The organism is Demequina sp. NBRC 110056, from assembly GCF_002090155.1.
In the GTDB taxonomy this organism is placed as follows: Bacteria; Actinomycetota; Actinomycetes; order Actinomycetales; family Demequinaceae; genus Demequina.
On the sequence record NZ_BBRM01000002.1, the window covers coordinates 280,874 to 337,125 of the forward strand.

At 71.5% G+C, this 56,252-nt stretch carries 52 protein-coding genes and 7 tRNA genes (2 of these 59 running past the window's edge); 36 read left to right on the forward strand and 23 right to left on the reverse strand.

The window, feature by feature from the left end:
- On the forward strand, positions 1-880 hold the 3' portion of the coding sequence (locus tag B7K25_RS01330; protein ID WP_159450081.1) for a DUF4192 family protein. The gene continues 161 nt to the left of window position 1, outside the view; 880 of the gene's 1,041 nt are visible here — the last part of the coding sequence; its start codon lies off the left edge, out of view; the stop codon is at positions 878-880.
- A 115-nt stretch (positions 881-995) separates the two neighbouring features.
- Positions 996-2,378, forward strand: a complete 1,383-nt coding sequence (locus B7K25_RS01335) for an RNA polymerase sigma factor (RefSeq protein WP_371328280.1) — start codon at positions 996-998, stop codon at positions 2,376-2,378.
- Positions 2,379-2,438: 60 nt separating this feature from the next.
- Here B7K25_RS01335 and B7K25_RS01340 read toward each other — a convergent pair whose 3' ends face one another.
- Positions 2,439-3,917, reverse strand: coding sequence for a sodium:alanine symporter family protein (locus tag B7K25_RS01340; RefSeq protein ID WP_084103511.1), 1,479 nt, complete (start codon positions 3,915-3,917; stop codon positions 2,439-2,441).
- A gap of 161 nt (positions 3,918-4,078) precedes the next feature.
- On the opposite strand from B7K25_RS01340, the gene B7K25_RS01345 reads away from it, so the two are divergent.
- Together B7K25_RS01345 and B7K25_RS01350 are read left to right on the forward strand one after the other, a co-directional pair.
- Positions 4,079-4,423 carry a hypothetical protein gene (locus B7K25_RS01345; protein ID WP_084103513.1) on the forward strand — a complete coding sequence of 115 codons (345 nt, stop codon included), beginning with the start codon at positions 4,079-4,081 and terminating at the stop codon, positions 4,421-4,423.
- Between the two features lies 1 nt (position 4,424).
- Positions 4,425-4,919, forward strand: coding sequence for a GNAT family N-acetyltransferase (locus B7K25_RS01350; RefSeq protein WP_084103515.1), 495 nt, complete (start codon positions 4,425-4,427; stop codon positions 4,917-4,919).
- Between the two features lie 4 nt (positions 4,920-4,923).
- Here B7K25_RS01350 and B7K25_RS01355 read toward each other — a convergent pair whose 3' ends face one another.
- Positions 4,924-5,739 (reverse strand): tryptophan-rich sensory protein, encoded by an 816-nt coding sequence (locus B7K25_RS01355; protein ID WP_084103517.1) that lies wholly within the window; start codon positions 5,737-5,739, stop codon positions 4,924-4,926.
- Positions 5,740-5,801: 62 nt separating this feature from the next.
- Between B7K25_RS01355 and B7K25_RS01360 the strand changes: the two genes are divergently transcribed.
- From B7K25_RS01360 to B7K25_RS01390, 7 genes are all read left to right on the forward strand, one after another.
- Positions 5,802-7,955 carry a DNA topoisomerase IV subunit B gene (locus B7K25_RS01360; RefSeq protein ID WP_084103519.1) on the forward strand — a complete coding sequence of 718 codons (2,154 nt, stop codon included), beginning with the start codon at positions 5,802-5,804 and terminating at the stop codon, positions 7,953-7,955.
- Positions 7,952-8,392, forward strand: a complete 441-nt coding sequence (locus B7K25_RS01365; RefSeq protein WP_084103521.1) for a hypothetical protein — start codon at positions 7,952-7,954, stop codon at positions 8,390-8,392. The genes B7K25_RS01360 and B7K25_RS01365 overlap by 4 nt, the downstream gene beginning before the upstream one ends.
- A gap of 136 nt (positions 8,393-8,528) precedes the next feature.
- A complete protein-coding gene (locus B7K25_RS01370) occupies positions 8,529-9,290 on the forward strand; it encodes a hypothetical protein (protein ID WP_084103523.1) in 762 nt (253 codons plus the stop codon).
- Between the two features lie 98 nt (positions 9,291-9,388).
- Entirely contained in the window at positions 9,389-10,060 is a 672-nt protein-coding gene (locus tag B7K25_RS01375) for a class F sortase (RefSeq protein WP_084103525.1), read from the forward strand.
- Between the two features lie 96 nt (positions 10,061-10,156).
- Positions 10,157-10,549: a hypothetical protein gene (locus tag B7K25_RS01380; RefSeq protein WP_144018797.1), complete on the forward strand. Its 393-nt coding sequence runs from the start codon at positions 10,157-10,159 to the stop codon at positions 10,547-10,549.
- A gap of 57 nt (positions 10,550-10,606) precedes the next feature.
- Positions 10,607-11,980, forward strand: coding sequence for a threonine/serine exporter ThrE family protein (locus B7K25_RS01385; RefSeq protein WP_084103529.1), 1,374 nt, complete (start codon positions 10,607-10,609; stop codon positions 11,978-11,980).
- Between the two features lie 48 nt (positions 11,981-12,028).
- On the forward strand, positions 12,029-14,716 hold the full coding sequence (locus B7K25_RS01390; protein ID WP_234988025.1) for a phosphoenolpyruvate carboxylase: 2,688 nt from the start codon (positions 12,029-12,031) through the stop codon (positions 14,714-14,716).
- 573 nt (positions 14,717-15,289) lie between these two features.
- On the opposite strand, the gene B7K25_RS01395 is transcribed toward B7K25_RS01390, so the two are convergent.
- Positions 15,290-17,734 (reverse strand): DNA topoisomerase (ATP-hydrolyzing) subunit A, encoded by a 2,445-nt coding sequence (locus B7K25_RS01395; RefSeq protein ID WP_084103532.1) that lies wholly within the window; start codon positions 17,732-17,734, stop codon positions 15,290-15,292.
- A 154-nt stretch (positions 17,735-17,888) separates the two neighbouring features.
- On the opposite strand from B7K25_RS01395, the gene B7K25_RS01400 reads away from it, so the two are divergent.
- Genes B7K25_RS01400 through B7K25_RS01410 form a run of 3 tightly spaced genes read left to right on the forward strand, consistent with a single transcriptional unit; the run spans position 17,889 to position 20,250 of the window.
- Complete coding sequence (locus B7K25_RS01400) at positions 17,889-18,452, forward strand: DUF5998 family protein (protein ID WP_084103534.1); 564 nt, start codon at positions 17,889-17,891, stop codon at positions 18,450-18,452.
- Positions 18,449-19,615, forward strand: coding sequence for an alkaline phosphatase family protein (locus B7K25_RS01405; RefSeq protein ID WP_084103536.1), 1,167 nt, complete (start codon positions 18,449-18,451; stop codon positions 19,613-19,615). The genes B7K25_RS01400 and B7K25_RS01405 overlap by 4 nt, the downstream gene beginning before the upstream one ends.
- Positions 19,612-20,250, forward strand: coding sequence for an alpha/beta hydrolase (locus tag B7K25_RS01410; RefSeq protein ID WP_084103538.1), 639 nt, complete (start codon positions 19,612-19,614; stop codon positions 20,248-20,250). Before B7K25_RS01405 ends, B7K25_RS01410 begins: the two co-directional genes overlap by 4 nt.
- Here B7K25_RS01410 and sepH read toward each other — a convergent pair.
- Positions 20,247-21,290, reverse strand: a complete 1,044-nt coding sequence (gene sepH, locus B7K25_RS01415; protein WP_084103540.1) for a septation protein SepH — start codon at positions 21,288-21,290, stop codon at positions 20,247-20,249. The two genes, B7K25_RS01410 and sepH, sit on opposite strands and share 4 nt — an antisense overlap.
- 108 nt (positions 21,291-21,398) lie before the next feature.
- Between sepH and B7K25_RS01420 the strand changes: the two genes are divergently transcribed.
- The 5 genes from B7K25_RS01420 (at position 21,399) to B7K25_RS01440 (ending at position 24,311) form a co-directional block, all read left to right on the forward strand.
- Positions 21,399-22,223, forward strand: coding sequence for an inositol monophosphatase family protein (locus B7K25_RS01420; protein WP_084103542.1), 825 nt, complete (start codon positions 21,399-21,401; stop codon positions 22,221-22,223).
- Between the two features lie 108 nt (positions 22,224-22,331).
- On the forward strand, positions 22,332-22,631 hold the full coding sequence (locus tag B7K25_RS01425) for a DUF4193 domain-containing protein (protein WP_084103544.1): 300 nt from the start codon (positions 22,332-22,334) through the stop codon (positions 22,629-22,631).
- Positions 22,632-22,652: 21 nt separating this feature from the next.
- Positions 22,653-23,111, forward strand: coding sequence for a dUTP diphosphatase (gene dut, locus B7K25_RS01430; RefSeq protein WP_084104487.1), 459 nt, complete (start codon positions 22,653-22,655; stop codon positions 23,109-23,111).
- A complete protein-coding gene (locus tag B7K25_RS01435; protein ID WP_084103546.1) occupies positions 23,108-23,383 on the forward strand; it encodes an OB-fold nucleic acid binding domain-containing protein in 276 nt (91 codons plus the stop codon). Before dut ends, B7K25_RS01435 begins: the two co-directional genes overlap by 4 nt.
- A gap of 88 nt (positions 23,384-23,471) precedes the next feature.
- Positions 23,472-24,311 carry a DUF3159 domain-containing protein gene (locus B7K25_RS01440; protein WP_144018799.1) on the forward strand — a complete coding sequence of 280 codons (840 nt, stop codon included), beginning with the start codon at positions 23,472-23,474 and terminating at the stop codon, positions 24,309-24,311.
- Here the strand turns inward: B7K25_RS01440 and B7K25_RS01445 are convergent.
- Together B7K25_RS01445 and B7K25_RS01450 are read right to left on the reverse strand one after the other, a co-directional pair.
- On the reverse strand, positions 24,229-24,915 hold the full coding sequence (locus B7K25_RS01445; RefSeq protein WP_084103550.1) for a TrkA family potassium uptake protein: 687 nt from the start codon (positions 24,913-24,915) through the stop codon (positions 24,229-24,231). The two genes, B7K25_RS01440 and B7K25_RS01445, sit on opposite strands and share 83 nt — an antisense overlap.
- A complete protein-coding gene (locus B7K25_RS01450) occupies positions 24,912-25,577 on the reverse strand; it encodes a TrkA family potassium uptake protein (RefSeq protein ID WP_234988026.1) in 666 nt (221 codons plus the stop codon). The genes B7K25_RS01445 and B7K25_RS01450 overlap by 4 nt, the downstream gene beginning before the upstream one ends.
- A gap of 41 nt (positions 25,578-25,618) precedes the next feature.
- On the opposite strand from B7K25_RS01450, the gene B7K25_RS01455 reads away from it, so the two are divergent.
- The 4 genes from B7K25_RS01455 to dxs all read left to right on the forward strand — a co-directional run bounded on the left by B7K25_RS01455 (position 25,619) and on the right by dxs (position 33,595).
- Complete coding sequence (locus tag B7K25_RS01455; protein WP_144018800.1) at positions 25,619-27,520, forward strand: APC family permease; 1,902 nt, start codon at positions 25,619-25,621, stop codon at positions 27,518-27,520.
- Positions 27,517-28,716, forward strand: coding sequence for a class I SAM-dependent RNA methyltransferase (locus B7K25_RS01460; RefSeq protein ID WP_084103554.1), 1,200 nt, complete (start codon positions 27,517-27,519; stop codon positions 28,714-28,716). The genes B7K25_RS01455 and B7K25_RS01460 overlap by 4 nt, the downstream gene beginning before the upstream one ends.
- Positions 28,717-28,828: 112 nt before the next feature.
- Positions 28,829-31,642 carry an aconitate hydratase gene (locus B7K25_RS01465; RefSeq protein ID WP_084103556.1) on the forward strand — a complete coding sequence of 938 codons (2,814 nt, stop codon included), beginning with the start codon at positions 28,829-28,831 and terminating at the stop codon, positions 31,640-31,642.
- A gap of 75 nt (positions 31,643-31,717) precedes the next feature.
- Positions 31,718-33,595, forward strand: a complete 1,878-nt coding sequence (gene dxs / locus B7K25_RS01470) for a 1-deoxy-D-xylulose-5-phosphate synthase (RefSeq protein WP_084103558.1) — start codon at positions 31,718-31,720, stop codon at positions 33,593-33,595.
- Between the two features lie 122 nt (positions 33,596-33,717).
- Here the strand turns inward: dxs and B7K25_RS01475 are convergent, their stop codons facing one another.
- Both B7K25_RS01475 and B7K25_RS01480 read right to left on the reverse strand, forming a co-directional pair.
- Complete coding sequence (locus B7K25_RS01475; RefSeq protein ID WP_084104489.1) at positions 33,718-35,016, reverse strand: HRDC domain-containing protein; 1,299 nt, start codon at positions 35,014-35,016, stop codon at positions 33,718-33,720.
- A 5-nt stretch (positions 35,017-35,021) separates the two neighbouring features.
- Positions 35,022-35,582, reverse strand: coding sequence for a DUF3000 domain-containing protein (locus B7K25_RS01480; RefSeq protein WP_084103560.1), 561 nt, complete (start codon positions 35,580-35,582; stop codon positions 35,022-35,024).
- 106 nt (positions 35,583-35,688) lie between these two features.
- Between B7K25_RS01480 and gndA the strand changes: the two genes are divergently transcribed.
- The 3 genes from gndA to zapE are packed head-to-tail and all read left to right on the forward strand — an operon-like array spanning position 35,689 to position 39,403.
- Positions 35,689-37,125, forward strand: coding sequence for an NADP-dependent phosphogluconate dehydrogenase (gndA, locus tag B7K25_RS01485; RefSeq protein WP_084103562.1), 1,437 nt, complete (start codon positions 35,689-35,691; stop codon positions 37,123-37,125).
- A gap of 35 nt (positions 37,126-37,160) precedes the next feature.
- Positions 37,161-38,375 (forward strand): carboxylate--amine ligase, encoded by a 1,215-nt coding sequence (locus tag B7K25_RS01490; RefSeq protein WP_084104490.1) that lies wholly within the window; start codon positions 37,161-37,163, stop codon positions 38,373-38,375.
- A 29-nt stretch (positions 38,376-38,404) separates the two neighbouring features.
- Entirely contained in the window at positions 38,405-39,403 is a 999-nt protein-coding gene (zapE, locus tag B7K25_RS01495) for a cell division protein ZapE (RefSeq protein WP_234988027.1), read from the forward strand.
- On the opposite strand, the gene B7K25_RS01500 is transcribed toward zapE, so the two are convergent.
- Complete coding sequence (locus B7K25_RS01500) at positions 39,369-40,283, reverse strand: PPK2 family polyphosphate kinase (RefSeq protein WP_084103564.1); 915 nt, start codon at positions 40,281-40,283, stop codon at positions 39,369-39,371. The genes zapE and B7K25_RS01500 overlap by 35 nt on opposite strands.
- 213 nt (positions 40,284-40,496) lie before the next feature.
- Between B7K25_RS01500 and B7K25_RS01505 the strand changes: the two genes are divergently transcribed.
- On the forward strand, positions 40,497-40,679 hold the full coding sequence (locus B7K25_RS01505; RefSeq protein WP_084103566.1) for a hypothetical protein: 183 nt from the start codon (positions 40,497-40,499) through the stop codon (positions 40,677-40,679).
- Between the two features lie 183 nt (positions 40,680-40,862).
- Here the strand turns inward: B7K25_RS01505 and treZ are convergent, their stop codons facing one another.
- The 3 genes from treZ to B7K25_RS01520 all read right to left on the reverse strand — a co-directional run bounded on the left by treZ (position 40,863) and on the right by B7K25_RS01520 (position 45,622).
- On the reverse strand, positions 40,863-42,599 hold the full coding sequence (gene treZ, locus B7K25_RS01510; protein WP_084103568.1) for a malto-oligosyltrehalose trehalohydrolase: 1,737 nt from the start codon (positions 42,597-42,599) through the stop codon (positions 40,863-40,865).
- The gene (treY, locus tag B7K25_RS01515; protein ID WP_084103570.1) at positions 42,599-45,112 is read right to left on the reverse strand and encodes a malto-oligosyltrehalose synthase; all 2,514 of its coding nucleotides are present in this window, start codon (positions 45,110-45,112) and stop codon (positions 42,599-42,601) included. The genes treZ and treY overlap by 1 nt, the downstream gene beginning before the upstream one ends.
- A 75-nt stretch (positions 45,113-45,187) precedes the next feature.
- The gene (locus B7K25_RS01520; protein ID WP_084103572.1) at positions 45,188-45,622 is read right to left on the reverse strand and encodes an organic hydroperoxide resistance protein; all 435 of its coding nucleotides are present in this window, start codon (positions 45,620-45,622) and stop codon (positions 45,188-45,190) included.
- Between the two features lie 80 nt (positions 45,623-45,702).
- Between B7K25_RS01520 and B7K25_RS01525 the strand changes: the two genes are divergently transcribed.
- Positions 45,703-46,299, forward strand: coding sequence for a TetR/AcrR family transcriptional regulator (locus tag B7K25_RS01525; protein ID WP_371328271.1), 597 nt, complete (start codon positions 45,703-45,705; stop codon positions 46,297-46,299).
- A 71-nt stretch (positions 46,300-46,370) separates the two neighbouring features.
- Positions 46,371-46,964: a DUF1684 domain-containing protein gene (locus B7K25_RS01530; RefSeq protein WP_084103575.1), complete on the forward strand. Its 594-nt coding sequence runs from the start codon at positions 46,371-46,373 to the stop codon at positions 46,962-46,964.
- Here the strand turns inward: B7K25_RS01530 and B7K25_RS01535 are convergent.
- From B7K25_RS01535 to B7K25_RS01570, 8 genes are all read right to left on the reverse strand, one after another.
- Positions 46,961-47,236, reverse strand: a complete 276-nt coding sequence (locus tag B7K25_RS01535) for a PLD nuclease N-terminal domain-containing protein (RefSeq protein WP_084103577.1) — start codon at positions 47,234-47,236, stop codon at positions 46,961-46,963. The genes B7K25_RS01530 and B7K25_RS01535 overlap by 4 nt on opposite strands.
- A gap of 55 nt (positions 47,237-47,291) precedes the next feature.
- Positions 47,292-47,366: transfer RNA gene (locus B7K25_RS01540), tRNA-Val, on the reverse strand.
- 1 nt (position 47,367) lies between these two features.
- A tRNA-Cys gene (locus B7K25_RS01545) sits at positions 47,368-47,438 on the reverse strand.
- Between the two features lie 33 nt (positions 47,439-47,471).
- Positions 47,472-47,544 (reverse strand) — tRNA-Gly (locus tag B7K25_RS01550).
- A 99-nt stretch (positions 47,545-47,643) separates the two neighbouring features.
- Positions 47,644-48,225 carry a dihydrofolate reductase family protein gene (locus tag B7K25_RS01555; protein ID WP_084103579.1) on the reverse strand — a complete coding sequence of 194 codons (582 nt, stop codon included), beginning with the start codon at positions 48,223-48,225 and terminating at the stop codon, positions 47,644-47,646.
- Between the two features lie 127 nt (positions 48,226-48,352).
- Positions 48,353-48,427, reverse strand: a tRNA-Val gene (locus B7K25_RS01560).
- A 1-nt stretch (position 48,428) separates the two neighbouring features.
- A tRNA-Cys gene (locus B7K25_RS01565) sits at positions 48,429-48,499 on the reverse strand.
- A gap of 34 nt (positions 48,500-48,533) precedes the next feature.
- A tRNA-Gly gene (locus B7K25_RS01570) sits at positions 48,534-48,606 on the reverse strand.
- A gap of 114 nt (positions 48,607-48,720) precedes the next feature.
- Between B7K25_RS01570 and B7K25_RS01575 the strand changes: the two genes are divergently transcribed.
- The 5 genes from B7K25_RS01575 to B7K25_RS01590 all read left to right on the forward strand — a co-directional run bounded on the left by B7K25_RS01575 (position 48,721) and on the right by B7K25_RS01590 (position 52,614).
- Positions 48,721-49,815 carry a chorismate-binding protein gene (locus tag B7K25_RS01575; protein ID WP_084103581.1) on the forward strand — a complete coding sequence of 365 codons (1,095 nt, stop codon included), beginning with the start codon at positions 48,721-48,723 and terminating at the stop codon, positions 49,813-49,815.
- Entirely contained in the window at positions 49,812-50,684 is an 873-nt protein-coding gene (locus B7K25_RS01580) for an aminotransferase class IV (protein ID WP_084103583.1), read from the forward strand. The genes B7K25_RS01575 and B7K25_RS01580 overlap by 4 nt, the downstream gene beginning before the upstream one ends.
- A gap of 107 nt (positions 50,685-50,791) precedes the next feature.
- Positions 50,792-51,274 carry a hypothetical protein gene (locus B7K25_RS13895; protein ID WP_234988029.1) on the forward strand — a complete coding sequence of 161 codons (483 nt, stop codon included), beginning with the start codon at positions 50,792-50,794 and terminating at the stop codon, positions 51,272-51,274.
- A 179-nt stretch (positions 51,275-51,453) separates the two neighbouring features.
- The gene (locus B7K25_RS13495; RefSeq protein WP_144018802.1) at positions 51,454-51,966 is read left to right on the forward strand and encodes a hypothetical protein; all 513 of its coding nucleotides are present in this window, start codon (positions 51,454-51,456) and stop codon (positions 51,964-51,966) included.
- Positions 51,967-52,140: 174 nt separating this feature from the next.
- A complete protein-coding gene (locus B7K25_RS01590) occupies positions 52,141-52,614 on the forward strand; it encodes a hypothetical protein (RefSeq protein WP_084103587.1) in 474 nt (157 codons plus the stop codon).
- 55 nt (positions 52,615-52,669) lie between these two features.
- On the opposite strand, the gene B7K25_RS01595 is transcribed toward B7K25_RS01590, so the two are convergent.
- Together B7K25_RS01595 and B7K25_RS01600 are read right to left on the reverse strand one after the other, a co-directional pair.
- Positions 52,670-53,359 (reverse strand): response regulator transcription factor, encoded by a 690-nt coding sequence (locus B7K25_RS01595; protein ID WP_084103589.1) that lies wholly within the window; start codon positions 53,357-53,359, stop codon positions 52,670-52,672.
- Positions 53,356-54,882, reverse strand: coding sequence for a HAMP domain-containing sensor histidine kinase (locus B7K25_RS01600; RefSeq protein WP_159450082.1), 1,527 nt, complete (start codon positions 54,880-54,882; stop codon positions 53,356-53,358). Before B7K25_RS01600 ends, B7K25_RS01595 begins: the two co-directional genes overlap by 4 nt.
- 109 nt (positions 54,883-54,991) lie before the next feature.
- Between B7K25_RS01600 and B7K25_RS01605 the strand changes: the two genes are divergently transcribed.
- Positions 54,992-55,063, forward strand: a tRNA-Val gene (locus B7K25_RS01605).
- Positions 55,064-55,189: 126 nt separating this feature from the next.
- Positions 55,190-55,933: a TylF/MycF/NovP-related O-methyltransferase gene (locus B7K25_RS01610; protein ID WP_084103593.1), complete on the forward strand. Its 744-nt coding sequence runs from the start codon at positions 55,190-55,192 to the stop codon at positions 55,931-55,933.
- Between the two features lie 20 nt (positions 55,934-55,953).
- Here the strand turns inward: B7K25_RS01610 and B7K25_RS01615 are convergent, their stop codons facing one another.
- A protein-coding gene (locus tag B7K25_RS01615; protein WP_084103595.1) for a ZIP family metal transporter crosses the window boundary here: on the reverse strand, positions 55,954-56,252 show its final stretch. 403 nt of this gene lie beyond the right edge of the window; 299 of the gene's 702 nt are visible here — the last part of the coding sequence; its start codon lies beyond the right edge, outside the window — the gene reads right to left on this strand; it ends in the stop codon at positions 55,954-55,956.

Here is a 56,252-nt window from a genome sequence, read left to right on the forward strand (position 1 = left end):
CCTCGACGGCGGCGCCGCCGCGGCGATCGCCGACCAGTCCCGTCGAGCGGACGTGGCGCGCGCGATCCTCGTGAGCTTCACCACCAAGGGCGTCACCTGGGGCTGCGAGGCGGCGGAGGTGCTCGGCGAGGCCCTCCTGCGGGTCGCCATCGACTCCGACGCGTGGGCGTGCGACGGTCGTCGGTTCTGGGCTCCGGGCTGCGCCGACGACTCGTGCTGCCCGCCCGGGGGCACGATGCTCCCCGAGCCGGTTCCGGTGCCTGATCGGCTGGGACTCGGCGACAGCTGCGCGCGCCTCGAGCGGTTGTACGGATCTCCGTGTCGCAAGGCGCCCGCAGATCTTCGCCGGCGCGCGAGCGGCGCGGGGGACAGATGGTGGGCTCGCCGACGCGACGGCGCCGAGGAGTGGCGCGTGCAGTCGCTGCAGCGGCTGCTGCGCGGCGCGATGGACGGTGCGAGCGTGCTCGACCTCGGACGCGCCGCGGTGAGCCTTCGCGACGTCAAGGTGCGGGACGCGGTGATCGTTGCCTGGCTGCGCGGCGGGCCGCACGCCATCTCCGACACGCTCGCGGGGCTGCCGACCGACGACGTCGCACGCGTCCTCGACGGCGCCCTGCACGACGTCACGCATGCGGCGCCAGCGCTGGACGACATCGAGACCGCCGTCCGATGGTGCCGTGCCGTGTCAAGCCTCGCGCGCCGACGCGACTGCCCGGCCACCCACGCGCTGGAGGCCGTGGTGATGTGGTGGGCAGGCGACGTCGATCGGGCCGCAGCGGCGAGCACGACGGCACTCGAGTGCGACCCGCAGTACTCCTTGGCCCGGCTGATGACGGACATGTGCGATCGTGGACTGCTTCCCGCGTGGACGCGCGCGTGATGGCGACGCGAGACACGGCAAGGGAGGAACACCGCCGCGGGGTTCTTCGTTATACTTGAATGGATTTGCGCGAGGCGGAAGGAGCCTCCCACGCTCCCGACGTCAGCTGAGAGGTATCGCATGCCCCCCAGTTCACCTGAGCGCCGTCTCGGCGCGACGCGAACCGCGCACTAATCCGCCATCCGCGAGGGTGGGGTGCGCGCCAGCGCATGCCGCCGCGCCACGAGTCCAGCAGCCGTCGCGTCGACGGACGACCTGTAAGGAGAAGGCCACGACTACCGCAGCCGCGTCCAGCTCTTCCCGCAAGAGCCCCGCAAAGAAGACCGCCGCGAAGAAGGTGAGCGCCGCCACCACCGAGGAGGTCGAGGTCGAGGAGACCGCCGCCCCCACGCGCCGCGCCGCCGCCCGCAAGGCCCCGGCCAAGAAGCCGGCCGCTGCCAAGGCGACTTCGAAGGACGCCGACGAGGCCGAGGCCGAGCCGGAGGAGCCCACCGAGGAGTCGTCGGACGACGAGGAGGACGACAAGTCCGGCTTCGTGATCGGCGCCGCCGACGATGACGCCCCCGTCCAGCAGGTGATGACCGCTGGCGCCACGGCTGACCCGGTCAAGGACTACCTCAAGCAGATCGGCAAGGTCGCCCTCCTCAACGCCGAGCAGGAGGTCGACCTCGCCAAGCGCATCGAGGCCGGCCTGTTCGCCGAGGAGAAGCTGTCGAGCGGCGAGAAGGTCAAGCCGGAGCTGCGTCGCGAGCTCGAGTGGATCGCCAACGACGGACGCCACGCCAAGAACCACCTGCTCGAGGCGAACCTGCGCCTCGTCGTCTCGCTGGCCAAGCGCTACACCGGCCGCGGCATGCTGTTCCTGGACCTCATCCAGGAGGGCAATCTCGGACTCATCCGCGCCGTGGAGAAGTTCGACTACACCAAGGGCTACAAGTTCTCGACGTACGCGACCTGGTGGATCCGCCAGGCGATCACCCGCGCCATGGCCGACCAGGCCCGCACCATCCGCATCCCCGTGCACATGGTCGAGGTCATCAACAAGCTCGCGCGCGTGCAGCGCCAGATGCTCCAGGACCTGGGCCGCGAGCCCACTCCCGAGGAGCTCGCCGCGGAGCTCGACATGACCCCGGAGAAGGTCGTCGAGGTCCAGAAGTACGGCCGCGAGCCCATCTCGCTGCACACGCCGCTCGGTGAGGACGGGGACTCGGAGTTCGGTGACCTCATCGAGGACTCCGAGGCCGTGGTCCCCGCCGACGCCGTGGGCTTCACCCTCTTGCAGGAGGAGCTGACCAAGGTCATGGACACCCTGTCCGAGCGCGAGGCCGGTGTGGTCGGCATGCGGTTCGGCCTGACGGACGGCCAGCCCAAGACCCTCGACGAGATCGGTCGCGTCTTCGGCGTCACCCGCGAGCGCATCCGCCAGATCGAGTCGAAGACCATGTCGAAGCTCCGTCACCCGTCGCGCTCGCAGGTGCTGCGCGACTACCTCGACTGACCTGCTGACCTCTCACGACGGCCGCTTACGCGCTCCATGCGCTGGGCGGCCGTCGTGCTGTCAGGGCTGGGTCTCTGCCGCAGGCGCCGGCGACGCCGGAGGAGGCGAGCCCGTGACCGTTGCCTCGTCCTCCCACGTCAGGACACCCGTCGCCGAGGGCAGCCGCTCGCGGGTGAACACCGGATCGCGGCCTTCGCGGCGCTGTTCGGAGTAGTCGCGCAGCAGCGCGAACACGTGGCGCGACAGCAGGCCGATCGCCACAAGGTTGAGGATGGCCAGCACCCCGAGCAGCGCGTCGGCGAGCGTCCACACGAGCGATGCGGAGGCCACGGCGCCACCCAGCACGAAGGCGAGCGCGATCACCTGGTAGACCCGCAGCGCCGCCGGCCTGGTGGTGATGTACTCCACGTTGGCCGCGCCGTAGAAGTACAGCCCGAGGATGGTGCTGAAGGCCAGCAGGAACACGATCAGAGCGAAGACGGGACCCGACCACGCCCCAAGGGTCCCCACGACGGCCTCCTGGGTGAGGGCGATGCCCGCCGACGCGTCGGACAGGTCCGGGTGGGTCGTCAGCACGATGAACGCCGTCACGGAGCAGACGACCAGGGTGTCGAAGTAGACGCCGAGCGACTGCACGAGGCCCTGCTTCACCGGGTGCGTGGTGGCAGCGCTCGCCGCGGCGTTCGGCGCCGTGCCGAACCCGGCCTCGTTCGAGAACATCCCCCGCTGGACGCCCACGAGGATCGCGGTGCCGACGGCGCCTCCGGCCACCTCCCGCCACCCGAACGCATCCGCGACGATCTCCTCGAGCACGGCCGGGATCTCGGCGGCGTTGATCCCCATGATGATGAGCCCGAGGACCAGGTACAGCACCGCCATCGCGGGGACGATGGCCTGCGTGAAGGTGGCGATGCGGCGGATGCCGCCCAGGACCACGGCCGCGACTAGCCCGGTGACGACGAGCGCGACCGTCCACACGAGCCACGGCTCGCTCGTGCCCACCTGTCCCGTGACGGTCTCCGTGATGGTGAAGGACTGCAGGCTCGTGACGGCGAACGGCGCCGCGACGATCAGCACGATCGCGACCACGATCCCCATCGGCCGCGACCGCAGCCCGTGCTCGATGTAGTACGCCGGACCGCCCCGGAAGCCCTCGGCATCGCGAACCTTGTACAGCTGGCCGAGCGTCGACTCGACGAAGCTGGTGGCCGCGCCAAGGATGGCCATCGCCCACATCCACAGCACCGCCCCGGGGCCGCCGAGCGCGATCGCGGTGGCGACGCCGGCGATGTTGCCGATGCCCACGCGCGACGCCGCCGACACCGTGAACGCTTGGAACGCGGACAGCGACTGCGGCCGGCCGTCCGCGTCCGTGGGCGTCCGATCGGTGAGCGAGGAGATCATGCGGGGGAGCATGCGGACCTGGACCACGCCGGTCCGGACGGTGAAGTACACGCCGAGCCCGCCGACGAGCGGGAGCACGAGCCAGGTCCACATCGTGGTGCTCGTGGAGGCGATCCATTCCTCGAAGCCGTCCATGGGTCCACACGCTACTGACCTCGTCCCGCCGAGGGATAGGCGAAGGTCCCACGGCGCCCGTCGCCGTGGCGAGCCAGCGCACGGTGGTGACGAGCGCATCGGCGCTCCAGCGGGTGCCGGTAGCATCGGTGCGGTATCCGTCACCTGAGGAGAGTCATTCCGTGGACGCCCTGCGCTACGCCCTGCTGATCGGGCACTTCATCGGCCTCGCGGCCATCCTTGGCCCGTTCCTCGAGCAGCTCCGCTCGGACACCAAGCGCATTTCGATGACGATGGTGTGGGGTGCCCGCGCTCAGATCCTGACCGGCCTCGCGCTCGCGGGACTGGCGTTCGCGAGCGACGACTACGAGCCCGACCACGTCAAGATCGCCGTGAAGTTCGTCGTGGCGCTCGCGATCGCGGGCCTCGCCGAGGTGGGCCGCAAGAAGGAGGCTCCGCAGACGTTCTGGCTGCTCATCGGCCTGCTGACGATCGTCAACATCGTCGTCGCGGTCGTGTGGCGCTGACGTGACCGACGTCCGGCTCGCGACGTCGGCCGACGCCGCGGAGATCGTGCACCTCGGTGCGCTGATGTACAAGGCTGTCGGTGCGAAGCCCACGCCCACGTGGGCGGTCGACGCGACCCAGACGGTGCGGGACCGCCTGGGCAAGGACCTCATCGGCATGGTGATCGACGCGCCCGAGGGAGGGCTCGCCTGCTGCGGCCTCGTCAACATCGCGCCGCGACTGCCGAAGCCCGGCGCCCAGGCGCACCACATGGGCTACATCCAGTGGGTGTCGACAGCCCCCCAACATCAGCGCAAGGGCTACGCCCGCACGGTGATGGACGCGCTCCTCAAGGAGACGGACGACCGTGGCATCGAGGTGGTCGAGCTCCACGCGACCCCCATGGGCCGCCACCTCTACGAGGAGCTCGGCTTCTGGGTCAAGGGCGACAACATCGCCATGATGACGGTGCGCGGCCGCGACGACGTGCCGTGGCCCGAGGGCGAAGGCCTCTAGCCCGTCAGTCGCGCTCGGGGCGCGACAGGTCCCGCATCAGGAAGGGCGCGGCGAAGGCCACGCACGCCGCGAGCCCGGCGGCCCACATCACGACGAGGTCGTGAGGAGTCCCCTCGGCCCGCCCGTAGGCGATCCACCCGAGGCCCCATGCCATCGCGACGCCGGCCGGGATCGCGAGCCACGAGGTGCTCCTCGCGGCGCGAGCGAACGCGGCGGCGATGACGGCGACGACCACGAGCACGGCCACCGCAGCCCAGGTGCCGTCCTCGGCGGACGCGCCGAGCGCATCGGCGCCCCAGGCGGCCACGTTCGCCGCGGTCGCGACGGAGGCCCACCCGAGGTAGAGGCCGGTCGTCACGTCGGTGACCAGCGCATCGGCGATGCGCTCAGGGCGACGCGCGACGAGGACCACGGCCACTCGGGCAAGGGTCGCGACGAGGACCGCGATCACGATCACCGAGAGCCACAGCAGGCCCGCCTGCACCGTCCCGATCCATAGCGCGTTGAGGACCATCGACACGAGGATCGGCCATGCGACCGCGCGCATGCGGGGATCGGCGGCACGAGAGGGCAGCGCCTGGACCACCGCGAAGGCGGCGAGGCCGAGGTAGATCACTGACCAGATGCCGAATGCGCCGGATGCTGGGGCGAGAAGCGTCGCGTCTGCGGCGAGCGCGCCACCCGCGGCCTCCTCGATGGGCGTGCCGCCGAAGGCTCCGGAACCCCAGGCGGCGCCGAGGATGGCGAGCGCCGCGCCGATCAGGACGGTGACCTGGCGGACGCGGTCGGTCGTGGTGACGGGTGTGGACGTGGTGGTCATCGATGGCCTCCTTCGTCGGGTGCAACGCCGCCTCAGCCAGGCATGTTCCGCCGGGCCGGGCGATGCGCGGCGCGGGAGGCGCGGAGGTGTCGGCCGGGCCGCCTATCCTTGTCGCCGTGGCTGCATCCGACTACTCCGCACGACACCTGTCCGTCCTCGAGGGCCTCGAGGCGGTGCGCAAGCGCCCGGGCATGTACATCGGCACCACGGACTCGCGTGGACTCATGCACTGCCTGTGGGAGATCATCGACAACTCGGTCGACGAGGCCCTGGGCGGCCACGGCGACGCGATCGAGATCATCCTGCATCCGGACGACTCCGTCGAGGTGCGCGACAGCGGCCGCGGCATCCCCGTCGACGTCGAGCCCAAGACGGGACTCACGGGCGTCGAGGTGGTCATGACGAAGCTGCACGCCGGAGGCAAGTTCGGCGGAGGCTCGTATGCCGCCTCGGGCGGGCTCCACGGCGTCGGCGCCTCGGTCGTCAACGCGCTGAGCGAGCGCCTCGACGTCTTCGTGGACCGCGGCGGCCAGACGCATCACATGGCCTTCCGTCGGGGCGAGCCGGGACGCTGGGGCGACCCCGCCTCAGGTCCGGGGCTTGACTCCGAGTTCACGCCGTTCGTCACCGGCTCCTCGCTCGACGTCGTCGGCAAGGTGGCCAAGGCCCGCACCGGCACGAGGATCCGGTACTGGGCCGACCGCCAGATCTTCAACAAGTCCGCCCGCTTCACGTTCGAGGACCTCATCACCCGAGCGCGCCAGACCGCGTTCCTGGTGCCCGGCCTGACGCTGACCGTGCGCGACGAGCGCAACCCGCTCGAGCCGTCCGAGGAGTCGTTCCGCTACGACGGCGGCCCGCGCGACTTCGTCGACTTCATCGGCATCGACGCCGCGGTCACGGACACATGGGAGCTCAAGGGCACCGGGACCTACCGCGAGACGGTGCCCGTGCTCAAGAACGACGGCACCCTCGTGTCCGAGGAGGTCGAGCGCGAGTGCGTCGTCGACGTCGCGCTGCGCTGGGGCAACGGCTACGACACCCACGTGCGGTCGTTCGTGAACATCATCGCCACGCCCAAGGGCGGCACGCATCAGGCGGGCTTCGAGGCCGGCCTGACCAAGGTGATGCGCAAGGTCATCGAGACCAATGCTCGCCGCCTCAAGCTCACCGGCAAGGACGGCGCGGAGCGCATCGAGAAGGACGACATCATGGCGGGGCTCACCGCCGTGGTGACGGTCCGGATCCCCGAGCCGCAGTTCGAGGGCCAGACCAAGGAGGTGCTCGGGACGACGCCCGTGCGCTCGATCGTCTCCAAGGTCGTCGAGACGGAGCTCGCGGCAATCCTGAACTCGCCTAAGCGGGACGCCAAGACCCAGGCCACGACCGTGATGGAGAAGATCGTCGCGGAGATGCGGGCGCGCGTCGCCGCGCGCAAGCAGAAGGAGATCTCGCGCCGCAAGAACGCGCTCGAGACCTCGTCGCTGCCCGCCAAGCTCGCCGACTGCCGCTCGAACGACGTCGAGCAGTCCGAGCTGTTCATCGTCGAGGGCGACTCCGCGCTGGGCACGGCGAAGCTCGCGCGGCGCTCGGACTTCCAGGCGCTGCTGCCCATCCGCGGCAAGATCCTCAACGTGCAGAAGGCGTCCGTGACGGACATGCTGCACAACGCCGAGTGCGCCTCGATCATCCAGGTGATCGGCGCCGGCTCGGGCCGCACGTTCGACCTGGAGCAGGCGCGCTACGGCAAGATCATCCTCATGACGGACGCCGACGTGGACGGCGCCCACATCCGCACCCTGCTGCTCACGCTGTTCTTCCGGTACATGCGACCCCTCGTCGACGCTGGCCGTGTGTACGCCGCGGTGCCACCGCTGCATCGCGTCGAGGTGAAGGGCTCCCCGCGGCGCGAGAAGGAATACATCTACACGTACTCCGAGAAGGAGCTGTCGGAGACCCTGAGGGACCTGCGACGCTCCGGGCGCAAGTACAACGAGGACATCCAGCGCTACAAGGGCTTGGGCGAGATGGACGCGGATCAGCTCGCGGAGACCACCATGGACCCGGAGCACCGCACCCTGCGCCGCATCACCGCGGAGCATGCCGAGGCTGCGGAGCGCGTGTTCGAGCTGCTCATGGGCAACGAGGTGGCGCCGCGGCGCGACTTCATCGTCGCCGGCGCGGAGAAGCTCGACGTCAGCAGGATCGACGCATGAGCCCGGCCGCAGAGCAAGGCCTGTCGTGCGGCGTCCACCCGCACGGCTTCCATGACCGCGCCCGCGCGGCGCGCCGCGACGACCGCGTCGTGGTCGACGGCACCCTCGTGGGCCTGGCGCGGCGCTGCCCGGTGCTCGAGGCGGAGCTCGAGGCGTCGGGGCGCGTCGAGGAGCTGCGCCGCCACCTGTGGGTGCTGGAGCGATCCGGGCGGCCGATGACCATCGTCGCGGTGCTCGTGGGCGCTGCCCTCGGCGTCCTGCTCGCCCTCGTGGGCGGCTCCCTGTCCTCGGGCGACCTGGCGACGGGATCGGCGATGGTCGGGCTGGTCGGCGGCGTGGTGCTCGCGTTCGGCCTCGACCGCTGGTCCGCCGCGGTGCACAAGGAGCGGCTGCGTCGCGCGTACGAGTGGCGCGAGTACGTGGGCTTCCAGGCCTGACGTAGCGCACCAATCCACCGCCGAGCCCCGAGCGAACCGGCGGTGGAGAGACCTTGCAGATGCGTCGACAGGGACGTTCACGCGGGCTTTCCGGAAAGGACCGACAGAGTGCCGGTCCCCAACGGAAGGAAGCACCATGAGGATTCTTCGATCCACTCTGGCGGCCGCGGGAGCGGCGACGATCATCGGGCTGGGAGCCACCGGCGCCGCAGCGGCGGATGGCTACAACGCCACGCTCGACGAGATCAACGACTCGGGAGCCGAGTCGACCGCGATGGTCACCGTGGACGGCACGACCGTGCGCGTCGAGATCTCGGGCACCGGGTTCGCGCCTGGCGCTCCCCACGCGCAGCACCTCCACGGCGCTGCGGATGCCGACTTCACCTGCCCGACGCCTGCTGACGTCGAGGAGCTCGACGAGGACGGCGACGGCCTTCTCAACACCATGGAGGCAGCCGTCATGTACGGCGGCGTCATGGTGTCGCTGACCACCGAGGGCGACACCTCGGGCGACTCGGCGCTCGCCGTCGACCGCTTCCCGGTGGCTGACGACGAGGGCAACCTCGAGTACAGCCGCACCTTCGAGGTGTCGCAGGAGGTCGCCGACTCCCTGAGCAACCTCCACCTGGTCCAGCACGGCATCGACATCGACGGCTCCGGCACGTACGACGGCGACGCAGTCTCGTCGCTCGACGACTCGCTGCCGCTCGAGGCGACCATCCCGGCCACCTGCGGCGCGTTCGGCGCCTCGCAGTCCGTTGCTCCGATCGGTGGCGTCGACACCGGCGACGCGTCGACCGACACCTCCGCCGCGATCGCCCTCGGGTCGGCCGCCGCGGTGACCGCCGCCGCGGGCATCGGCTTCGCCGTCGCCAGCCGCCGCCGGGTCGAGAGCTAGACCCGCGCCGGGCCCCATGGTGGGTGCGCGCCATCGTCCTGCGGTGGCGCGCACCCACCGCGCCCGAACTCCCTCTCACTTCCACGACAGGAGGCACCATGACCCGCCGACAGCAGGGCCTCGTGGCCGTGGCGCTCGTCGTGCTCGCAGCGGTGCTCGCCGTGCTTGCCATCGAAGCCACCCGCGTCAGCACCCCACAGCCGCTGGCGGCGCCCTCGGCGTCCGCGTCGTCCGCGCCCGGCGACGAGCAGCCCAGCATCGCCGCAGGCGGCGACGCGAGTCCCTCAGCCCCGACGGGGGCCGTGGCCGTCGAGCCAGGGCCGCAGGCGCTTCCTGAGCGCCTGAGCGTGCCGGCGATCGGCGTCGAGACCGAGCTCGAGCAGCTCGACCTACTGCCCGACGGCGCTCTCGGAACGCCGGTCGACACGGATCTCGCCGGATGGTTCGAGGGCGGCCCCCGCCCCGGCGCCGTTGGCCCCGCCGTGATCGCCGGGCACGTGAGCTGGAACGGCGACCCGTCCGTGTTCTTCCGGCTCACGGAGATCGAGCCAGGTGACCGCATCGACGTCCATCAGGCGGACGGCGCCACCGTGACGTTCGAGGTCACGCGCATCGAGCAGCACCCAAAGGACGACTTCCCGACGGTGGCGGTCTACGCGAACACGTCCGGGCCCGAGCTGCGGCTCATCACGTGCGGTGGCGAGTTCGACTCGTCGACCGGCCACTTCGACGACAACGTCGTGGTCTTCGCGCAGATCATCGAGGCGTGACGTTGAAGCGTGACGTCGGCGCGGAATGCCGCACCCGACGCCGCGCGTTGCCACGGTGACCACCCCGTCCACGCATCGACGCGAGAGGCAGGCACCATGAGCATCCCGAATCCGGCTGGCATGTGGGGCAGGCCCACGTACGTGGATCGGCGCGCCGGGCTGCCCGACATGGGCGCCAGCGGGATGGGTCCTCGGCCGCTCGAGTCGACCGACGTCGACCGCATCATGGCGTGCGACGACGCCCTCGCGCTCGCCGAGCTGGCCGCGTACGCACGCTCGTACTTCGCCGTCGGCGGCTCCGTCATCCTGGGTGTCACCGCAACGGTCGCCCTCGCGACGCTCGGCAGGCGCGGTGCAGCGGTGGCGGCGATGGTAGGCACCGGGCTGTCCGCCACGGTCGTGATGGAGGCGCGGCGGCGAGCGCGGCAGTGGGAGGCCATCGCTCAGGCGCGGCTCACCGTGCTCGCAGCCACCCACACCAGCGTGTGAGGCACGCGCCGCCCGGGGTCCCGGGTATCGGTGGACCGCCTGCGCCATGATGGGCTGGTGAGCGAAACCGATGAGCCCGACGCGGAACGCGAGGATCGAGCACCGAGCGACGGCGCTGGCCGAGCTCAGGAGGGCCAGCAGGACCGCCCCCACGTGAGGTCCGCACACGAGCTCGAGGAGAGCCTCGAGCCGGTCGCGCTGATCGAGCAGTCGCGCGCGATCATCCGCACGGGACGGCTCATGCTCGCCGCAGGTACCGCGAGCTACCGCGTGAAGCAGGCGATGCGCGACGTGGCGCGCGCGCTCGGTGTCGACCAGCACGCGAACCACGTCTCGATGACGGACATCGCGGCGACCTCGCACCGCGGCAGGATCTTCCGCACCGAGGTGGCCGAGAACCGGTCGTTCGCCGTGAACTCCGACCGGCTGGCGCAGCTGGACCGGATGCGCCGGACCCTTCCGGACGCGACGACACCGACCGAGGTGCACCGTGCGCTGGACGCTATAGAGGCGAGGGGAGCGCTCTACCCGGGCGTCGCCAACGCCGCGTTCGCCGGCGTGGCGTGTGCGGCGTTCGCGGTGCTCAACCACGCCCTCGCCTGGGAGGTGGCGCTGGTGTTCGTGGCCGCTGCCCTCGGTCAGCTTTCGCGCCGCACGCTCGCGCATCGTCACTTCAACGCCTTCGGGACGACCCTGGTGGCCGCGGCCGTGTCCACGGGCGTCTACGTGCTGGGCATCGCGGCCATCGGCCTCGGGGTCGACCAGCTCGAGACGCACGCCGCCGGCTACATCTCGTCGGTGCTGTTCCTGCTGCCGGGGTTCGCGCTCATCACGGGAGCGCTCGACATGGCGCAGATGGACCTCCAGGCGGGCATCCAGCGCATCGCCTTCGGCACGATGATCACGATGGCTGCCGGCGTGAGCGTGTGGGCGGTGTCGCTCATCGAACCGCTGTCGACGGTGGTGCGCCCGGATGCCGACGTCTCGACGGCGATCCAGGTGCTGACGTGGGCGATCGCCAGCGCCGTGGGCGTGCTCGGGTTCGCGCTCATGTTCAACAGCCCCTGGGCCATCGCGCTCACGGCAGCCGGGATCGGCGCGATCGCCAACTCGGGGCGGCTGCTCGCGGTCGATCGTGACGTGCCCATCCAGGCGGCCACCGCCGTCGCGTGCCTGGTCGTGGGCGTGCTTGCGGCCGTGGCTGCCAGGGGAGGACGGTTCCCCGTGATCACGCTGTCCGTGCCTGCGGTCCTCGTGATGATCCCCGGGGTCTCCGCGCACGAGGCGCTCGTGAGCCTCAACGCCGGCGACTACGAGGCGGCCACGGCGGGGATCCTCGAGGTCACCCTCGTCGTGCTGTCGATCATGGTCGGCCTCGTGGCGGCGAAGCTCGTGACCGACCGGCACTGGGCGTTCGCGCCACCTCGCTGAGGACGCGTTTTTGGGAGTGTCGGGGGCAGTGCCATTACTCTCGTGTGCGTGACTGAGAACCCGACGCCCGAAGCCCCCGCGGAGCGCGACCTCGCTCGCCATGCCGTTCCCGACCCCCTGCGCGATGATGTCCGCCTTCTCGGCGGACTCCTCGGGCAGGTGATCGTCGAGTCCTCCGGCCAGGAGCTGCTCGACGACGTCGAGCGACTGCGCGAGCTCGCCATCCGAGCCCACGAAGCACGCGACGCCGAGGGCTCAGCGGCCCTCGACGAGGCCATGGAGCTCGTGAAGAACTTCTCTCTCGAGCGAGCCGAGCAGGTCGCGCGTGCCTTCACGTGCTACTTCCACCTCGCGAACCTGGCGGAGGAGCACCACCGCGTGCGCGTCCTGCGCCAGCGCCAGGCGCAGTCCCTCACGGAGGACGACTCGCTGTCGGAGGCGGTGCAGCAGCTCGCCGCCGAGCTAGGCGAGGAAGAGGCCCTGCGCCGCGTCCAGGCGCTCGAGTTCCGGCCAGTGCTGACCGCGCACCCCACCGAGGCGCGCCGTCCGGCCGTCTCGGGCGCCGTGCGGCGCATCTCCGACCTGCTCACCGAGCGCGACCACTCGCAGCTCGGCGGCACCACCGAGGCGGAGTCCGACCGCGCCCTGCTCGCGCAGATCGACGCGCTCTGGCGCACCAGCCTCATCCGCGCCTCGAAGCCCGAGGTGCTCGACGAGGTCAAGGCCGCGCTCGAGGTGTTCGAGGCGACCATGTTCGAGACCTTCCCGCGGGTCTACCACCGCCTCGACGACTTCCTCGCGGGAGCCGACGCCGGCCGGCGCGAGCCCCTCGCGCGACCGTTCGTGAGCCTCAGCTCGTGGATCGGCGGCGACCGCGACGGCAACCCCAACGTCACCGCGGAGGTCACGCGCGCTGCGGCGGGCCTGGCCTCGGAGCACGCGGTGCGCGCGCTCGAGGGCTCCGCCCGCGACGTGGCCGACAAGCTGAGCCTCCACGACGGCTCGACGCCGCCGTCGGACGAGCTGCTGGCGCTGCGTCAGCGCCAGGCGCAGCGTGACGCCGCCGTGAGCTCGGCGGCGGAGGCGGAGTCGCCGGGGGAGACGCACCGCGCCGCCCTGCTGGTGGTCGCGGCGCGCCTGGCGGCGACGCAGGAGCGCAACGCGGACCTGCAGTACGCGACCCCTGACGAGCTCGAGGCCGACCTCGTGGTCGTCCAGAGTTCGCTCGTGGCGGCAGGCGCGCCTCGCGTCGCCTACGGCTCGCTCCAGCGGCTCATCTGGCAGGTGCAGACCTTCGGCTTCCACCTGGCCGAGCTCGAGGTCCGCCAGCACTCGCAGGTGCACGCCGAGGCGCTGGCCGACATCGCCGAGAACGGCATCCACGGAGAGCTGCAGCCTCGCACCCGCGAGGTCCTCGACACCTTCCGCGCGGTCGGCGCGGTCCAGCAGCGCTACGGGCTGCGCGCAGCCCGCCGGTACATCGTGTCCTTCACGCAGGCGCCGGAGCACCTGGCGGCCGTCTACGAGCTCGCCGAGCACGCGTTCGCCGAGGGCACCGAGCCCCCGGTGATCGATGCCATCCCGCTGTTCGAGACGTTCGACGACCTCGAGAACTCGGTCGACATCCTCGAGGAGGCGCTGACGTTCCCCGCGGTGCAGAAGCGGCTCGCGGAGACGGACCGCCGCATCGAGGTCATGCTCGGCTACTCCGACTCGTCGAAGGACGTCGGCCCCGTGGCCGCGACGCTCGCGCTGCACTCGGCGCAGGAGCGCATCGCGGAGTGGGCGGCGCGTCACGACCTCGTCCTCACGCTGTTCCACGGACGTGGAGGCGCCCTCGGCCGTGGCGGCGGCCCTGCGAACCGCGCGGTGCTCGCCCAGCCCCCGGGCTCGGTCGACGGCCGCTTCAAGCTCACCGAGCAGGGTGAGGTCATCCTCGCCCGCTACGGCGACCCCGTCATCGCGGAGCGCCACATCGAGGAGGTGGCGGCGGCGACGCTGCTGCAGGCCTCGCCGAGCGTCGAGAGCCGCAACGCCGAGGCGACGCGGGCGTTCGCTGACCTCGCCTCGCGCCTGGACGCGACGAGCCGCGCGCGCTTCCACGAGCTCGTCAAGGCCGAGGGCTTCCCGCAGTGGTTCGCGCAGGTGACGCCGCTCGAGGAGGTGGGCCTGCTCAACATCGGCTCCCGCCCCGCCAAGCGTGGCCTGTCGGTGAACTCGCTGGACGACCTGCGCGCCATCCCGTGGGTGTTCGCCTGGAGCCAGGCGCGCATCAACCTCGCGGGCTGGTACGGGCTCGGCACCGCGCTGTCGGAGGCTGGAGATCTCGAGGAGCTGCAGCGCGCGTACCGTGAGTGGCCGCTGTTCGCCACGCTGCTGGACAACATCGAGATGTCGCTCGCCAAGTCCGACGAGCACATCGCCGAGCGCTACCTGCAGCTGGGCGACCGCGACGACCTCGCTCAGATGGTGCTCGACGAGATGCGCCTCACCCGCGAGTGGGTCCTCAAGGTCACCGGCTCCGCGTGGCCGCTCGAGCAGCGTCGCGTCCTCGGTCGCGCGGTCCAGCTGCGCTCGCCATACGTCGACGCGCTGTCGCTGATCCAGGTCCGCATCCTCGCAGCGCTGCGCCACGGCGTCGACGAGGGCGCCGAGGCGCTGACCGTCGACCAGCTGCGCCACGTGCTGCTGCTGACCGTGTCGGGAGTCTCCGCCGGACTGCAGAACACCGGCTGATTCGGCCCGACGCCGTGGCCCGTCGCTGGCTCCTCGAGGGGAGCCGCCGGCGGGCCGTCGTCGTCTGGGCGTGAGGGTTGTCTATGTGGCCGACGTCCGCATTCCGGTCGTACGCCTGCTGGCGGACCGGAGGCGTGGGGACAGGCTGCTCGACCTTCGGAGAGCCGATGCGCGCGCTGGGGGAGCGCTCGCATCGCCCGGCTCCCCGTCGAAGCTCCGATGCGCGCTGGGGCACTCTCGTACCTCTCGACCTCGCCTGCTCATCGCCGTTGTGCTCGCTGGGGAGCGCTCGCACCGCTCGGCTCCACCGACGAAGGGCCGATGCGCGCGCCGGGGGACCGCTCGCATCGCACCGCACGGTCACGTAAGGACACCACGACGAGCGCCACCCCCGCCATTCCCCGCGACTCCCGACAGTTCCGAACGTGGGCGCGGGCGACACGCCGCGCATGACGGCCGCGTGTGCGCGACACGCAGGTGCCCGGCATCCCGGATGTTCGGGAGCGTCGGCTGGGGAGGGGCGGCGGTGAGGGAGACGGTGGGTCCCGGCGCTGCCGGCTGCGCCCGCTCGGGCTAGCCGACGCCGCCGACGGGTGCCTTGAGCGGAGCTCCCGAGCCGTCGCGCCTTCCGTGCTCCTCGGGCAGGTCCACTGGCTGACCGGCGCCCGACACCGCACGTGCGGGTGCGACGCCGACCCAGGCCAGCAGCAGCGAGTCCTCGCCCTTGAGGAAGCGGTGCGCGCGCACGCCGCCGGTGGCGCGCCCCTTCGACGGGTACTCGGCGAACGGCGTCACCTTGGCCGCGCCGGGAACCGTGCCAGCCAGAGCGCTCGACGAGCCTGCGATGGTGACGACGACCGCATCGGCCGCCTGGTCGACGACGCCGAAGAACACCGCCCTCACGCCCTCCGGCAGCTTGATCCCGGCGATGCCGCCGCCGGTGCGGCCCTGCGGGCGGGCGGAGGACTGCGTCGCCTCGAAGTGCAGCAGCGCCGCCTGGTCGGAGACGAAGACGAGCTCGGTGCCGTCGGGGGCGGGCGCGGCGCCGATCACGCGGTCACCGTCCCTGAGCGCGATGACCTCCCACGCGTCCTTGCTGGGCGCAGGCTCGGGCTTCACGCGCTTGACGACGCCGAGCGAGGTGCCGATCGCCAGGGGAGCGTCGCCGTCGATCGGCACGAGCGCGACGACCTCCTCGTCCTTCTCGAGGAGCACGAGCTCGCCGATGGGGCTGCCGCCGCCGAGGGACGGCGGCTCGCTCGTGGGAGCGAGCGCGGGCACCTCGAGCAGCGACAGACGCAGGATTCGTCCAGTGCTCGTGAGGACGCCGACGTCTGACCTGGCCGACGAGGCCACGACCGAGCGCAGCACGTCGTGGGCGCTGCGGCGGCCGTCGCGCGCGGGCTCGGTGTCGTCGGCGGTGCGCGCGACGAGCCCGGTCACCGACAGCAGCGCGTAGCAGGGGGTGTCCTCGACCTCGAGCGACGGCGCGGCGGCGCGGCCCGATGTGGCTCCGGGGACGGTGGCCGCCGACGCGACGGCGCCGGCCTCCGCGAGCAGGATGGTGCGGCGGGCCGTCCCGTGCTCGGCCGCGACGGCATCCATCTCCTGGCCGACCACGCCGCGCAGGACGGTGTCGGAGCCGAGGATCTCCTCGAGCTCCGCGATCTCCGCGAGCAGCTGCGCCTTCTCGTTCTCCAGCTCGAGGCGCGAGAACTTGGTGAGGCGACGCAGTCGCAGCTCCAGGATGTAGTCCGCCTGGATCTCGGACAGGTCGAAGGCCGTCTGCAGGCGCTCGCGCGCCTCTCCGGCGTCCTCGGACGAGCGGATGATCTGGATGACGTCGTCGATGTCGAGGATGGCGACGAGCAGGCCGTCGACCAGGTGCAGCCGGTCCTTGCGGGCGGTCAGTCGGAACTGGCTGCGCCGGCGCACGACGTCGATGCGGTGGTCGATCCAGACCTGCAGCATCTCCTTGAGCCCGAGCGTGCGGGGCTCGCCCTTCACGAGCGCCACGTTGTTCATCGAGAACGACTCCTCGAGCGGAGTCACGCGGTAGAGCCGCTCGAGCACCGCCTCGGGGTTGTAGCCGTTCTTGATCTCGATGACGAGGCGCAGGCCGTGCTTGCGGTCGGTGAGGTCCGTGACCGCGGTGATGCCCTCGAGCTTCTTCGCGGACACCCCGTCCTTGATCTTCTCGATCACGCGCTCCGGACCGACGAGGTACGGCAGCTCGGTGACGACGATGCCCTGACGTCGGGGCGTCACCTTCTCGATGCGGGTCGTGGCGCGGGTCACGAACTTTCCGCGGCCGGAGGCGTAGGCCTCCTTGACGCCATCGAGGCCGACGATCTTGCCGCCGCCGGGAAGGTCGGGACCCGGCACGAAGCGCATGAGCTCGTCGAGGTCGGCCTTGGGGTTGGCGAGCAGGTGCCGTGCCGCGGACACGACCTCGACGAGGTTGTGCGGCGCCATGTTGGTCGCCATGCCGACCGCGATGCCCGAGGCTCCGTTGACCAGGAGGTTGGGGATGGCCGCCGGCAGGACCTCCGGCTGCGTGAGCTTGTTGTCGTAGTTGGGGACGAGGTCGACCACGTCCTCTCCGAGGTCCGCGAGCATCGCGGTGGCGCCGGAGGCCAGACGCGCCTCGGTGTAGCGCGAGGCCGCGGGGCCGTCGTCGAGCGACCCGAAGTTGCCGTGGCCGTCGACCAGGGGCAGCCGCAGCGAGAAGGCCTGCGCCATGCGGACGAGCGCGTCGTAGATGGCGGAGTCGCCGTGCGGGTGGAGCTTTCCCATCACTTCGCCGACGACGCGGGACGACTTCACGTGGGCGCGGTCCGGGCGCAGCCCCATGTCGCCCATCGAGTAGACGATGCGGCGCTGCACCGGCTTGAGCCCGTCGCGGGCATCCGGAAGCGCACGCGAATAGATGACCGAGTAGGCGTACTCGAGGAACGACGCCTCCATCTCTGCGCTGACGTCGATGTCGACGATCTGCCCGTCGGGCGCGGCGGCCATGTCTCTCCTCGCTGTCGGTGTCTCCGCGCCGCCGCCCTCGGGGCGACGCGGTGGTGTCGGGACTGCGCGCCATTGTCTCCCGTGTCGCGCCGCGGGAACGGAGCCCACGCGGCGGAGGTGGAGACGGCGCCCGCGAAGTGGAAGAATAGCCGCCATGTCTCACACGCTCGACCAGGCCGTCGCGGTCGCCGGCTACTACCCGGCGCTCGCGAGCTCCGTGCTGCGCACCGCGATCGCTGACGAGGCCGTCCACGCGCACTTCGTGCATGCCGAGACGACCTTCGACGACCGCGAGGTGCGCCGCCACATGACCGTCCTGGTCGTCACCGACTCGCGCCTCATCCGCGTGCACATGGACGACGGGTCGGGCCACGTCGAGGGCGCGCACGAGGCGTCCGCGACCGTCGAGACCGCGCTGCTCAGCTCGATCTCGAACATGGCGATGACGCACGTGGTGCACGAGCCGGAGAAGTTCGGCGATGGGGACACCCCGAGCGAGTTGGTGCTCGCCGTGGGGTGGGGCGTCCACTCGCGCATCGAGCTCGAACCGGCCACCTGCGGCGACGAGAGCTGCGAAGCGGACCACGGGTACAGCGGCGGCATCACCGGCGATGACACGTTGGTGCGCGTGAGCGCGATCGCCGACGGTGTCGAGACGGTGCGTGCTCTGGGCGACTTCGCGGCCGCGTTGCAGCGCTCCATCGGGCCGCGTGGGTGACCGCGAGACCTGATCTCGACGCGCTCGGGCTTCGCCTGCCCGACTACGGCGGGCGGGAGCTCGGCGCCGTGCTGCCCGCCTCGCTTGCTGCCGTCGGCGCGGGCCACGTGGTGCGCGGCCGTCGCGCCGAGGAGGATCGGGCGCGCCTAGGCATCCCGCGCGCTCGGCACGTCGTCGTGGTGGTCCTCGACGGACTCGGCCATCACAACCTCGAGGCCCGCCGCGGACACGCGCCGTTCCTCCGGGGCGCCGAGCAAGGGGTGATCACGGCCGGCTACCCGACGACCACCGCCGCGTCCCTCGGCCTGTTCGGCACTGGACAGCCGGCCGGGCAGACCGGCATGACGGGCTACACCGCCCTCAACCCGCGCACGGGCGCACTCGCGAACCTCGTGTCGTGGGAAGGCGCGGAGCCCGCGGAGACCTGGCAGCCCCGACCGTCGCTGCTCGAGGCAGCAGCGGAGGCAGGCTTCCAGGTGACGACCCTCGGCAAGCGCCGCTTCGCGGGGTCCGGCCTCACCCAGGCGGTGCTGCGGGGAGGCCAGTTCGTCGGCGCCGAGATGCTCGCGGACCGCATCGACGTCGCGGTGGCTGCAGCGGCGCGGCCTGGCGTGTCCTACTGCTACTGGGGTGAGATCGATGCGGCGGGCCACAAGCACGGCTGGGGGTCCGAGGAATGGGTCGCGGCGTTGGAGGACGCTGACCGCGAGCTGAGCCGCCTCGCGCGCTCGCTTCCCACGGGCGCGCTCATGGTCGTCACCGCCGACCACGGGATGGTGGACGTGCCCGGCGCCCCGCGCTGGGACATCGGGACCGACGACGGTCTCGCCCAGCACGTGGCGATCGTCGCGGGCGAGCCACGAGCCGTGCATGTGCACCTCGTCCCCGGCGCGGAGCCGGAGATCGTCGCGGCACGGTGGCGGGACCGGCTCGAGGGCCATGCGGCCGTGTGGACCCGCGACGAGGCGCGCGACGCTCGGCTCTTCGGCGAGATCGACCCCGCGCTGGCGCCGCGCATCGGGGACGTGGTCGTGGCCATGGCGGGCCGCGCGACCGTGGTCGACTCGCGGACGCAGGCCGAGCAGTCGATGCGGCTCGTCGGCATGCATGGATCGCTCACGCCGTTCGAGCTCGAGGTGCCGTTGCTGCTGGCGGGCGCATGACCTGGGACGCCCCTCGCGACGGAGCGCTCCCGTCCGCGGACGCAGGTGGCCACCGGGGCGCCGTGCCGTTCGGCCCGCGCTCGCGCGGGAGTCGCGTGGTGATCCTGCCCGGCCTGGGCGGCTCCGGCCCCGACCACTGGCAGTCGATCTGGGAGCGCGCGCACCCCGACGCCGTGCGCTTCGAGCCCGCGAGCGTGGACGAGCCCGACCTCGACGACTGGATCGCGGCCGTCGACCGCGCGGTCGAGACCGTGTCCGCGAGGCCCGTGCTCGTCGCTCACAGCCTCGGGACCATCGCGGCGACGGCGTGGATGGCCCTGCGGCCCGGCCGTGCCCTCGCGGCTCTGCTCGTCGCACCGCCGGATCCATCCCGGCCCGACGCCCCGGAGGTCATCCGCGGGTTCACTCGAGGACCGCGTGTCCACGCGTCGGTGCCGGTGACGGTGATCGCCAGCCGTGATGACCCGTACGCCGCCTACGGGCATGCCGCGTCGGTCGCGGCTGATCTCGGCGCAGAGCTCGTGGATGCGGGGGAGCGCGGGCACCTCAATGCCGACTCGGGGCTTGGCGCGTGGCCGGGCGGGCTCGACCTTCTCGAGCGCCTGCTCGGACGCGCGGCCGGCGCCGCGGACTAGTCGTTCTTCGCGCCGAAGACGATCTCGTCCCAGCTCGGCACCGAGGCACGGCCGCGCCGCGCCGGCTTGGGCTCGCTCGCCTCGGGCTCGGCGGGAGAGCCCTCGTCACCGTCCTGGGACTCGGCGGCGCGACGGGCCGAACCTGCAGGATGAGGCATCGACTGGCCGCTGGTGGGCTGGCTGCCGCGCGACGCCGTGAAGCCCACCTCCGCCTCGCGTGCGCGGTTCGCCGGACCGAAGCCCTCGAACGCATCGTCCTCGTCGTCCTCGAGGTCCAGGTCGTCGATGTCCTCTCGCGTGCCGCGCCTCTCGTGCAGGTCCTCGAGCAGGAGCTCGGTCGCGGACGGCTCGGCGGGCGGCTCAGGCGCGGGCTCGAGCCCCGCTGGCATCAAGGGACGGGCCTGGTCGAGCGGCGCATCGTCCACGAGCTTGACGGCGCTGAGATGGCGCTTGGGGATCGGCACGTCGAGGAGCTCGGTCTCGGTCAGCCAGCGTGACTCGTCGTCCTGCGCGGTCACCGCGCGGGCGGAGTGGTCGAACACCCACAGCGCACGCACGCTGCGGCCGTCGACGCGGTAGTCAGCGGCCACGTGCCACGGCTCGTCGGGCTCGCGCCACGCGTCCCAGACCACGGACTCGGGGTCGACGCCGCGGCTCGCGAGGCGGTCCGTCACGAGGTCCGCGAGCACGGGGGCGCCCGCGTCGCGCCCGATGCGGGTGCCGCGAGCGAGGTCGGCGATGTACGCGCGCTCGGCGAGCACGGGTGCCTCGTAGCGCTCGAGCGCCTCGAAGGGCTCGCCCGTCAGCTCCGCGAGCTCGTGGGCGTTGAGGCCGGAACGGATCCGCTGCTGGATCTCGCGAGGGGAGAGGGAGGCGCGCTCCGGTTCGCCCTGGTCGTCCTGCGCGGCGCGCGGACGCGTGAGAGCGACGGTGCGGCGAAGGTCGTCGGTGAGCTCCAGCTCGAACTCGTCGCCGTCCTCCGTGGCCAGGATGAGGTGCTCGCCGTCGTCGGCGGCGCGCACCAGGGAGACTCGAGTCATGGCCCCAGAGTGCCACGCGCGTGCCCCGTTCGCGCGCCACGGGCCCGGCGTGCCGGGCATGGAGCTCGCGGCCGGTCGGTCGGGGCGGCGGTGCGGGAGGATGGGGCCATGACCCACCCCGACGACCTGCTCGCCATCGCCCGCATGCTCGCCGCCGAGACCGGCCGTCTCATCATCGACGGCAGGGCGGACGCAGAGGTGAGTGCCACGAAGTCGAGCGACATCGACATCGTCACCCAGATGGACGTGGCGGCGGAGGAGCATCTGCGGGCCCGGCTCGCCGAGCTCCGACCGCACGACGCGGTGCTGGGAGAGGAGGGCGAGACGCGGGAGGGGACCTCGGGGGTGACATGGGTGCTCGACCCCATCGACGGCACGGTGAACTATCTCTACGGCCTGCCTCACTTCGCTGTCTCCGTCGCGGCGGTGACCGGGTCGCCGACGCCCACGGAATGGACGGTGCGGGCGGGAGCCGTCTGCGACGGCAGCGGCGTGCTCTGGTCCGCCGCCCGCGGTCGAGGGGCGTGGCGCGACGGCGCCGAGCTCCGCAGGGCGGAAGGACCGCCGCTGTCCCAGACCCTGCTCGCCACGGGCTTCCAGTACGTCGCCGAGCGGCGGGAGATCCAGGGCCGCATCGTGGCGGAGATGCTCGGGTCGGTGCGCGACATCAGGCGCCTGGGCGCGGCGGCCGTGGACCTGTGCCTCGTGGCGGCGGGTTCGCTCGACGCGTACTACGAGCACGGCCTGCGTCCGTGGGACTTCGCCGCGGCGTCGCTGATCGCCCGCGAGGCGGGCGTTCGGGTCGCGGGCCTCGACGGCGGTCCGGCCGACGAACGCCTGGTCATCGCCGCCATGCCGGACCGCTGGGACGAGGTGCGCGACGCGCTCATCGCGGCGGGCGCCGACCGCACGTGGGACGCGCCGCGCGCCTAGAGTCGCGCTCGCGCGTTTTTTGGGGCACAATGCCTGCGCTCGGGGGAACAAAACCCCAGCGATGCGCATTCAGTACTCACAGACGTACGGTGAAGGGACCAGTGCCACATGGCAACCGACTACGACGCACCCCGCAAGACTGACGACGAGATCTCGGCCGACTCCATCGAGGAGCTGAAGGCTCGCCGGAACGACAAGGCTTCGGGCGTGGTCGACGAGGACGAGACCGAGGCGGCCGAGGGATTCGAGCTGCCCGGCGCCGACCTGTCCGGCGAGGAGCTCTCGGTGCGTGTCCTCCCTGCCCAGCAGGACGAGTTCACGTGCATGTCGTGCTTCCTGGTGCACCACCGCAGCCAGCTCGCCTCGTTCGAGAAGGATCAGCCGATCTGCTCGGAGTGCGCGGCCTAGCAGGCGCTCACCGTGACCGACATGGACGTGCTCGTCAGCACGACTGACCCCGACGTTCCGCTGCCTAGCTACTCCCACCCGGGCGACGCGGGAGCGGATGTCACGACGCGAGTCGACGTCGAGCTCGCTCCCGGCGAGCGAGCGACGGTGCCGACGGGCCTGCGGATCGCCATGCCGCCCGGCTACGTGGCCCTGGTGCACCCGCGCTCAGGGCTCGCCGCCCGCCATGGCGTCACCATCGTGAACGCCCCCGGCACCGTCGACGCCGGCTATCGCGGAGAGATCGCGGTCACGCTGCTGAACACCGATGCCCGCGAGACCGTGCGACTGTCGCGCGGGGACCGCATCGCGCAGCTCGTGTTCCAGCGCGTCGAGCGCGCCGAGTTCATCCAGGTGGAGGAGCTGCCCGGCTCCCACCGCGGCGAGGGCGGCTTCGGCTCGACCGGCACCGCAGATCGCCCCAGTGAGGGGCAATCGTGACCGCCGCGCCCGTGACGACGGTCGGGGCCGTCACCGTTCGCGAGGTCGCCGCCGTCGAGGGCCGCATCGTGTCTGTGACCATCGAGCCGCGCGACGCGGCGCCGCAGCTGACCGCGCGCATCGACGACGGCACCGGTCGCATCGACGCGATCTTCATGGGCCGCCGCGAGATCGCCGGCATCGAGCCCGGTGCCCGCGTGACAATCGAAGGCCGCGTGTGCTCCGACGAGGCGGGGCTGCGCGTCTACAACCCTCGCTTCGAGCTGCGCTGAGGGTGCCGGCATGACAGAGGGCCCGGATACCCCAGAGTCTCGAGGCCCCCTCCGCCCTGAGGCAGCCGCCGCCGCTCCGCGGGAGCAGGTGCCACAGGTTCAGCGTTCCGCGCCGCAGGGCGACGCCTCACCGGACGACGCGCCGCGGGGCGAAGCGTCACCGGACGACGCGCCGCGGGGCGAAGCGTCACCGGACGACGCGCGGCAGGGTGACGCCTCACCGGACGACGCCTCACCGGACGACGCCTCGCCGGGCGAGGGAGCAGCGACCGGCGCCCGCACCGGCATGCGGTCGCTGGCCCAGTCCGAGCAGTTCTCCGTCGCGGATGCCGTCGGCGGATGGCGCGGCTTCGCGGAGACGGCCGCCCCGGGCGTGGTGTTCGTCGTCGCCTTCGTGCTGTGGGGCGGCTTCCGCGTCCCCGTGATCGCGTCGGTCGCGACGGTCCTGGTGCTCGTGGTCGTGCGGCTGATCCAGCGCTCGAGCGTCCAGCAGGCGCTCTCCGGGGTGCTCGGCGTCGGCATCGGCGCGATCTGGGCGTGGCGGGCAGGTGACCCCGGCGAGTACTTCGTGCCGGGGCTGTGGCTCAACGCCGCATATCTCGCGGGCTTCCTGGTCTCGATGGTGGTCCGGTGGCCGCTCGTGGGCGTGGTGGTGGGGCTGCTCAAGGGCAGCGGCATGTCGTGGCGAACCGACCGCCGTGCGATGCGAGCGATGCAGCTCGGCACCGCCGTGTTCGCCGCCATGTACGCGCTGCGCCTGGTGGTGCAGGTGCCGCTCTACCTCGCGGACCAGGTCGCGGTGCTGGGCACCGTGAAGCTGGTGATGGGCGTGCCGCTGTTCGCGCTCACTCTGTGGACGGTGTGGCTGCTGGTGCGGAACGCAGTGCCTGGTTCAGCTCCTCAGGATCAGCCTCAGCCGACACGATGAACAACAGCTCGTCGTGAGCCTCGAGCGTGTCCGCGGGGCTCGGCGCGATGGTTCGATCGCCGCGCACGATGCACGACAGCACGATCTCCGCCGGCCACTCGATCTCGCGTAGGGTCGCGCCCACGACGGGCGCGTCCGCGGGGAGCGTCACCTCGACGATCGACGCGCCCGACTGATGGAAGGTGAACACCTTCACGAGGTCGCCGACCGCGACGGCCTCCTCGACCATCGCGGTCATGATGCGCGGAGTCGACACGGCGACATCGACACCCCATTGGGCGTCGTACATCCACTCGTTGCGCGGGTTGTTGACGCGCGCGACGGTGCGGGGCACGCCGAACTCGGTCTTGGCGAGGAACGACACCACGAGGTTGACCTTGTCGTCCCCGGTCGCGGCGACGACGACGTCCATCGTCTCGGTTTGCGCCTCGCTGAGCGCCGCGAGCTCGCAGGCGTCGGCGAGCATCCACTCGGCCTCGGCCACCTGCGCGATGCGCATGCCGGTGGGGTTGTTGTCCATGAGCACGACCTCGTGGCCGTGCTCGAGGAGGTCGCGAGCGATCGAGCGTCCGACGGAGCCTGCGCCGGCGATGAGCACCTTCATGACTGCCCCCCCGGGGGCCGGGACAGGACCCGCGTGACGCGGTCGACCGATCCGACGGTCATCATGAGGTGGAGGCCGTCGCCCGACTGCAGGGGAGTGCTGGCGTCGGGGAGGATGCCTTCGGAGAACCGCTGCAGGTACGCGACGCGTGCCCCGGTGGCCGCCTCGATGTCGGTCATGGTGCGCCCCAGCCACCCGTCGCTGTAGGCGAACGACCGCAGGCTCACCCCGGCCGATTCGTCCGTGTACTTCGCGTCCGTGCCGCCGGGCAGGAGGTGCGCGACGATCTGCGCGCTGGTCCACGGCACGGGAGCCACGGTCCGGATGCCCAGGCGGTCGTACACCTGGGCACGCCCGGGGTCGGAGATGCGCGCGACCACGTTGTCGACGCCGTAGGTCTCGCGCACGACACGCGCCGCGAGGATGTTCGAGTTGTCTCCCGACGACACCGCCGCGAAGGCGTACGCGTCCTCGACTCCGGCGGACACCAGCGTGTCCCTGTCGAACCCCACGCCGGTGATGCGCTGGCCCTGGAAGCCCGCGGGAAGCCTGCGAAAGGCGTCGCCGAGCCGGTCGATGATCGCGACGGAGTGGCCTCTGGACTCGAATTCGGATGCGAGGGCGGCGCCGGTGCGGCCGCAGCCCATGATCACGATGTGCACGAGACCCCACGCTATACCCGCCCGGCCTAGGATGGTGCGACGTGCGACGTATTCTGCTGGGTCTGCGCCGGCTGCTGTTCGGTCAGCCGATCGCTACCGACGCCCTGACGCCGGTGACTTTGAGGACCCGGCTCGCCCTGCCGGTGTTCGGCGCAGGCATGCTCTCGGCCGTCGCCTACGCCCCGGACGCCGTGGTCGACGCGCTGCGTCGCGGCAGCCAGCAGGGAGCCATCCCCTTCATGGCCGTGGGCGTGGTGCTCATCATGCTGCTGCTGGGCTTCGCGTACCGCGCGAACGTCCGCGCCCGGCCCGACGGGCTGGGCGACTACGGCACGGTGCGCGACCTGCTGGGCCGGCGCTGGGGAGTCGTCACGGGAGCCTCGCTGCTCATCGACTACCTGTTCACCGTCGCCGTCTCCGTCGCGGCGGTGACCCAGATCATCGTCTACCTGGTCCCGGTCGCGCGGGGGTGGGCCGCCCTCATCGCGGTCGCGATCATCGGCGTGATGACGATGGTGGCGCTGCGCGTCATCCGTGACCGCGTGCGGGTGATCCTGACGGTGTGGTTCGGCTTCCTCGCGATCCTCACGCTGATGCTGGTCTTCGGTCTGCTGCGCCACGGCGCGGACACCGCCGCTCCCATCCCCGCGAACCCGCCCACGACCTGGACGATCATGCTCGCCTATGCGGGCGCGATCGCCTCCGGTGCCGTCATGGTCACCGGCATCGAGCACCTCGCATCCGCCGCGCCCAACCACGCGGAGCCGCGCGGCAAGCGCGCCGGCCGCACGCTGCTCATCGCGGTCGTCGCGTCGGCGGCCGGCTTCCTGACGGTGTCGATGCTCGCGTGGTCGTACCGCATCACCGGCTGGGCCGACGGTCCGATCCTGCTGCAGACGGCGCAGGAGGTGTTCCGCAGGCCGTTCGTGCTGTGGTTCGTCGCCCTGTTCGCCGGCGCGATCCTGTGGGCGGCCGCGTCTGCCGTGTTCCGGCGCTTCTCGATCCTCGCGTCCTCGCTCGCGAAGGACGCCTACCTCCCGCGTCAGCTGTCGATGAAGAGCGACAGGCTCGTGGTGCGCGGAGGCATCCTTGCCGTCGCGGTGCCCGCGGCGATCATGGTCGCGGCGACCGGCGCCAACGTCGAGCAGCTCGTGCACATGTACGTCGTCGGCGCGTTCACGGCGATCGTGCTGAGCCAGCTCGCGATGGTGCGGCGCTGCACGGACCGGCTGCAGCTCGCCACCGATCGTCGCGAGCGCCGCTCGCTGTTCTCCGAGCGGGTGCTGCACGCGACCGCGGCAGCCGTCGCCGCGGTGGTGCTGCTCGTCGTCGCGATCTTCAACTTCATCAACGGCGCCTGGGTCGCGATCGCGCTCATCATCGCGCTGGTGGTCGTGATGCACTCGATCAACCGCCACTACGCCGCGGTCCGCTCGGACGTCACCCTCCGTCCCCAGGACTCGCACATCGCGTTGCCGAGCGCCACCCACGGCGTGGTGCTCATCGCGCAGCTGCACCGGCCCGCGATCCGTGCGCTCGCGTACGCGAAGGCCGCGAGGCACTCGAGTCTCGAGGCGCTCGGGGTGCGGATGGACGCGCAGGCGGCGCGCGACCTGCAGCGCGAGTGGGGGACCATCGACTCCGGCGTCCCGCTGGTGATCGTCGACTCGCCCTACCGCGACCTCATCAGGCCCGTCATGGACTACGTCGAGTCCATCCACCGCAGGAGCCCCCGCGACGTCGTGGTCGTCTACGTGCCGGAGTACATCGTCGGCCGGTGGTGGGAGCGGGCGCTCCACAACAAGGCCACCAAGCGCCTGCGCAGCCAGCTGCTGAGCCTCGACTCGGTGGTCGTGAGCGCGGTGCCGTGGCACCTCGAGTCCGCGCGCGACCGGCGCGCCGTCGAGGAGGCGCCGCCCAGCCCCGACGAGCAGCTGCCGTGAGCGACACGATTCGTCTCACCGTCGGTGCGCCCGCCCACGGCGGGCACTGCATCGCCCGCCACGACGGCCGCGCCGTCTTCGTGCGTCACGCCCTCCCGGGAGAGGTCGTCGACGCCGTCGTCACCGAGGGTGGGGCCGATGCGCGGTTCTGGAGGGCCGATGCGGTCGCCGTCCTCGAGGCGTCCGCGGACCGGGTCGAGCACGTGTGGCCCGAGGCCGGCCCCGGCGGCGTGGGCGGGGGAGAGCTGGGACACGTCGCGCTGCCGGCGCAGCGCGCCTGGAAGCTCGCGGTGCTGCGCGAGGCGTTCGAGCGCTTCGCGGGACGGGAGTTCCCCGGCTCCGTCTCCGCCGCGAACGGCGACGAGGAGTCCGGCGGGCTGCGCTACCGCACCCGCGTGACCGCCACCGCAGACGCGGAGGGCAGGGCCGCCATGCACCGGCACCGCTCGGACGCCCTGGTGCCCTTGACGGCGATGCCGCTCGCCACGGAGGAGGTGGAGGCCGCGCTGCTCGGCTCGCGCTTCCCCGCGGGCTCGCGGGTCACGGTGGTGGCTCCGTCCGCGTCCGATCTCCGCGTGCTCGCCGACGGTGTTCCGCTGCGCGGCGGCAGGCCCGATCGCCGCGCGAACGCCCCGCGCACGGTCCGCGAGTCCGTCGCGGTGGGCGAGCGACGGTGGTCCTACCGGCTCGATGCCGGGGCGTTCTGGCAGGTGCACCGGGAGGCGCCGAGCGTGCTCGTCGCGGAGGTGCTGCGTCGCGTGGGCGACGCGGCGACGGTCGCCGACCTCTACGCCGGCGCGGGGCTGTTCAGCGTCGCCCTCGCCGACGGCGGCCGCGAGGTGGTGGCCGTCGAGGCCGATTCCCGCGGCGCCAAGGCGGCCCGCCGCAACGTCCACGACGCCCCGACGGTGACCGTCGTCCACGGCGACGTCCGGCGCACCCTTGCCGCCGGCATCGGCGCCCCCGAGGCCATCGTGCTCGACCCGCCGCGCTCGGGCGCGGGGGCGCGCACCATCGAGCAGGTGGCCGGCGCCGGAGCGGCGCGCGTCGTGTACGTCGCCTGCGACCCCGTGGCGCTGGCACGAGACACCGCGCTGCTCGCCGAGACGGGCTACGAGCTCGTCGACGCCGAGGCCTTCGATCTGTTCCCCATGACCCACCACGTCGAGACCGTGGCGACGTTCGCGCGTCGGTGAGCGCGCATCGGCGCTCCTGCGTCATTTTTGCCTGTTCTTGACGCCCTAGGCCGAGACTTTGCCTGCCCGAGGGCCGATAGGATGGGAGGCGGACTGCTACGAAGGAGAGTGCATGAGCGAGAACACCCTGGGATCCAAGGCCACGCTGGACGTCGCCAGCCGCGAGTACGAGATCTACCGCCTCGACGCGGTGCCAGGGCTCGAGAAGCTCCCGTTCTCGCTCAAGGTCCTCGCCGAGGCGCTGCTGCGCACCGAGGACGGCGCCAACATCACCGCGGACCACGTGCGCGCCCTCGCGCAGTGGGACCCGCAGGCCGACCCTGACACCGAGATCCAGTTCACCCCCGCGCGCGTGGTGATGCAAGACTTCACCGGCGTGCCCTGCGTCGTGGACCTCGCGACCATGCGCGAGGCCGTCGTCAACCTCGGCGGTGACCCCTCGGCGATCAACCCGCTCGCGCCCGCCGAGATGGTCATCGACCACTCGGTGCAGATCGACGTGTTCGGCACGCACGACGCGCTCCGCCGCAACACCGAGCTCGAGTACGAGCGCAACCGCGAGCGCTACCAGTTCCTCCGGTGGGGGCAGACGGCGTTCGACAACTTCAAGGTGGTGCCCCCGGGCACCGGCATCGTGCACCAGGTGAACCTCGAGCACCTCGCGCGCGGCGTGATGATGCGCGACACCGGCGACGTCGTCCAGGCGTACCCCGACTCGTGCGTCGGCACGGACTCGCACACCACGATGATCAACGGACTGGGCGTGCTCGGCTGGGGCGTCGGCGGCATCGAGGCCGAGGCCGCGATGCTCGGCCAGCCCGTGTCGATGCTCATCCCCAAGGTCGTGGGCTTCAAGCTCACCGGCGCGATCCCCGCGGGCGCCACGGCGACCGACGTCGTGCTGACGATCACCCAGATGTTGCGCCAGCACGGCGTCGTGGGCAAGTTCGTCGAGTTCTACGGCGAGGGCGTGGGCGCGGTGCCGCTCGCGAACCGCGCCACGATCGGCAACATGAGCCCCGAGTTCGGCTCGACGGCCGCGATCTTCCCGATCGACGGCGTGACCATCGACTACCTGCGCCTCACCGGCCGCTCCGAGGAGCAGGTCGCCCTCGTCGAGGCCTACATGAAGGAGCAGGGCATGTGGCACGACCCGTCTGCGGACGGGTACGTTGAGCCCACCTTCTCGGAGTACCTCGAGCTCGACCTGTCGACCGTGGTGCCGTCCATCGCGGGCCCCAAGCGCCCGCAGGACCGCATCGAGCTGACGGACGCCAAGCAGTCGTTCGGCCGCTCGATCCTCGACTACGCCCAGCACGAGGAGCACGAGCTCCACGGGCTCGACGAGTCCGTCGAGGAGACCTTCCCCGCGTCCGATCCGATCGCCGCCGAAGCGCACGCGGGCGACGCCCCCGAGCCCGCATCGGCCCCGACGGCCGTCGCGACGCGCCGCCCGACCAAGAAGGTGCCGTTCACCATGGCGGACGGCACCGAGACCGAGCTCGACCACGGCGCCGTCGTGATCGCCTCGATCACCTCGTGCACCAACACCTCGAACCCCTCGGTGATGCTCGCCGCGGCGCTGCTGGCCCGCAACGCGCGCGCCAAGGGCCTGTCGGTGAAGCCGTGGGTCAAGACCTCCATGGCTCCCGGCTCGCAGGTCGTCACGGACTACTACGAGAAGGCCGGCCTGTGGCCCGACCTCGAGGGACTGGGCTTCCACCTCGTGGGCTACGGCTGCGCGACGTGCATCGGCAACTCGGGGCCGCTGCCCCAGGAGGTGTCGGACACCGTCAACGAGCACGACCTCGCCGTCGTGTCGGTGCTGTCGGGCAACCGCAACTTCGAGGGACGCATCAACCCCGACGTGAAGATGAACTACCTCGCGTCGCCGCCGCTGGTCATCGCCTACGCCCTCGCGGGCACGATGGACTTCGACTTCGAGGCCGACGCGCTGGGCCAGGACGCCGACGGCAACGACGTGCTGCTCGCGGACATCTGGCCCGACGCCGCCGAGGTCGAGTCCGTGGTCCAGTCGTCGATCGACGCGGACATGTTCGCCAAGGACTACGCGGACGTCTTCGCCGGCGACGAGCGCTGGCAGGGCCTGCCCACGCCGGACGGCAAGACCTTCGAGTGGGCCGACGACTCGACCTACGTGCGCAAGCCCCCGTACTTCGAGGGCATGGGCCTCGAGCCCGCGCCCGTCGAGGACGTGGCGGGCGCCCGCGTGCTCGCGCTGCTGGGCGACTCGGTCACGACCGACCACATCTCGCCGGCGGGCGCGATCAAGCCGGACAGCCCGGCCGGCCGCTACCTCGCCGAGAACGGCGTGGAGCGCCGCGACTTCAACTCGTACGGCTCGCGTCGCGGCAACCACGAGGTGATGATCCGCGGCACGTTCGCGAACATCCGGTTGAAGAACCTGCTGCTCGACGGCGTCGAGGGCGGCTTCACGCACAACTTCGTCACCGGCGAGCAGGACTCGATCTACGACGCCGCGCAGGACTACGCCGCTCAGGGCACGCCGCTCGTGGTGCTGGCCGGCAAGGAGTACGGCACCGGATCGTCGCGCGACTGGGCCGCCAAGGGCACCCGCCTGCTGGGCGTGCGCGTGGTCATCGCGGAGAGCTTCGAGCGCATCCACCGCTCGAATCTCATCGGCATGGGCGTGCTGCCGCTGCAGTTCCCGGCCGGCGAGACCGCCGGCTCGCTGGGCCTCGACGGCACCGAGACGTTCGACATCGCCGGCATCGCGGCGTTCAGCGCGGGGGAGCACCCGAAGGCGCTGACCGTGAAGGCGACCAAGGTGGACGGCTCGGTCGTCGAGTTCGGCGCCGTCGTGCGCATCGACACGCCCGGCGAGGCGGACTACTTCCGCAACGGCGGCATCCTGCAGTACGTGCTGCGCTCGCTGGTGGCCTGAGCCCCAGCGTCGCCCGAGCCCAGGACGCGCGCGCCCGAGCAAGGCGCGCGCGTCCTGCCTTTACAGTGGACTGAAGTGACCGACGAAGGAGGGTCCGTGCTGGAGCGCATCGAGTCGCCGCAGGATCTGCGTGGGCTCTCCGCTGCCGAGCTCGACGAGCTCGCGCAGGAGATCCGCGACTACCTCGTGTCCTCGGTGTCCCGCACCGGCGGCCACCTGGGCCCCAACCTGGGCGTCGTCGAGCTCACCCTAGGCCTGCATCGGGTCTTCGACTCGCCGCGGGACACGCTCGTGTTCGACACGGGTCACCAGTCCTACGTGCACAAGTTGCTCACCGGGCGTCGTGACTTCTCCGAGCTGCGCAAGCGCGGTGGCCTCGCCGGCTACCCCTCGCGCGCGGAGTCCGAGCACGACGTCGTCGAGAACTCCCACGCCTCGACGGCGGTGTCGTGGGCCGCGGGCATCGGGCGCGGCCGCACGCTGCGGGGCGAGGACGACCGCACCACCGTCGCGGTGATCGGAGACGGCGCTCTGACGGGCGGGATGGCCTGGGAGGCGCTGAACTCCCTGGCGGCCTCGCACGACCGCGTGGTCATCGTGGTCAACGACAACGGCCGCTCGTACGCGCCGACCATCGGCGGGCTCGCGCGCCGCCTCGACGGCATCAGGACCGATCCGCGGTACGAGCAGTTCCTCGGCTGGGGCAAGCGCACCTTCGAGGGCCGCGGGCCGTGGCGCAACTTCACGTACCGCTCCGTCATGCACGGCAAGCGAGCACTCAAGGGGCTCATCGCCGAGCAGGGCATGTTCGAGGACCTCGGGCTCAAGTACGTGGGCCCGGTCGACGGGCACGACCTCGAGCAGGTCGAGGCAGCGCTGCGCCACGCCCGTGACTTCGGCGCCCCCGTGATCGTCCACGTGCTCACGGAGAAGGGCCGCGGCTACACGCCCGCGGAGGAGGACGTCGCCGACCGGTTCCACGCGGTGGGCAAGATCCACCCCGAGACCGGGCTGCCCGTCGAGCCGAGCCGCTTCGGCTGGACCAAGGTGTTCGCGGAGGAGATCCTCGCCGTCGCGCGCGAGCGCGACGACGTCGTCGGGATGACCGCGGCCATGCTCGCGCCGGTGGGCCTGCAGCCGCTCGCCGACGAGTTCCCCGACCGCGTCATCGACGTCGGCATCGCGGAGCAGCACGCCGTCACGAGCGCCGCAGGCCTCGCGTTCGCGGGCTATCACCCCGTGGTGGCGGTGTACGCGACCTTCCTCAACCGCGCCTTCGACCAGGTGCTTCTCGACGTGGCGCTGCACGGCGCGGGCGTGACGTTCATGCTCGACCGGGCCGGCATCACCGGCGACGACGGCCCCAGCCACAACGGCATGTGGGACATGGCGCTGCTGCGGCACGTGCCCGGGCTGCGCATCGCCGCGCCGCGAGACGCGACCACCATGCGGCGGTCGTTCCGGGAGGCGCTCGACGTCTCCGATGCGCCCACGGTGGTGCGCTACCCGAAGGGGCCCGTCGGCGACGACCTGCTTGCGCTCGAGTCGGTCGAGGACATCGATGTGCTGGCCCGCCACGGCGGCGCGCCCCGCGTCGTCGTGTTCGGCCTGGGCTCGATGGCCGGCACGGCCCTCGAGACCGCCGAGAAGATCGCCGCGCAGGGCATCGACGTCCTCGCCGCCACCGCGACCTGGGTCCATCCCGTGCCGTCGGGCGTGCTCGACGTCATCGGGGAGGCGGAGCTGGTCGTGACCGTCGAGGACGGGCTGACCGATGCTGGCATGGGCGAGGAGTGGGCGTCGTTTGCGCGGCTCGCCGGGCACGAGGCCCGGTGGATCCACCGCGGCATCCCGCGCGAGTTCCTCGACCACGCCTCGCGTGCGCAGATCATCGAGCGGGTGGGCCTGGAGGCCTCGGCGATCGCCGACGACGCCCTCGCCGCGCTCGACTGACTCCTCCTCTCAGCGAAAGTGGGCCCACTTTCGTCAACGGTGGCCGTTCTTGATGAAGATGGACCCACTCTCATCCTGTGGGTGGGGTGGGGCGGTCGCGGGCATCGGGCCGATGCGGTCGTTCAGTCCTCTGCGGGCTCGGCTGAGGCCTGGTGCGACTCGTGGGCCGCGTGCGCCCGAGCGAACGCCTCGGCGAGATCCGCGGCGATGAGGTCGATCTGCCACGAGCGTGCGCCGCGGCCGGCGAGGAACGAGCGGATCCACTGCTCGCCGCCGCCGCGATACTCCCAGCAGCAGCGCCGCAGCGCATCGGGCTGCAGGAGGTTCTCGGCGGGCACGTCGTGCCGTTCGGTGAGTGTGGTCACGACGTCGCGGGCCTCGGCGAGGCGCAGCGCGGCCTCGGGGCGCTTGTCCTTCCACACACGCGGCTGTGGCGGTCCATCGCCACGAGGACCGCGCTTGGGCGGAAGCTGACGCTCGGGCAGGCTCATCGCAGCCTCGATGGCCGGGTACCAGAACGGCGCGCGCCTGCGCGTGCCCTTCGACTGCCACTCACGGATCTGCACGAGAGCCTCGAGGGAGGAGGGCCTGGCCTGGGCGGCGGCCACGATCGCGGCGTCGCGCAGCACGCGGCCCGGGGAGGTGTCGCGGCGCTGGGCCTCCTTGTCGCGCGCCTCCCACAGCGACTTGACGATGGCGAGCCCGCGCTGGTCCCGGATCTGGTGCGAGCCGGATGTGCGGCGCCAGGGATCGACGCGTGGCTCGGGCGGCGGCGCGGTGCGCACGGCCTCGAACTCCTCGGTGGCCCACGCGAGCTTGCCGGCCTCGACCAGGTGGCCATGCAGGGCGTCGCGCAGCTCGAGGAGCACCTCGACGTCGAGAGCGGCATAGACCAGCCACGAGTGCGGGAGGGGTCGCGTGGACCAGTCCTGAGCCGAGTGCTCCTTCGCGAGCGCGAGGCCGAGCTCGCGCTCCACGACGGCGGCGAGGCCCACCTTGGGCCAGCCGAGCAGGCGCGCGGCGAGCTCGGTGTCGAACACCGAGGCCGGCACCAGGCCGAGGTCGCGCATGCCCGGGAGGTCCTGGCTCGCGGCGTGGAACACCCACTCGGCGTCGCCGAACGCCTCGTTGAGGATCGAGAGGTCGGGGAGCGCGTCGGTGTCGACGAGCGCGATCCCCGCGCCTGCGCGCTTGAACTGCGCGAGGTACGTGGCCTGGCCGTAGCGGAAGCCGGAGGCGCGCTCCGCGTCGGCGGCGATCGGTCCGGAGCCTGCGGCGAAGTCCGCCGCCATGCGGGCCAGACCCTCAGGGGTCGTGATGACGTCCGGCACACCGCCAGCGGGCTCGCGCAGCGGCGTGGCCGCAGGAGCCTCGGCGGCGTCGCCCTCGACGTTCGCGGTCGCGTCGGCGCCCTCGGGCATGGTCGTCACTGAGCTCCTCCACGGATCATGCTCACACCTTCGGGCAGGGGCGGGACGCCCGCGCACGACGCGAGCAGCTCGGTCCAGGCGCCGATGTGTGCCTCGAGGTCGGTCTCGAGCGGCGTCCACGAGGCGCGCATCTCCACCTGGACCTCCTCGGCGCGGCCGGCGAGCTCGCCGTACGCGCGCGACACCGTCCGCGTCACCGTGCCACCGCGCGCCCGATGGGGGACGTCGACGAGCGCGTCGGTGAGCCATGACCAGGCGACGTCCGACCAGAGGTCGTCGGCGGCCACCTCGGCCTCGAGCTGTGCCTTCACCAGCGTCACGATCCTGAACTCGCCTTCCCATGCGTCCTGGCCCGAGGGGTCGTGCAGCAGCACGAAGCGGCCGCTGGCCTCGGTCGCCGGGGCAGTCACCTCGCCGTCGATCGCGGCAGCGAACGGCGCGATCCTCGACGGCGCCGGCGTCTCGACGAGCCGCACATCCGGTCGGGTCCGCGCGCGTCCCAGCGACTGCAGCGCCTCGACGAACCGAGGCGGCGCCTGCGATGGGTCGACGGCCATGCGTCGAGCCTAGTTCCGGGCTCAGGGGCCACCCGGTTCGCCACGCGGTGGCCTCCCACTAGGCTAGACGCCGTACCCCGACCCCCCTCCAGGTAAGGACGCGACAATGGCGCTTGCTCAGATCGGTGTGACCGGACTTGCGGTGATGGGCCGCAACCTGGCCCGCAACTTCGCCCGCAACGGATTCACGGTCGCCGTGCACAACCGTTCGCCTCAGAAGATGCACTCGCTGATCGAGGACCACGGCGACGAGGGCACCTTCATCGGCTCCGAGAGCCTCGAGGACTTCGTGGCCTCGCTCGAGAAGCCGCGCCAGGTCGTCATCATGGTCCAGGCGGGCGGACCCACCGACGCCGTCATCGAGTCGCTGGTCCCGCTGCTGGACGAGGGCGACATCATCGTCGACGCGGGCAACGCGCTGTACACCGACACCATGCGTCGCGAGAAGGATCTCGCCGCGAAGGGCCTGCACTTCGTGGGCTCGGGCGTGTCGGGAGGCGAGGAAGGCGCGCTGCTCGGCCCGTCCATCATGCCCGGCGGCCCGGCCGAGTCCTACGTGACGCTCGGGCCGATCCTCGAGAAGATCGCGGCGAAGGCCGAGGACGGCACGCCGTGCTGCGTGCACGTGGGCCCCGACGGCGCCGGACACTTCGTGAAGATGGTGCACAACGGCATCGAGTACGCCGACATGCAGCTCATCGGCGAGGCATACGACCTGCTGCGCGCCGGGCTGAGCCTGACGCCGGCCGAGATCGGCGACATCTTCGCCGAGTGGAACGAGGGCGACCTCGAGTCCTTCCTCATCGAGATCACGGCCGAGGTGCTGCGTCACACCGACGCGAAGACCGGCAAGGCGCTCGTCGACGTGATCTCCGACCAGGCGGGCCAGAAGGGCACGGGCCGCTGGACCGTCCAGTCCGCGCTCGATCTGGGCGTCCCCGTCACGGGCATCGCCGAGGCGACCTTCGCCCGCGCGATCTCGTCGCAGACCGCTCAGCGAGAGGCCGCTCGCGGCGTGCTCGCCGCGAGCGCCGGCGACTTCCACATCGGCAACCGCACGGGCTTCATCGAAGATGTCCGCCTCGCGCTGTACGCGTCCAAGGTCGTCGCGTACTCGCAGGGCTTCGACCAGATCCAGGCCGCCTCCGAGGAGTTCGGCTGGGACATCGATCGCGGCGCGATGGCGAAGATCTGGCGCGAGGGCTGCATCATCCGTGCGCGCTTCCTCGACCGCATCACCGAGGCCTACGACCGCAACCCCGAGCTCCCCACGCTGCTCGTGGACGACTACTTCCAGGGCGCGGTCGCGAACGGCGTCTCGGCGTGGCGCCGCGTGGTGTCGCAGGCCGCCCTCGCCGGTGTCCCGGTGCCCGCGTTCGGCTCCTCTCTGTCGTACTACGACTCGCTGCGAGCGGAGCGCCTGCCGGCAGCCGTCATCCAGGGTCAGCGCGACTTCTTCGGCGCGCACACCTACAAGCGCGTCGACGCCGAGGGCACGTTCCACACGCTGTGGTCGGGCGACCGCTCCGAGGTCGAGGCCTGACCGCCGCGTCCGCGTCCGCTGAGGGGGAGGGCACCATGATCCCGGTGGTGGTCGGCGGAGACATCGGCGCCTACGCGCTGCTGAGGGCGTTCCACGACCGCTCGGGCGTGCGCGGCGTCGTCGTGTCGCGCCTGCAGACGCGCGCGTTCGCTGACACCCGCATCGCTGACGTGCGCATCGCCGATGTCGACGACGCCGATGCACTCGTGGAGTCCCTCGTCTCGCTCGCCCAGGAGCGGGCGGGGGAGCGGCTCGTGTTGCTGTCGAACGCGGACTGGTACGTCGAGTCCATCATCGCTCGGCGGGCCGAGCTCGAGCCGCACTACGAGATCCCCATGTGCTCGGCCGAGTCCTTCGCCCGCGTCGAGTCGAAGCAGGCGTTCCAGGAGGACTGCGAGGCGCTCGGCATCCCGGTGCCGCGCACCGTGGCCGTTCGGTTCGAGGATGGCCAGGCACAGCCGGATGGGGAGCTCGAGTCGCTCACGTACCCGGTGATCGGCAAGGCGAGTTCGTCGGCTGAGCACTACAAGGTCGACTACCCGGGCAAGCTCAAGGTCGCTCACCTCGCGACGCGCCGCGAGGTCGAGGACCTCGTGAGCCGGATCGCGGCGAGCGGGTTCTCGGGGACCTTCCTGCTCCAGGAGTTCATCCCGGGAGACGAGACTCAGATGCGGTCCCTCACGGCGTACCGCGACGCGCGCGGCGAGGTCACGCTGCTGTGCACCGGCCGCGTGCTGCTCGAGGAGCACACGCCGGGCACCCTCGGGGTGCCCGCCGCGATCCTGACGGAGCCGTACACCGACGCGATGGACGCGATGGTGCGCTACCTCGAGCGGGTCGACTACCGCGGGTTCGCCAACGCCGACTACAAGCGCGACCCCAGGACCGGGGCGCACGTGTTCTTCGAGGTCAACCCGCGCATCGGCCGCAACAACTGGTACGTCACCGCCGCCGGCGCGAACCCTGCCGACCACGTCGCGGCGGACCTGGACGGCACGACGATCGCGCCGGTCCGCGCGACGCGCGAGGTGCTCTACTCGGTGGTGCCGCTCGGGCTGCTCAAGCGCTACCTCCCGGACGCCGGCCTGCGCGAGCGGGTCCTCGCAGCGGCCAAGCGCGGCGTCGCACGGCCGCTGCACAACCCGGCGGACGGCTCGCTGGCGCGCAGGCTCACCATCGCGCTCCTCACGTGGAACTACCGCCGCAAGTACCGGGAGTTCTACCCCGAGCCGACCGAGACGGGGCACTGAGCCGTGCCAGCGGCGGGGAAGGGCCGCGCGTGAGCGCGCACCTCGTCGGGCGCCGCCCGCACGTCGAGCCCGAGGCGCTGATCTCCGCCCTCGTGCCGCCTCCGCACTTCGCGCAGGCGTCGTTCGACACGTACGTGCCGGACCCGGACTTCCCCAGCCAGGAGGCCGCCGTCTCCGAGGTGCGCACCTTCGCCAAGGGCGTGACGCGCCGCGGGCTCGGCGTGCTGCGGCGCTCGAGCGGCGGGCGGGGCATCTATCTCGACGGCGGCTTCGGCGTCGGCAAGACCCACCTGCTCGCGTCGCTGGCGCGCGAGGTCGGCGACCGGGCGGTGTTCGGCACCTTCGTCGAGTACACGCACCTCGTGGGTGCCATGGGCTTCCAGGCGACGCGCGCTGCGCTGCAGGAGTTCGCGCTCGTGTGCATCGACGAGTTCGAGCTCGACGATCCGGGCGACACGGTGCTGATGGCGCGGCTCATGCGGGAGCTCGCCGATGCGGGGGTCGCGCTGGCGGCGACGTCCAACACCCTGCCGGGATCGCTGGGTCAGGGCCGGTTCGCGGCGGACGACTTCAAGCGCGAGATCCAGGCGCTGTCGAGCGTGTTCGAGGTGATCACGATCGACGGGCCCGACTACCGGGGGCGCGGCGACCTCACCTTCCCGGCGCCCGCCACGGTCGACCAGGTGCTCACCGCGACCGCGGGTGACTCAGGGGCATGCGAGGACTGGGCAGCCCTCATGGAGGACCTCACGCATGTCCACCCGAGTCGATATGGGGCCTACGTCGAGGGCGTCGAGGTGCTCGGGCTGCGCGGCGTCGAGCCGCTGGCCGATCAGGGTCAGGCGCTGCGGGTCGTCTCGCTCGTCGACCGCCTGTACGACCGCGACGCGAGGATCGTCGCGTCCGGTCACTCCCTGGGCGACATCTTCTCCGCGGACATGCTGCGCGGCGGCTACCGCAAGAAGTACTACAGGGCGCTGAGCCGGTTGCTCGCTATGGTCGCGGGGGAGCCGGACCATCGGCCGTGATCGCCCGGCCGTCGGGCGAGGCCCGGCGTAGCGCCGCCACGCGCTCCTTCTCCGCATCGACGTCGAAGCTCGCCGGCGGCCACGTCAGGTCGAGGGACTCGAGCGCGCTCGTGAGTAGCTCGGTGATCGCGAGCCTCGCGTACCACTTGTGGTTGGCAGGGATCACGTGCCACGGGGCGCCGTCCGTGGAGGTGCGCCGGAAGATGGCTTCGTAGGCGTCGCGGTACTCCGCCCAGTGGGCGCGCTCGTCGAGATCCGCGGGGTCGTACTTCCAGTGCTTGTCCGGACGGGCGAGGCGACCCTCGATGCGGTCGAGCTGCTCATCGAGCGACACGATGAGCGCGCACTTGACGATCGTCGTGCCCTCCTCGACGCGGCGGGCCTCCCACGCGTTGATCTCGTCGTAGCGCCCCTCCCACTCGGCGCGCGGCACGAGGTCGTGGACGCGAGCGACGAGGACATCCTCGTAGTGCGAGCGGTCGAACACCCCGATCCGCCCGGCGCGCGGCAGCGCGCGCTCGATGCGCCACAGGAAGTGATGCTCGAGCTCCTCCGCCGTGGGACGTCCGAAGCCGCGGCTCGTCACTCCTTGCGGGTCCACCATGCCGAGCACGTGGCGGACGATCCCGCCCTTGCCTGCCGTGTCCATCCCCTGGAGGACGAGCAACACGGAACGGTGCCCTCCGGTGCGGCCATCGGCGAAGAGTCGCTCCTGGAGGTCGGCAAGGTCCTCCCCGCGCCGGCGCATCACCTTCACGGCGTGTTTCTCCTCCCCGTCGAACCCTGGTGTGGCGCCAGCGTCGAAGCCGTCGAACGAGAAGCCCTCGCCGGCGCGCAGCGCCGAGGCGGGGGGCTCGATCCAGCGGTCGCGCTTGGCCATGGACGGCTCCTCGGGTCTCGCCTGCAAGGGTGCTCCCACGCTAGTGCCTCGATGAGGGCCGCGCTCGGAGGCGGCCGAGGTGTGGCCGTGGTGCGGGCGGCGGAGCGACTGCGCACCCTCCCGTCGAGCGCGAATGGAGGGACCCTGCTACACAGGTGAGGCGTGCCGTGGGCGGCCCATCGCATCCGGGCGCATGCATCCAGGGGAGGCGTCATGAGCAACGGCAACCAGGCGGCGGCGGGCGGTGGCGCGGTGTACGCGCTCGGCATCTTTGGCGCCGTCGTCTACTACTGGCAGGTCGCGGAGGGCTTCTGGGGGCACGTGGGCGCGATCTTCCAGGGCCTCGTGTGGCCCGCCTTCATGGTGTACGAGGCCTTCGACGCGCTCGGCGCGTAGCCGGTCGCGCGGCGCGGCGACTGCGCTCTTCTGGCCTCGTCACTTGACGGCGCTCGCGCGCGGGTCAGCGGCGACCCGCCGCGCGGGACAGCGGCAACCCGGCGCGCGGGACAGCGGCAACCCGGCGCGCGGGTCAGTGGCAACCGGCCACGCGGGACAGTGGCAACCCGGCGCGGGGATCGCTCAGGCCTGGGGCTCGACGACAGCGACGGCGTCGGGCGCGAGCTCCAGTGCGCCGTCGCGCTCCGCGACAGCGCCGAACGTCGCCACCGGGGTACCGCTCACGGTCACCGGCTCGGCCGAGAGGTTCGCGTGCACCTCGAGCGGGCCGTGCATCACGAGCACGCGCGGGGCAGGCTCCGAGGCGCCTGCGGGGTGGGCGAGCCACGCGTCACGGGGCGCGATGCGGGGCCTGAGCGCCATGAGGTCGGCGAGCCACGAACGCAGAGCGTCGTGGGCTGCTGAGGCCGCGCCCACGCCCGAGCCGAGCTTCGACCGCAGGAAGGTGAGGCGGTCCTGCGGATCGGGCACCTGCACCTCGCCGCCGTACAGCTGCTCCCAGCCGTGGCCCGCGAACTCGCTCATGCGCCCCTCGGACACCGCGGAGCCCAGCGGCTCGTCGTGATCCGTGAAGAACATGAACGGCCGTGTCTCGCCGTACTCCTCGCCCATGAACAGCATCGGGGTGAACGGGGACAGCAGGATCAGGGCGAGGGACGCGGCCTGCGCGCCCAGTGACAGCGTGGACGCCGGTCGGTCTCCGATCGCACGGTTGCCCACCTGGTCGTGGTTCGAGGCGCACACGACGAAGCGCCGCCGGTCGACGTCGTCCGCGACGGGGGCGCCCCAGGCGCGTCCGCGGAACGGCGAAGGCGTGCCGTCGTGCCAGAACACGCTGCGGTAGACCTTGTCGAGCGCCTCGATCGACCCGAAGTCCACGTAGTAGCCGTGGCGCTCCCCGGTCAGATACGCGTGCAGGGCGTGGTGGACGTCGTCGTTCCACTGGGCGGTCATGCCGAGGCCGCCGTCCGCGGTGGGGGTCACCATGCGGGCGTCGTTGAGGTCGGACTCCGCGACCAGGCCGAGAGGGCGGCCGACGCTGCGCGCCAGCGCGGCCGTCTCGTCGGACAGCTGCGCGAGGATGTGCCGGGAGGAATCGTCGCGGATCTCGTGGACGGCGTCGAGGCGCAGGCAGTCGGCGTGGAAGTCGCGGAACCAGCGCAACGCGCTGTCGCAGATGAGGCGCCGCATCCCCTCGGAGTCGGCCTGGTCGACGTTGACGGCCCAGCCCCACGGCGTCTCGTGGGCGTCGGTGAAGTAGGGGCCGAACTTCGACAGGTAGTTCCCGTCGGGACCGAGGTGGTTGTACACCACGTCGAGGCAGACGCCGAGACCCGCCTGGTGCGCCGCGTCGACGAAGCGCTGCAGGGCCGCGGGACCGCCGTAGGTCTCGTGCACGCCCATGAGAGACACGCCGTCATAGCCCCAGCCGTGGCGACCGGGGAACGGGGCGAGGGGCATCAGCTCGACGATGTCGACGCCGATCGCCTTGAGGTCCGGGAGTTGCACGATCGCGGCGTCGAGGGTCCCCGTCGGGGTGAACGTCCCGACGTGCAGCTCGTAGAACACGGCGCCGAGCGCATCGACGCCCTCCCAGGACGCGTCCTGCCACCGGTGCATCCCGGGCTCGAACACGCGGGACGGCCCGTGCACCCCGTAGGGCTGCTGCGCGGAGCGCGGGTCGGGCCAGGGACCCTCGCCGTCGACCTCGTACGCGTAGTCCGTGCCGGGTGGCAGGTCGGGGCCCTCCCACCAGCCGTCGTCGGTGCGAGCCAGGCCGACGCGACCACGGTCGGTCTCGGGTGCGCCGATCACCGCGACCACCGCATCGGCCGCGGGCGCCCAGACGCGCGCGCGCATCAGGCGGCCACCAAGAGCGCGACGGGCAGGTGCGGCAGCAGCGCCGTGAGCGCTTGAGCGCCGCCGTCGAACTCGCGTCCGGACAGCAGGTCCGTCCATCGGCCCTCGGGCAGCGTGACGGTGTGATCGCGCCACCCGCCGAGCCGCTCGAGGTCGAGGCCGAGGCGCGTCGCGACGGTGATGACGCGCGGGGCCTCGTCCACCGTGCGCGCGAACACGACGGCGTGGCCGGAGCTCGACGGCAGCGCGTGGTAACCGCTCTCGGGACCGGTGAACGCCTCGGGATGATCGCGGCGCGCCTGCAAGGCACGTGAGGTGACGAGCAGCTTCTCCTCGTCGAGGCTGCGAGCGCGGGCCCCGGTCTCGAGTCGTCGCAGCAGCTCGGCACGTGCCTCGAAGTCCACCGGCCGCCGGTTGTCCGGGTCGACGAGCGACGGCGCGACGAGCTCGGTGCCCTGGTAGACATCGGGAACGCCTGGAACGGTGAGCTGCACGAGCTTCATCGACAGGATGCCGGCGCGCGCGCCGGAGGCCGTCGCCTCGTGCCAGTCGCGCACGATCGAGCGGACCGCGGAGTCCGCGTGCGTCGACTGCGCGAACCATAGGACGGCCGACTCGTAGTCGGCGTCGACATCGGTCCACGTCGTCATCGTCTTGGCTTCGCGCATCGCCTTGACGAGGTAGCCCTCGAGCCGGTCCCACTCCATGAACGTGTGCTCGTCGGAGGTGCCGGCGAGGGTCTGCCACCAGAGGTTCTCGGTGCGCCCGTCGAGAAGGGCGGGGCGAATCCGCGCGGTGGCGTCCTGCAGCCGGGTGACGGTCGCGTCCCACTCCTCTGCGGCCTCGGACAGCACCGACAGGCGCGCACGCACGTCCTCCGAGCGCTTGGTGTCATGTGTCGTGAGGCACGTCATGGCGTGCGGGAACGACTGCTGCTGCTCGCCCGCCCAGGCGTGGAAGGCGGCGGGCGGCAGGGCGAAGCGGCCAGCTGGTGAGCCGACCTCGCACAGCGGCAGGAGGTGCGTCCACCGGTAGTACGCGGTGTCCTCGACGCCCTTCGCCATCACGGCGCCGCAAGCCTGCTGGAAGCGGGTGATGAGCTCGCGTCGGTTCGCGTCCTCGGTGCGTCCGGCGGAGCCGACCTCGGCACCCTTGAGCAGGTCGACGACCACCTCGAGGGTCTCGTGGCGCTCGTCGTCCAGGACGGTGAGCGCGCGCTCGACAGCATGATCGATCGCCTCGAGGGACGGCTGCTTGGGGGGCGTGCCGGCGACGACGTATGCGCGGTAGCGCTCGAAGGTCACCAGCAGGGTGCGAATGCAGTCGTACAGCGCGCGCCACGTGTGGTCGCGCAGGCGCACGTCGGAGTGGCAGATCTCGTGGGCGATCGTGGCGAGGCGGTGCACCTCGCTCGACAGCGAGTCCTTGACGATCTCGCGCTTGGCGTCGGAGATGAGGTCGGGGAGCGTGCCCATCGCGTCGCCGGCGACCCGATGCAGGGTGGCGGCGAGCGGCGACGACCCGGCGGGGTCGCGCAGCAGCGCTCCCACCCTCCAGGAGGCGTCGTAGCCCGTGGTTCCTGCGGTGCGCCAGGACTTGGGAAGCGCCTCCTCGCCCTCGAGGATCTTTTCGACGACGATCCACGCGCCGTCGGTCGCCTCCGACAGCCGGGCGAGGTAACCCGCCGGATCCGCGAGCCCGTCGGGATGGTCGATGCGCAGCCCCTGGAGCGTGCCGTCCTTGATGAGGTCGACGATCACGCGATGCGTCGACTCGAACACGTCCTCGTCCTCGACGCGCACCGCCACGAGCGATCCCACGTCGAAGAAGCGGCGATAGTTGAGCTCCTCGTTGGCGACCCGCCAATAGGCGAGCCGGTAGTGCTGCTGGTCGACGAGGTCGGCGAGCGGCAGGTTCTCCGTGCCAGCACGCACGGGGAAGACGTGCTCGTAGTACCGCAGGACGGGGACCTCGCCGTGGTCCTCGAACCCCGGGATGACCATCCGATCGAGCGTGAGCTCTCCCGACGCCAGCACGGTGCCGATGCGGTTGCCCAGCACCGGCATCAGGACTGGGTCGCCGCTGGACCAGTCGACGTCGAACCAGTGCGCGTGGTCCGAGTCGACGCCCTCGGCGAGGACCGACCACAGCGCCTTGTTGAAGTACGCCGGGGTCGGGACGGCCATGTGGTTGGGAACGACGTCGGCGATCAGGCCGATCCCGCGCTCACCGGCCTTCCAGGACAGGTCGCGCAGCGCGTCCTCGCCCCCCAAGGCGTCCGCCACGTGGGAGTGGTCGACGACGTCGTAGAAGTGCGTCGAGCCGGGCGCGGCCTCGAGGATGGGGGAGAGGTATAGGTGGGTCACACCCAGCGCCTCGAAGTAGTCCAGCCGGGACGCCGCATCGGCGAACGTGAAGTCGGCGCTCAGCTGCAGCCGATACGTCGATCCCGGCACCACGGCGTCCGCCGCGTGCCCGTACCTGCGCGAACGGTCATGACTGGCCTCTGACATCGAGCGGTGCCTCCATCGGTGACGTTGTCATCATCCTCGCAGATGGAGGTGACGGTGACGTTTCGCGACGGACGCTCAGGCGACGACGACCTCGAGATCGACCTCGATGTTGCCGCGCGTGGCGTTCGAGTAGGGGCACACCTCGTGCGCCTTGTCGACGATGCTGCGTGCCGTCTCCTCGTCGACGCCGACCAGTCGCACCTGCAGGGTGACGGCGAGGCCGAAGCCGCCGCGCAGGCCGATCGGACCGATGCCGACCTTCGCGGTCACCTGCGAGTCCTCGACCTTGGCCTTGAGGGACTTCGCCGCCTGGCCGATCGCGGAGTTGAAGCACGCCGAGTACCCGGCGGCGAAGAGCTGCTCGGGGTTGGTGCGCTCTGCCTTCTTGAAGGGCTTGGGCGTCGCGAGGTCGAGGTCGAGCAGGCCGTCGTCGGTGGCGACGTGGCCGTTGCGGCCGTCCCCGGTCGCGGTGGCGGTGGCGGTGTAGAAGACCTTGGGCTTGTCGGCCATGGGAATCGCTCCAGCTCTCTCTTGTTGACTAGGTCGTCTACGTGAACCGACGTAGGCTCGAGAACATTCCTGCGGAGGTGATGACGGTGAGGACTGAGGAGAGTGCCGCTGCAGCGCCGATGCGCGGGCGGGCTCGTGCGGCCATCCTCACGGTCGCGGTGGCTCGGTTCACGGCGGACGGCATCCGCGCGGTGAGCGCCGACAGGGTGATGGACGAGGCCGGCGTGTCGAAGGTGACGTTCTACCGCCACTTCCCGACGAAGGACGACCTCGTGGTCGCCTACCTCGAGCACGAGCTCGCACGTGTCCAGGACGCGGTGGCCCAGGCGCGCGACGACGGATCGCGGGAGACGCTCGGCCAGGCGCTCGCCGACGAGATCTGCCGGCCGGGCTTCCGCGGCTGCCCATTCATCAACGCGGCGGCAGAGTACCCCGACCCGACCAGCCCCGTACGGGCGGTGGTGACGCGGTTCCGCGACTGGATGATCTCGACGATCGCTACAGCCCTGACGGAGCGCGGCGTGCCGGAGGCCGGCGCCTCGTCGACGGCGCGGCGCATCATGATGCTGCGCGACGGAGCGCTCGTCGAGGGGTACGTGAGCGGCGACGCCCGAGGCGTCGCGCGCGAGCTCGAGGCCGGGGTCGCGGCGCTCGTGAACGCCACCGAGGCGCACTGAGCGACTCGACGTTGGCGTGCCTACCGGCGAGTGGAAGGAATCGCGGCGAGCGCGCCGCGGTTGCACCGGCCATGGACTCCTGGGACGTACGTGACTGGAGGGCGCGCGTCGACGCGCTCTACGCCGAGGTGAGGGCGCAGGAGCGGCCCGAGCGAGCGCATCGGCTGTGGGTCATGGGGCGCGATCGTCTCCTCGTGAAGCACCCGGCGTCGCCGGTGCCGCCCGAGCATCGGGAAGGATTCGGCGCCCAGTACGCGCCGTACGACCCGGAGTACCGGTTCGTCGTGCCCGTCACGGCCGCCGAGCCCGAGCGGCGCGAGGTGCCGACCCCCACGGACGGCGTGGTCCCCTTCGAGCGCATCGGCCGTGTGGAGCTTCCCGAGCTCGGAGGGCTCGACGTCTGGTGGCTGGACTCCTACGGCGGGGGCGTGTTCCTGCCCCTGCGCGACGCCTCGCCGACGTCGTACGGAGGCGGCAGGTACGTGCTGGACACCGTGAAGGGCGCCGACCTTGGCGGGGCCAGAGACGCCTTGGTGGTCGACCTGAACTTCGCCTACCAGCCCTCGTGCGCCTACTCGAGCGACTGGGTGTGCCCGCTCCCGGGCCCCGGGAACACCCTCACCGCAGCGGTCGAGGCGGGGGAGCGGTACGTCGCCCTCGACTAGCGATCGAGCTGCGGCGGATCCGTCTGCGCGGCGCTGGCGGCGAGGTCACGGCGTGCCGTCGGACGGCCCGCCAGGAACCACACGATGGCACCCAACGGCGGGAACACGATCGTGATCACGAGCCAGACGGCCAGCACGCGACCGCTGAGCACGGAGGAGTGTCGCAGCTCCGACACGACCGCCGCGACGGTGATGGCGACGAGGGCGAGGGCCACGAACCCCCACACCGCGTCGTAGCTCGCGGGGACGACGGTCATGGGGTCGATGCGCATGCCTCGAGGGTAGTGGCGAAGACGCCGAGAGCCGTCCCTCGGGACGGCTCTCGTGTGGTGGGCGATACTGGGATCGAACCAGTGACCTCTTCCGTGTCAGGGAAGCGCGCTACCGCTGCGCCAATCGCCCGAGGTGGAGACGGGATTCGAACCCGTGTATACGGCTTTGCAGGCCGCTGCCTCGCCTCTCGGCCACTCCACCGTAGTGCCGCGGCCTGCCGGCTTTGGCGCTCCGAGCGGACGACGGGACTCGAACCCGCGACCCTCACCTTGGCAAGGTGATGCTCTACCAACTGAGCCACGTCCGCATGGCCCGTGCTTGCGTCTTGGGCCGTAGAAGATGATAGCCGATTCCTGGCGGCCGACCCGCCATCGACGCCGCGAGTCGCCCGGGACGCCGGCCGTCGTCAGCGGCGCACCCGGTACGACAGGTGCAGCACCCGTTGGCCCTGGACCACGGTGTGCGGGCCGTCCATCAGCCTCGGCTCGGCGATGGTGCCGAAGTAGCGCCGCCCGGTGCCGAGCACCACGGGAGCGACGTCCATGCGCACCTCGTCGACGAGCCCGGCCGCGAGGGCCTGGCCCCCGACGTGTCCCGCGGAGATCTCCACGACGCGGTCGCCTGCCAGGTCCTTGGCTGCGGCCACGGCGGCGTCGACCCCGTCGACGAAGCGGAACGGGGCAGCGGGATCCCAGTCCTCGGGAGGCGGGCGATGGGTGACGACGACCACGTGCTCGACGCCGCTCGGAGGATCGCCTCCGAAGCCGTCGGCGAGGTCGAAGCTGCGCCGCCCGACCACGGTCACCCCGATGCTGTCCCAATACGCCCGAGTGTGGTCGTACGACGCCTGGGAGACTCGCAGCACGCCGCTGTCGTCGAGCGGCACGTCGCCCTCGACGAGCCAGTCGAAGAGAGGGCCGGGCTGGTCCGCGGCATCGGCGATGAAGCCGTCGAGCGACACCGTGGCATACATGACGACGTGGCTCATGGCCGCTCCTCGGACACGCGCGGCGGTGGCGCCGCTGTCCTCGGAGCATATGCCCACCGCGCGTGGTCCGGCTCGCTGGGTCGTGGGATGACGAAGGCCCCGGCGGAGAACTCCGTCGGGGCCTCGGTGGTGGGCGATACTGGGATCGAACCAGTGACCTCTTCCGTGTCAGGGAAGCGCGCTACCGCTGCGCCAATCGCCCGAGGTGGGTACGGGATTCGAACCCGTGTATACGGCTTTGCAGGCCGCTGCCTCGCCTCTCGGCCAACCCACCGTGGTCGCCAACTGAGGTTGGCAAGGAACCTACGAGCGGACGACGGGACTCGAACCCGCGACCCTCACCTTGGCAAGGTGATGCTCTACCAACTGAGCCACGTCCGCGTGTCGGGGCTGATGCCCTGACGAGATAGGAACTCTAGCCCATCCGAGCCGGGGACACAAAACGGGGTCGGGGCGCTCTCGGGAGGTCGGCGCGGGGCCCACTACCGTGGAGCCATGTCATCGCACCCCCCGTCGGACCTCCTCGGCAGCGCCGAGTTCCGCGGGCTGAGCGCGAGCGGCGTGGAGGAGCACATCGACGCCCGGCGCGACGGGCACCGGCTCGCCGAAGGCGGGTTCTGGGTGGTGGTCGGCGACTTTGATGGGCGCGTCGACGCGTGGCGGATGGCGGAGGTCACGGCGACGCCGGCGGCGCCCCGGGCGAGTGGCCGGCCATGGGTGGGACCGCAGCCGTCGGCATGGACCTCCTCGATGTCGAGAGGCGAGTACCTCGCTGGGGTGGAGGCCATCAGGGCCGACATCCGCGATGGCGAGGTCTACCAGGTGAACCTCTGCCGCGTGCTCAGCGCGCCGTTGGTGGCGGAGGGGCCCGGGCCGGATGCCGTGGCCCTGAGCGAGCGGCTCGCGATCGGCAACCCGGCGCGCTACGCCTCGCGGATCGTGATCCCGGCCGGCGCGGGCGGCGCGCAGGCCCCGGGCACGTGGATCGTGTCGGCGTCGCCCGAGCTCTACCTCGAAGTCGATGACGGCGCGGTGACCTCCAGCCCCATCAAGGGAACGGCCGCACCCGGCGTGGCGATGCTCGACAAGGACCTCGCCGAGAACGTCATGATCACCGACCTCGTGCGCAACGATCTCTCCCATGTGGCAGACCCCGGCACGGTGGCCGTACCTGAGCTGCTGGGCGAGCACGCCCACCCGGGGCTGACCCATCTGCAGTCGACGGTGACGGTACGTCTGGGCGCCGATCACCGGTGGACGGCCGCTATGTGGCCGGCGCTGTTCGACGGGACCTTTCCGCCGGGCTCGGTGTCCGGCGCCCCCAAGTCCGCTGCGCTGAGGATCATCGCCCACGAGGAGGCCGCACAACGCGGCCCGTACTGCGGCGCCATCGGGTGGATCGACGCCGACGCGCGCCGAGCCGAGCTCGCCGTGGGCATCAGGACGTTCTGGTGGAAGTCGGACACGCTGCACTTCGGGACGGGCGCAGGCATCACCTGGGGGTCCGTGCCGGAGGGGGAGTGGGAGGAGACCGAACTCAAGGCGAGTCGGTTGATTGCCCTGGCATCCACTGAAATGATGCAGCCATGAATCCGATCGTCTGGGCTGGGGGGACGTTGCGGGAGCCGGGGGAACCGGTGGTCGCGGCGACAGACCATGGCTTCACCGTGGGTGATGGCGTGTTCGAGACCATCGCTGTCAGGGACGGCACGCCCTTCGCGCTCAGCCGCCACCTCGCGCGGCTCGCGTACTCCGCCGACCGCATCGGGCTCGCCGCGCCTGACGGCGCCGCTGTGCGCGATGGCGTCGCTGCGGTGCTCGAGGCCGGTGGTGGCGCGGTGACTCGCGTGCGCGTCACGCTGACGTCGGGCGACGGGCCGATGGGCTCGGCGCGCGGGGAGGGGCCCCGGACGCTCGTGGTCACGGGCGTGGACGCCCCGAAGCCTCGGGGGTGTCGCGCCGTGCGAGCCCCGTGGAAGCGCAACGAGCGATCTGCCCTCGCAGGCGTCAAGTCGACCTCGTACGCGGAGAACGCCGTCATGGTCGAGTTCGCCCGGTCGAAGGGCGCGGACGAGGCGATCCTCGCCAACACCTACGGCAACCTGTGCGAGGGGACCGCGACCAACGTGTTCGTCGAACGAGGCGGTGAGGTGCTGACGCCTCCGCTCGCGTCGGGCTGCCTCGCCGGCATCACGCGAGGGCTCGCCCTCGAGTGGGGTGTGCGAGCCGCGATCCCCATGCGCGTCGCGGCTCCGGGAGAGCTCCCCATGAGCGTCCTCGACGAGATCATCGCCGGTGAGGCGCACCTTGCGGTGTCCTCCTCGACCCGTGGGGTGCAGCACGTGTCGAACCTCGACGGGCACGACCTCGCGGCCGGGCAGCTGCTGCGCAAGGTCAGCGCGGCCTACGAGCTCGCAGCCGAGCGCAACCCGGATCCCGCGGTGCCGAGCCGCCGCTGACCACGTCGATGAGAGCAGTCTCACGACGCTCTCCTCCCTGTCTCACCCCGCGCCCCGAGCGTGGTTCCTAGGCGCTCAAGGCGAGCGCCGGAAGGGGAGAGGCAATCATGAACAAGCGCACCATGTGGACCGTGACCGGGGCCCTCGGCATCATCGCGATCGGCGGCACCGTCGCCCTGGCAGACGCCGGGCGCGACACCGAGAGGACGGCCGGACCGGGCGTCGAGCTCGACGGACGCCCGGCAACGGACGCGACAGTCGTCAACGTCAGCTCGACGTTCAGCCCGTCCTCGGTGGTCACGCCACCGTCGCCCGTGAGCACGGCGTCGCCCACCACGCCGCAGTCGCCAGTGAGCCCGCAGTCGCCGGTGAGCGCGAAGTCGCCAGTGAGCCCGCAATCACCCGTGAGTGCGAAGTCGCCAGTGAGCGTCAAGTCGCCGGTGAGCGCAAAGTCGCCGGTCAGCGCCAAGTCGCCCGCGTCCCCCAAGACGCCGGTGAGCCCCAAGTCGCCCGCGAGCCCGGCATCGCCCGCGAGCGCGCGCTCCGCAGCGTCCGCAGCATCGGCGCCCTCGGCTGGCTCCGCGGACTGACACCAGCGCCTCGACGGCCGTCTCGCCAGCACGCGAGGCGGCCGTCCTGCGTCGCGGAGACGACCCCGTGCCCCTGCATGAGAGCACTCTCATGCGGTTCTCCTGTTCGCCTCACAGAAGGCCAGGAGAGTAGTCATCAGTTCCCGCCACAGCACCTCTCAAAGGATGGAAGACAGACCATGAACAAGCGCACCATGTGGACCGTGACCGGAGCCCTCGGCATCATCGCCATCGGCGGCACCGTCGCGCTCGCCGACACCGGCACCGCCACGAACCGCAACGCTGGCCCCGGGGTCGAGCTCGACCAGGCGACCTCGCCCGCCGCGACGCAGGAGGCGATCGTGAAGGTCAGCTCGACCTTCACCCCCTCGTCCGTGGTCACCGCGGTGACGCCGGTCAGCGCGAAGACCGTGGTCTCCGTGAAGACGGTCCTCTCGGTCCAGTCGGCGGCGGCTCCCGCGACGTCGACGACGGCGAAGGAGACGCCCAACAAGTCGACCGAGTCCAAGGCGACCACGCCGGCGAAGACCTCGAAGCCCGCCGCGCCCGTCTACTCGGCGCAGTCGCCGGTGAGCATCAAGTCCCCGGTGACGCCCAAGTCGCCGGTCAGCCCCAAGTCGCCCGTGACGCCCAAGTCGCCCGTGAGCCCCAAGTCGCCGGTCTCCGCGCCGTCCGTTCGCTCCGCAGGCTGAGCTCGCGCCGTACCGCTCGCGCCGCCTCGCCTCACGGTGGGGCGGCCGCGGCATCTCTGAGGGCCACGAGTCTCATCGGGGTCTCCTCGAACTCTCATGCGCGGTGGTGAGACTGGCGCGAAGGGATCGAGGCCGCGCCAGCGGCGTCGTCGACAGCAAGGTCAGGAGCGAGGCATGGATCGCAACGGCTGGTGGACCGCCACGGGCGCGCTGGGGATCGTCGGCGTGGGCGCCGTCGTCGCCTTCACCGCGGCGAGCGACGCCGAGGCAGACCTCGGCCCGAGCATCGAGATCGACGCCGACCTGAATGGCGTCGGCGGCGCAGGCGATGCGAACGTGGTCGACCCAGGCGCGGCGGTGTCGCCGGTCGCCATCAGCGTCGTGACCGCGGTCAGCGCTGTGAGCGCACCGCAGCCGAGCGCCGTGCAGCCGAAGGTGAGCGTCGTGTCCGCCGCCACGCCGCCCTCCGTCGCCTCGGCGCCTGGTGCCGGCGGGCAACAGCAGCCCGCGGCACCGCGCGCGCCAGCCGCGAGCGCCCCTTCGGCTGCGAGCGCACCCGCCGCTCCGCCGGCGGCACCGCTGAGCGTCGCGTCTCCGGTGAGCGCCGTCAGTCAGGCAAGCCCTGCATCGGCTGCATCGGCGGACTGACGCCACACCGGGGAGACGCAGCGCAACAGTCAGCAGGCGTCGAGGTGCGTGCGGCTCAAGCTTCCGCTCCCGGGAGCCTCGGCGCCTCGGGCACCAGGCGATAGCCGACGCCTCGCACGGTCTGGATGCGGCCCGCGCCGATCTTGGCGCGCAGGTAGCGCACGTACACGTCGACCACATTCGAACCGGGATCGAAGTCGTAGCCCCAGACCTGAGAGAGCAGCTGCTCGCGCGTCAGCGCCTGACGGGGGTGGCGCATGAGCGTCTCCGCGAGCGCGAACTCGCGCGCCGAGAGCTCGACCTCCTTGCCGTCCACGGTCATACGGTGGCCGTGCAGGTCGAGCGAGAGCGGTCCCTGCTCGATGATCGTCGGAGTGCCCGAGTCGTCCGCCTTGAGGCGCAGGCGGACGCGTGCGAGGAGCTCGTCGAACCCGAAGGGCTTCGCCATGTAGTCGTCGGCCCCACCCTCGAGCCCCGCGACGGTGTCGTCGAGCGACCGGCGTGCGGTGAGGATGATGACGGGAACGCCCACACCCGAGCCGCGCAAGCGGGCGAGCAACTCCATGCCGTCCTCGTCCGGGAGCCCCAGGTCCAGGATGATGAGGTCGGGCTGAGCGACGATGGCCGCGTCGAAGCCGTCGCGGGCCGTCGCGGCCGTGAGGGTCGCATAGCCCGCCGCCTTCAGGCCCTTCGAGACGAACGATGCGATGCGCTCCTCGTCCTCGACGATCAGGATCTGGGTCACGGTGCCTCCTGGGGGTGGTCCTGGTCGACGGGATGCGTCGGCGGAAGATGTGCGGGGAAGTCGACGGTGAAGGTCGCGCCCTCGCCAAGCGTCGAGGAGACTGCGACGTCTCCTCCATGGGCCTGGGCGATCGCGCGCACGATGGTCAGTCCGAGGCCGGAGCCGGGAACCGTATTCTGTCCAGCGCGCTCGAAGCGCTCGAAGATGCGCTCGTGGTCCGCCTCGGGAACGCCGGGTCCGGCGTCGGTGACCCAGATCCGGGCGCGGCCAGCCGAGATTGCGGAGCCGAGCGAGATCCGGGTCCCGGGTTGCGTGAACTTCACCGCGTTCGCGACCAGCTGGAGCCAGGCTTGGGTGAGTCGTTCTCGATCGATGTCGGCGCTGCCCGTCGCGCGCTCGTCGAGCTCCCACTCTCGGTGGCCCAGCGCGACGGCCTTGTCGAAGACGTCGTCGGTGAGCGTGCCGAGGTCGAGCTCGTCGCGGCGCACGAAGTCCGGGCGCTCGACGGCAGCCAGCGTCGACAGGTCCGACACGACCCGATTCATGCGCGCGACCTCATCGAGGACGAGGGCGCGGACCTCGCGCGCATCCGCGGGATCGTCGGCGTCCATCAGCTCGAGGTGGCCGCGCACGATGGTGAGCGGCGTGCGCAGCTCGTGGCTGACGTCGCCGACGAGGCGCGACTGGGAGTCGAATGCGATCTCGATCCGGTCAAGCATCTCGTTGACGGACGAGGTCATGTTCGCGAGGTCGTCGCTCCCGGTGACCGGGATGCGCTCGGCGAGGTCCTCTCGGCCGATGCGCCGCGCGGTGTCGGCCAGGACGCGCACGGGCCGCAGCAGGCGCCCCGAGACCACCCATCCGACGACCGCCACGACGAGGAGTGCCGCCGCGCCGACCCAGGCATAGATGACGAACACCTCGTTGAACTCGGCGCGCTCAGCGTCGACGTCGTAGGCCATGACGAGCGATGCGACGGAGTCGAAGGCAGGCGCAGCATCGTCCGGCCCCTCCGCGAGAGACCCATCGGGCGCCGTGCGCACCGGGACGATGGCCACGCGGTAGGTGGTGACGTCGGTCGTGATCGTGACGAACTGCGCCTCTTCGGCCGTGACGTAGGGCTCGAGCTGCGCGATGAGGTCAGGGTCGTCCTCGAGCGGCAGGGGAGCGCCGCGCGAGGTGTAGCGGATCTCGCCGCCCACCACGCCAAGGACGCCCTCGTTGCGCGACGGGATGATGCGCTCCATCGCCGTGCGCACGAGATCCTCGGGGGAGGTGAACGGCTCGCCCGTCTCAGGGTCGATGCCCACGGTCGCCAGCACCCGAAACTCCTCGGCCGATGCGGCGAGGTCGTCGTCGATCCGTGCGTCGACCCGCAGGCTCTGCAGCTGCGCGGCTACCCAGCCGGAGACGATCAGCGCGAGGCCGGTGAGCGCGATCACGGCCGCGAGGATGGCGGTACGTACCGTCGGGCGGCGCATGAGGCGCGGGCGTCGTCCCTGCTTGACGTCGGCCTCGCTCATGGCGCCAGTCTTCCACCTGGCGAGACTCGCGCACATGAGACTTCTGTCATGATTCGCGACCGAGTGGTCACGGAACGTCCGCCGGAGGCGCTACTATGGACACCGCTCAGGGCGATTGGCGTAGTGGTAGCGCGCTTCCTTCACACGGAAGAGGTCACTGGTTCGATCCCAGTATCGCCCACCCGAGTGCGAGGCCCCAGGTTCCCCTGGGGCCTCCTCCATTTCTGAGGGCCACTGCGCATGCCTCGGCGCGCCCCGCAGGGGTGTGGCCCGCGAAGCGAGGGACTGCGCACTAGGGTCGGGTCTCATGAGCGCGGGACACTCGCCCACGGCCTTCGTGCGGCGCGCACGCGAGGCGCCGCGGCAGGCGGCGGCGTTCGCCCGGCTGAGCCCCGTCGCGCGTGCGATGCTCCGGGAGCGGCTGACGTACCTCTCGCCGGTCAAGCTCCGGCGCCTCGAGGAGGCCGTGCGTGAGGTCGACGCCGCCGGCGTCCCGGGCGCGATCGCCGAGTTCGGGGTGGCGCTGGGCGGCGTCTCGATCGCGCTCGCGTCGGCCTCGCCCGAGCGCGCGCTGCACGGCTTCGACGTGTTCGGCATGATCCCGGCGCCGACGGAGCGCGACGGCGAGCACGCGCAGCAGCGCTTCGAGGTGATCGAGAGCGGCCACAGCCGCGGCATCAGGGGTGGGGAGTACTACGGCTACATGGACGACGTGCTCGGCGCGGTGCGCGCCTCGTTCGCCCGCCATGGCGTCGACGCCGACGGCGGCCGCGTGAGCCTCCATCAAGGGCTCTTCGAGGAGACGTGGCCGCGCCTCGCGGACGAGATCGGCCCCCTCGCCCTGGTGCACGTGGACTGCGACTGGCACGACCCCGTGGCCTTCGTGCTGGAGGCGGTCGCTCCGCACGTCAGCCCCGCCGGCGTGATCGTCGTGGACGACTACGTGACCTACGAGGGGGCCCGCGACGCCACCGACGCGTTCATGGCTGCCCACCCGGAGTTCGAGCGCCGCCACCTTGACGAGAGCCTGTCCCTGCGACGACACCCCTGACGGCGTTCGAGCCAGGCGGCTCAGGAGCCCCCGAGCGTGAGGCAGAATCCGAGCACGGTCGCCGCTCCCGCGAGGTCCTTGGCCCTCTCGTACGCGAACGGGATGAGCGAGTCGGTGAGCATGGCGAGCAGCCCGCCGGCCGCGATGGCCGCCATCCACGCGCCGGTGGCCGTGCCCGTCCACGAGGTGACCAGATATCCCAAGCCCGCGGCCGCGCCGCATGCGAGCACGACGAGCGACCAGAGCCACGCGAGCCTCCCGACGCGCCACCCGGCGCGGGCGAGATCCGCCGACGGCGCGATCGCCTGGGGGATGTTCG

Coding starts and splice junctions, on each gene's coding strand:
- B7K25_RS01340 (WP_084103511.1), bottom strand. CDS start 3,917: ATGGACGGCTTCGAGGAATGGATCGCCTCCACGAGCACCACGATGTGG.
- B7K25_RS01355 (WP_084103517.1), bottom strand. CDS start 5,739: ATGACCACCACGTCCACACCCGTCACCACGACCGACCGCGTCCGCCAG.
- B7K25_RS01360 (WP_084103519.1), top strand. CDS start 5,802: ATGCGCGGCGCGGGAGGCGCGGAGGTGTCGGCCGGGCCGCCTATCCTT.
- B7K25_RS01365 (WP_084103521.1), top strand. CDS start 7,952: ATGAGCCCGGCCGCAGAGCAAGGCCTGTCGTGCGGCGTCCACCCGCAC.
- B7K25_RS01370 (WP_084103523.1), top strand. CDS start 8,529: ATGAGGATTCTTCGATCCACTCTGGCGGCCGCGGGAGCGGCGACGATC.
- B7K25_RS01375 (WP_084103525.1), top strand. CDS start 9,389: ATGACCCGCCGACAGCAGGGCCTCGTGGCCGTGGCGCTCGTCGTGCTC.
- B7K25_RS01380 (WP_144018797.1), top strand. CDS start 10,157: ATGAGCATCCCGAATCCGGCTGGCATGTGGGGCAGGCCCACGTACGTG.
- B7K25_RS01395 (WP_084103532.1), bottom strand. CDS start 17,734: ATGGCCGCCGCGCCCGACGGGCAGATCGTCGACATCGACGTCAGCGCA.
- B7K25_RS01400 (WP_084103534.1), top strand. CDS start 17,889: ATGTCTCACACGCTCGACCAGGCCGTCGCGGTCGCCGGCTACTACCCG.
- B7K25_RS01410 (WP_084103538.1), top strand. CDS start 19,612: ATGACCTGGGACGCCCCTCGCGACGGAGCGCTCCCGTCCGCGGACGCA.
- sepH (WP_084103540.1), bottom strand. CDS start 21,290: ATGACTCGAGTCTCCCTGGTGCGCGCCGCCGACGACGGCGAGCACCTC.
- B7K25_RS01420 (WP_084103542.1), top strand. CDS start 21,399: ATGACCCACCCCGACGACCTGCTCGCCATCGCCCGCATGCTCGCCGCC.
- B7K25_RS01425 (WP_084103544.1), top strand. CDS start 22,332: ATGGCAACCGACTACGACGCACCCCGCAAGACTGACGACGAGATCTCG.
- dut (WP_084104487.1), top strand. CDS start 22,653: ATGGACGTGCTCGTCAGCACGACTGACCCCGACGTTCCGCTGCCTAGC.
- B7K25_RS01445 (WP_084103550.1), bottom strand. CDS start 24,915: ATGAAGGTGCTCATCGCCGGCGCAGGCTCCGTCGGACGCTCGATCGCT.
- B7K25_RS01465 (WP_084103556.1), top strand. CDS start 28,829: ATGAGCGAGAACACCCTGGGATCCAAGGCCACGCTGGACGTCGCCAGC.
- B7K25_RS01475 (WP_084104489.1), bottom strand. CDS start 35,016: ATGCCCGAGGGCGCCGACGCGACCGCGAACGTCGAGGGCGACGCCGCC.
- B7K25_RS01480 (WP_084103560.1), bottom strand. CDS start 35,582: ATGGCCGTCGACCCATCGCAGGCGCCGCCTCGGTTCGTCGAGGCGCTG.
- gndA (WP_084103562.1), top strand. CDS start 35,689: ATGGCGCTTGCTCAGATCGGTGTGACCGGACTTGCGGTGATGGGCCGC.
- B7K25_RS01490 (WP_084104490.1), top strand. CDS start 37,161: ATGATCCCGGTGGTGGTCGGCGGAGACATCGGCGCCTACGCGCTGCTG.
- B7K25_RS01500 (WP_084103564.1), bottom strand. CDS start 40,283: ATGGCCAAGCGCGACCGCTGGATCGAGCCCCCCGCCTCGGCGCTGCGC.
- B7K25_RS01505 (WP_084103566.1), top strand. CDS start 40,497: ATGAGCAACGGCAACCAGGCGGCGGCGGGCGGTGGCGCGGTGTACGCG.
- treZ (WP_084103568.1), bottom strand. CDS start 42,599: ATGCGCGCGCGCGTCTGGGCGCCCGCGGCCGATGCGGTGGTCGCGGTG.
- treY (WP_084103570.1), bottom strand. CDS start 45,112: ATGTCAGAGGCCAGTCATGACCGTTCGCGCAGGTACGGGCACGCGGCG.
- B7K25_RS01520 (WP_084103572.1), bottom strand. CDS start 45,622: ATGGCCGACAAGCCCAAGGTCTTCTACACCGCCACCGCCACCGCGACC.
- B7K25_RS01525 (WP_371328271.1), top strand. CDS start 45,703: ATGACGGTGAGGACTGAGGAGAGTGCCGCTGCAGCGCCGATGCGCGGG.
- B7K25_RS01530 (WP_084103575.1), top strand. CDS start 46,371: ATGGACTCCTGGGACGTACGTGACTGGAGGGCGCGCGTCGACGCGCTC.
- B7K25_RS01535 (WP_084103577.1), bottom strand. CDS start 47,236: ATGCGCATCGACCCCATGACCGTCGTCCCCGCGAGCTACGACGCGGTG.
- B7K25_RS01555 (WP_084103579.1), bottom strand. CDS start 48,225: ATGAGCCACGTCGTCATGTATGCCACGGTGTCGCTCGACGGCTTCATC.
- B7K25_RS01575 (WP_084103581.1), top strand. CDS start 48,721: ATGTCATCGCACCCCCCGTCGGACCTCCTCGGCAGCGCCGAGTTCCGC.
- B7K25_RS01580 (WP_084103583.1), top strand. CDS start 49,812: ATGAATCCGATCGTCTGGGCTGGGGGGACGTTGCGGGAGCCGGGGGAA.
- B7K25_RS13895 (WP_234988029.1), top strand. CDS start 50,792: ATGAACAAGCGCACCATGTGGACCGTGACCGGGGCCCTCGGCATCATC.
- B7K25_RS13495 (WP_144018802.1), top strand. CDS start 51,454: ATGAACAAGCGCACCATGTGGACCGTGACCGGAGCCCTCGGCATCATC.
- B7K25_RS01590 (WP_084103587.1), top strand. CDS start 52,141: ATGGATCGCAACGGCTGGTGGACCGCCACGGGCGCGCTGGGGATCGTC.
- B7K25_RS01600 (WP_159450082.1), bottom strand. CDS start 54,882: ATGAGCGAGGCCGACGTCAAGCAGGGACGACGCCCGCGCCTCATGCGC.
- B7K25_RS01610 (WP_084103593.1), top strand. CDS start 55,190: ATGAGCGCGGGACACTCGCCCACGGCCTTCGTGCGGCGCGCACGCGAG.